The sequence below is a fragment of the uncultured Oceanisphaera sp. genome, assembly GCF_947495715.1.
In the GTDB taxonomy this organism is placed as follows: Bacteria; Pseudomonadota; Gammaproteobacteria; order Enterobacterales; family Aeromonadaceae; genus Oceanimonas; species Oceanimonas sediminis.
Genome location: NZ_CANLZU010000018.1, coordinates 1 through 57671 on the forward strand (window position 1 = coordinate 1; position 57671 = coordinate 57671).

The window sequence follows — 57671 nt, forward strand, 5'->3', positions numbered from 1 at the left end:
GATCCCATGCCGAACTCAGAAGTGAAACGCACCCGCGCCGATGATAGTGTGGCAGCTGCCATGTGAAAGTAGGTCACAGTCAAACGCCTATTACCAAGCCCCGCTCAAAGAGCGGGGCTTTTTGCGTTCCTGTTTTTTGTTCCGCCTTGTCTGCTGGTTGCGGTATTGATGGCGACCAGCATCCTTCGCTGTTTCACGGCATTTGCTGATCACTGTCATGGTTTATGAGACTCATAATGCTCTATCATGACGGACTGGACGGTAGGAGCTGGCTTCGGCATGAAAAGAGTGATCAAGATCACCTTTTTGACGGGTGTTTTGCTGCAGAATGCGGCATAACTCGTATTTTATCTGCAAGTTAAGATCTTTTTCCGAGCAGATAATTTAATCGCGGTCAGTCAGAATAACCATGTGAGCATAATGAACGATAAACATAAGCAGATAGACATCAAGGATGTCACCGAGGCGGTGCGTTCTCACAGGCCTACCGATGAAGGCCATATTTACGTACGAGCACAAAAGGGAAAATGGCAGCAACTGCGCAAGCTGATGGGCTGGTTTTTCATGCTGTTGTTTGCGGTAGGGCCCTGGATCAGCTGGAACGGACACCAGGCCATACTGATCGATGTTGAGCAGCAGCGCTTTCAGATATTTTCGACCACCATCTGGCCACAGGATCTGACTCTGCTGGCTTTGTTGCTGATGGTCGCGGCCTTCGCTCTGTTCTTTATCACCACCTTCCTCGGGCGGGTATGGTGCGGCTATCTGTGCCCACAGACCGTATGGACCTTTCTGTTTATCTGGTTCGAGGAAAAGCTGGAAGGCAGTGCCAACAAACGCCGCCAGTTGGACAAGTCACCCTGGAACGTCAACAAGATATGGCGCAAGAGTGCCAAGCACCTTTCCTGGCTGGCGGTATCGCTCTTTACCGGCTTTACCTTCATCGCCTATTTCGTTCCGGCAAGGGAGCTGGCGGTCGATCTGCTGACGTTCTCGACCAGCTTCTGGATTGGATTCTGGGTACTGTTCTTTGCGTTCTGTACCTATGGCAATGCGGGCTGGATGCGTACCATCATGTGTACCCACATCTGTCCCTATTCCCGCTTCCAGTCGGCAATGTTCGACAAAGATACCTATACGGTCAGCTATGATGTCGAACGGGGCGAGAGCCGTGGTCCGCGTCCGCGCAAGGCCGATCCCGAAAAACTGGGTCTGGGAGACTGTATCGACTGCAACCTCTGTGTTCAGGTCTGTCCGGCAGGCATCGATATTCGTGATGGTCTGCAATATGAGTGCATCAACTGTGGTGCCTGCGTGGACGCCTGTGACCAGACCATGGATAGGATGGGCTACGAAAGAGGCCTTATCAGCTACACCACAGAACACAAGCTGCGACACAGAGAGACCCATGTCGCTCGTCCCAAGCTGATTGGTTACGGTGTTGTCATGGTGTTGATGCTGGCCGCCTTTGCCTATATGGCATCGAACATCATGCCGATGGGCATCGAGATCATTCGGGATCGTAACCAGCTGTATCGTGAAACCGTCGAAGGGTTGGTGGAGAATACCTACACCCTGAAAATCATGAACAAGACGCTAAGCACCGAAACCTACCGGCTCAATGTAGAAGGGATGGATGACGTGGACTGGATTGGCCCCGAAGAAGTGGTGGTTCGCGGTGGCGAGGTGTTGAGTTTGCCGATTAGCCTGGCGGCCGACCCTTATCTGCTGTCAACGCCGGTCAAGGACATCACCTTCGTGATGACGCATACCGGGCTGGATGAAAACGACAGCAAGGCCACATTACGCAGCGAGAGTAAGTTCTTCAGTTCGATTAACTGATACTCTTTAGTAACGCATACTTCAGACCGCAGCCCTTGCTGCGGTCTTTTTTTGGAGCGGTATGAACTACTACCAACTTACCCCCGACGTGATAGCCGATGCGCTGGTCAGTGTCGGTATTTATATTGATTCGGGACTCATGGCCCTGAACAGCTATGAAAACCGGGTCTACCGATTCAAGAGTGACAGCGATGGCATTCTGGTGGCCAAATTTTATCGGCCCCAGCGCTGGAGCCGGCAGCAAATCCAGGAGGAGCATGATTTTCTGTTCGCGCTGGATGACGCCGGCGTGCGAGTGGCGGTCCCGCTGGTACGCGATCAGAACAGTGTGTTCGAGTTTGGCAACATGCTGTTTGCGGTCTGGCCCTCGGTCTCCGGTCGTCAGTTCGAGGCCGATAACCTCGACCAGCTGGAGGCGCTGGGAGAGCAACTGGGGCGGCTACACAGGGTCGGAGAGCGGTTTGTCTTGCGCCATCGACCACAGTTGAGTAGCGATGACTATCTGCTGCGGGCTCGAGGTGTGCTTGAGCAAGAGGCGATAATACCGAAGCGGCTGCGGGGCGAATTTTTTGCCCGGCTGAATGAAGTGGTAGATAAAGCGACCGCATTGTACCGGCCCAAACAGCAGCTGACCCTGCATTGTGACTGCCATGTCAGCAATATACTGTGGCGTGACGGACTCTGGCTGCTCGACTTCGATGATTGTCGCACCGGGCCGGCGGTACAGGACTTGTGGATGATGCTCAGCGGCACGCGGCAGGAGCAGCTGCTGCAGCTGGATACCTTGCTGGCCGGTTACGAGACGGTACGGGAATTCAATGCGGCAGAGCTGTCGTTGATTGAACCGCTCAGAGCCATGCGTATGGTCAACTACATGGCCTGGCTGGCGGCGCGCTGGTCCGACCCTGCCTTTCCGGCCAATTTTCCCTGGTTTAACACCGAAGACTACTGGCAACAGCAGATTAGTGTGTTATCCGATCAATTGCAGAGTCTGGATGCGCTACCATTATCCTTGACCTCCTGGAACTGATTACTTAACGTGAGTCAGCCTCTACTGAACGAGATCCCGTATGAAAAAATATATTGTTGTTTTGTTTACCCTGCTGCTGGCTCCACTGGTCAGTGCCGCTCCCGAATTCAAGGAGGGTGTTGAATACAAGGTGGTGAATGACGTTGCCAGCAGCAAACCGGAAGTGACCGAATTTTTTTCTTATGTCTGCTCGCATTGCTACAGCTTTGAACCCTTGATGCAAAAACTGCAAGAGCGGGTGCCACAAGTACAGCTGAAGAAAGTACCGGTGCCTTTTCTCGGCCGGGAACTGGGCCCTGTGCTGCAGCGTGCCTACGGGGCAGCGGTATTGCTCAAGGTGGAAGACAAGCTGACGCCGGCCATCTTCGACCGAATTCATCGGCAGAAAAAAATGCCCGGCGACCTCGATGATATCAAGTCGATCTTCGTCGCCAATGATGTGGCAGCAAAGGACTTCGATGGCGTGATCAACAGCTTCGCGCTCAATGGCATGATCGCCCAGTACGACAAGGCCACCGAACGCTTCAATGTGCGCGGCACGCCTACCATAGTGGTCAGAGACAAGTATGAACTGAACATGAGTGAAATTGGCTCGGAAGAGCGGTTTTACCGGGTAGTGGAATATCTGCTGTCTGCGGGCTGATGCATAACCCCATGATGCGGTTTATTGCATCATGGGGGCTGTCAGTTATGGCGCTTGCTCGGGGTGATGGTACGCACGTTGGACTGGCTGTCTTCCTGATAGCCTTCTCCCTGAGTTTGCCAATAGGTGGTTGGCAGGTGAAACAGATAATATTTTTCCCGATGAGTATCGGTGACAAATCCCATGCCTTGTAAAGCCAGTTCATAATGAATATCGGTAATGAACTCGTGAGTAAAGCGTTGTCGACCTGAGAGCAAGGCGATATCCGATTTGGTCAGATAAACTCCGGTCTGCACTTCCTTGAAACGCTCATGCAGCCAAATGGCAAATTCCTTCGCACTTTTCATCCATTACTCCTTTAGATCGAGGCTGTCTGTTTAGGTATAGCAGTTATTGCCGAATCAGTTCTGTAACTGCTGCAGCAGCCTGTCCATGGCCCGATAGCCCAATGCTTCGATTAAGTGATGACGGCCTATCTTTTCCTCATGCTCCAGATCGGCGATGGTTCTGGCGACCCGGATCAATTTATGCCAGGCGCGAATGGAAAGCTTCATTCGGTGCAGCGCCTGCTCCAGAAACTCGGCATCTTCCTGCTCCAGTGGACAAAATCTGTCCAGCTCGGCGGCACTGAGCCGGGCATTGGTCTTGCCGGCACGTTTCAGTTGTCGCTCTCTGGCTGCCAGTACTCTTTGGCGGATCTGGGCAGAGCGTTCGGCCTTGGGGCGGGCACGGCTCAGCTCACCCGGTGGTAATAACGGTATTTCTACCGACAAATCGAAACGATCCAGAAAAGGCCCGGATATTTTACTCAGGTAACGCAGTATCTGCTCGGAAGAGCTGCGGCGGTAGCCGTCGGCGTAGTGGCCGCAAGGGCTGGGATTCATGGCGCCAATTAACTGGAAGCGGGCGGGAAAGGTGACCCGGTGCGCCGCCCGGGCGATAGAGATACGGCAGGTTTCGAGCGGCTCGCGCAGGGCATCCAGTACCCGGCGTTCAAACTCGGTCATTTCATCGAGAAACAATACCCCGTTATGGGCCAGAGAGATTTCCCCGGGGCGGGGATAGCTGCCACCGCCGACCAGCGCCACGGCAGAGGACGAATGATGAGGCTGACGGAAGGCGCGCAGGCACCAGTTTTCGGGATCCAGACTCAGACCGCTGATGGATTTGATGGCCGCGGCCTCGAGGGCTTCTTCTTCGCTCATCGGTGGCAACAGCCCCGGCAAACGGCTGGCCAGCATGCTCTTGCCGGTTCCCGGAGGACCAAGCAGCAGCAGGTTGTGCTCACCGGCAGCGGCAATTTCCAATGCCCGCTTACCGCCCTCCTGACCGATAACATCGCAAAGATCGGTGGAGTAATCGCGCTCTTTCGACATAACTCGTTCAGGCGTCGCCAATTCGCCTTCTTGCTGCAGCCAGGCGGTAATGGCCAGCAGGTGGGGAGCCAGTCTGGCCGGACAGGGATGGATTACGCCGGCCTCGATGCCGTTTCCGGCGGGCAGTACCAGTATTCGCTCACTGTCGCGGGCGGCCAGTACCGCCGGCAGGGCCCCTTTAATCGATCGCAGTGCTCCGGTCAGGGCCAGCTCGCCCAAAAACTCCAGCTGCTCCAGGCTGGTGGTGGGGATCTGGCCGGAGGCGGCAAGAATGGCCATGGCGATAGGCAAGTCGAAACGACCACCGTCTTTGGGCAGATCGGCGGGGGCCAGGTTGACGGTGATACGCCGGGCAGGAAATTCAAAACCGGCATTCAGCAGGGCACTGCGTACCCGGTCCCGGGCTTCCTTGACCGTGGTTTCCGGCAGGCCGACGATATTGAAGGCGGGCAGGCCATTGGCAAGATGAGCTTCAACGGTAACCAGTGGTGCAACAACGCCCAGACTGGCGCGGGCAAAAACAACGGCGAGTGACATCCGGTCTCCCTGGTGTTTTGTTTTTTAAAAATAACTGTTTTTAGATTTTTTAACTGCGTTTATGGGGCCCTATTCGGTCGCTTTTTTTATTTTGTAAACAATAAAGTCTTGTCTAGTCTAGTTCATCATGCTAGTTCTATAGGCCAGCTGAGTCGGAGGTTCCGGCTCGTAATCCTATTGAGTGGTCGGTGACATGAATTCGTTTGTACGTTTCGTCAGCATTATCGTGGTCCTAGTGGTGATTATTAAATCTCCACTCGGGGTACTGTGGTCTGACGAAACGTAAAACAACCGGCAGACACAACACAAAACCCCCGAGTCACCCACTCGGGGGTTTTTTTTTAAACCGGCTTTGGCAGCAACACATGGATAGTAATAAAATGAATGGCGCACAGTACATCGTTCAGACCCTGAAACAACAGGGAGTCACCCAGATCTTCGGCTACCCCGGCGGCGCCATCATGCCGCTCTATGACGCCCTCTACGACGGTGGGGTGGAACATCTGCTGTGTCGTCACGAGCAGGCGGCCGCATTGGCTGCCGTGGGCTATGCCAGAGCCAGTGGTCAGGTGGGCGTGTGTATGGCCACTTCCGGCCCCGGCGCAACCAACCTGATCACCGGTCTGGCCGATGCCATGCTCGACTCCATTCCGCTGGTGGCCATCACCGGTCAGGTACCCATGGCCGCCATCGGTACCGATGCCTTTCAGGAAGTGGACGTACTGGGTATGTCGCTGTCCTGCACCAAACACTCCTATCTGGTCGAGAACGTCGAGGATCTGGGCGCAGTGATCGCCGAAGCCTTTGAAGTGGCCCGCTCCGGCCGGCCCGGCCCCGTGTTGATCGACGTGCCCAAGAATATTCAGGTTGCCCCGGTCGAGCCCAAGCCAACCCCGACCTTCAGCACCGCAGCCAATGCTCTGGATGAAGACGCCCTGGCTCAGGCTCAGGCCATGCTGACCTCGGCGAAGAAGCCGGTGTTGTATGTTGGTGGCGGCGTCGGCATGGCCAACGCCGAAGCAGAATTACGCGCTTTTGCCCGGAAGAGTGGCATTCCTGCCGTGACCACCCTCAAGGGAATCGGCACCCTGAATCCGGATGACGAGCTGTTTTTGGGCATGCTCGGCATGCACGGTACAAAAGCCGCCAACCTGGCGGTTCAGCAGAGTGATCTGCTGATTGTGGTTGGGGCGCGTTTCGACGATCGGGTGACCGGCAAGCTGGACGCCTTTGCGGTCAACGCCAAGGTGATTCACCTGGACAAGGACGCTTCCGAGTTTGGCAAGGTACGCGACGCTCAGGTGAGCATGGATGCAGATCTGGCAACGGTATTGCCGCTGTTGGTAAGTGATAAGTTGGTAAGTGATAAGTTGGGTAATGACGGACTGGCCATCGACGACTGGCGCCGGCACTGCAAGGCGCTCATAGCCGATCACGGCTGGCGTTACGATCACCCGGGCGAGGCCATCTACGCCCCGCTGGCACTCAAGCAGTTGAGCGAGGCCCTGCAGGATACCGCCATGGTGAGCTGTGATGTGGGTCAGCATCAAATGTGGGTGGCGCAGCACATGCGCTTTACCAGTCCGCGCAATCACCTGAGCAGCTCAGGCCTGGGTACCATGGGCTTTGGTCTGCCGGCGGCCATCGGTGCCAAGCTGGCTCGGCCCGAACACGAGTCGGTACTGGTGTCCGGCGATGGCTCCTTCATGATGAACGTGCAGGAACTGGGCACCCTCAAGCGGGCCCAGCTGCCGGTAAAAATGGTGCTGCTCGACAACCAGCGTCTGGGCATGGTGCGCCAGTGGCAGGAACTGTTCTTCGACGGTCGCTACAGCGAAACCATTCTGACCGACAACCCCGATTTTGTGGCCATGGCCGCCGCCTTCAATATTCCCGGTGAAACCATCACCCGCAAAGAGGAAGTGGAGCCCGCCATTCAGCGCATGCTGGCGTCCGAGACCGCCTATCTGTTGCATGTGCGTATTTCAGAACAGGAAAACGTCTGGCCCCTGGTGCCACCCGGCGTTGCCAACGACCAGATGATGGAGAAAAAAGCATGAACCAGCATAACTTGCAGATAGAAACCCAGTTTCGTCCCGAAGTTCTCGAACGAGTGCTCCGTTTGATCCGTCATCGCGGCTTTCGAGTGGATGACATGGAAATGTCCACCTCGGTTGATTGTAAACACCTTAATATTAGGGTTACTGTCAGCAGTGACAGGGCCATTCAGCTGTTGAGTCGTCAACTGGAAAAGCTGATGGATATAACCCGTGTCGATGCGCAGCTTGTGGAGCAACGATTCAGAAAAACGGCGTGAGGGAGCAACCAATGTCGACTGCCAAATACATCTGGTTCAATGGTGATATGGTGCCCTGGGAAAAAGCCCAGGTGCATGTAATGAGTCATGCGCTGCACTACGGCTCTTCGGTGTTTGAAGGCATTCGTGCCTATGAGACCCCCAAGGGCCCGATGATTTTTCGGCTGGAAGAGCACGTACAGCGCCTGTTCGATTCCGCCAAAATCTATCGAATGCAGATCCCCTATACCCATGCAGAATTGATGGACGCCTGCAGAAAAGCGGTCAGCGAGAACGAGCTGAACAGCGCCTACCTGCGGCCGCTGGTGTTTATCGGCAATGTCGGCATGGGTCTCAACGCGCCCAAAGACGTGCCGTGCGACGTGATTGTTGCCGCCATTCCCTGGGGTGCCTATCTGGGCGAAGAAGGGCTGGAGCGGGGCGTAGACGTTTGTGTGACCTCCTGGAACCGGCTGGCGCCCAATACCATGCCTACCGGTGCCAAGGCCGGCGGTAACTATCTGTCTTCCCAGCTGATCTCCGGTGAAGCCAAGCGCCACGGTTATGACGAGGGTATTTCACTGGACGTGCACGGCCACCTGAGTGAAGGGGCGGGCGAGAATCTGTTCCTGATCAAGAACAAGGTGCTCTATACCCCGCCGGTTACCGCCTGTATCCTGCCCGGTATCACCCGAGATACCCTGATGACCCTGGCGCGTGAAGCCGGTTATCAGGTGAGGGAAGAAGCCATCTCTCGCGAGGCGCTGTATCTGGCCGATGAAATGTTCATGACCGGTACCGCCGCCGAAGTGACCCCGGTACGCAGCGTAGACGGCATCGAGCTCGGGGCCGGTAAACGAGGCCCGATCACCACCGAATTGCAGAAAGCCTTCTTCGGGCTGTTCGACGGCAGCACCAGGGACAAATGGGGTTGGTTGACCCCGGTGAAAGATTGATTTTCAAATAAGAGAGAGGGGCGCGCGGCGCCCCTGCTTTACTCAATTGTTGTTACAGGAGTTTAAAGAATGCCAAGGTATCGTTCCGCCACCACCACTCACGGCCGCAACATGGCCGGCGCCCGCGCCCTGTGGCGCGCCACCGGCATGACCGAAGGCGACTTCGGCAAGCCGATCATCGCGGTGGTCAACTCCTTTACCCAGTTTGTGCCGGGCCATGTGCACCTGAAAGACATGGGCCAGCTGGTGGCGCGTGAAATCGAGGCCGCCGGTGGTGTCGCCAAGGAATTCAACACCATCGCCGTGGATGACGGCATCGCCATGGGCCACGGCGGCATGCTCTACAGCCTGCCCAGCCGGGATCTGATCGCCGACTCGGTCGAATACATGGTCAATGCCCACTGTGCCGATGCCATGGTGTGTATCTCCAACTGCGACAAGATCACCCCCGGTATGCTGATGGCCGCCTTGCGGGTCAATATTCCGGTTATCTTCGTTTCCGGTGGCCCCATGGAAGCCGGCAAGACCAAGCTGTCCGAGCAGATCATCAAGCTGGATCTGGTGGATGCCATGGTACAGGGCGCCGATCCTACCGTGTCCGACGCTCAGAGTGAGCAGGTCGAGCGCAGCGCCTGCCCGACCTGCGGCTCCTGCTCCGGTATGTTTACCGCCAACTCCATGAACTGCCTGACCGAAGCGCTGGGCCTGTCTCAACCGGCCAACGGCTCTTTGCTGGCGACCCACGCGGATCGGGAGCAGCTGTTCAAGTCTGCCGGTCATCGTATCGTCGAGCTGACCAAGCGTTATTACGAGCAGGACGACGACTCGGCCCTGCCGCGCAATATCGCCACCAAGGCGGCGTTTGAAAACGCCATGGTGCTGGACGTAGCCATGGGCGGCTCCACCAATACGGTGCTGCACCTGCTGGCTGCCGCTCACGAGGCCGGTGTCGACTTCACCATGGCCGACATCGATGCCCTGTCGCGCAAGGTACCCCAGTTGTGCAAGGTGGCGCCGTCCACCCCGAAATATCATATGGAAGACGTACACCGTGCCGGTGGTGTCATGGGTATTCTCGGCGAGCTGGACCGTGCCGGTCTGCTGCACACCGAATTGCCGACCGTGCTGGGCATGACCCTGGCCGAGCAGCTGGCCAAGTACGATGTAATGGTGACCGAAGACGAAGCGGTGAAATCCATGTTCCGTGCCGGTCCCGCCGGTATTCGTACCACCAAAGCGTTCAGCCAGGATTGCCGCTGGCCGACCCTGGACGACGACCGTCGTGAGGGCTGTATTCGCAGTCTGGAGCATGCCTACAGTCAGGAAGGCGGTCTGGCCGTATTGTCCGGCAACCTGGCGGTAGACGGTTGTATCGTCAAGACCGCCGGTGTGTCCGACGACAACCTGGTGTTCCGTGGTCCCGCCCGTATCTATGAAAGTCAGGATACGGCGGTAGAAGGCATTCTGGGGGGCGAAGTGAAAGCCGGTGACGTGGTGGTGATCCGCTACGAAGGTCCCAAAGGTGGCCCCGGCATGCAGGAAATGCTCTATCCCACCACCTATCTCAAGTCGATGGGGCTGGGCACCCAGTGCGCACTGATCACCGACGGTCGTTTCTCCGGTGGTACTTCGGGCCTGTCCATCGGTCATGTCTCTCCCGAGGCGGCCAACGGCGGCACCATAGCGCTGGTACAGAACGGCGACATCATCGATATCGACATTCCGGGCCGCAGCATAGTGCTGGACGTGGCCGAGTCGGAACTGGCTGCCCGTCGTGAAATCATGAACGCCAAAGGCGAACAGGGCTGGCGCCCGGTTGATCGCGAGCGGGAAGTGTCCTTTGCCCTGCGCGCCTACGCGTCGCTGGCCACCAGTGCCGACAAGGGCGCGGTACGCGACATCAGCAAGCTGGGAGGATAAGCATGGCACAACCGGCATTGAAAGAGGGCGCCGCCTTGCGGTCGGCGACCGAATACCTGCGTTGCATCCTGCTGTCTCCGGTGTACGAGGCGGCGCGGGTGACCCCGCTGTCGCCGCTCAAGAAGATTTCCGAGCGGCTGGGGCACCACGTTTCGCTGAAACGGGAAGACATGCAACCGGTGCATTCTTTCAAGCTACGGGGTGCCTACAACAAGATAGCCCAGCTCAGCCCCGAGCAGCAGCAGGCCGGAGTGATTGCAGCGTCGGCCGGTAATCATGCCCAGGGTGTGGCCTTGTCGGCTTCCAAGCTGGGCATCGACGCCACCATAGTGATGCCGGTGGTCACCCCCGACATCAAGGTGGAGTCGGTGCGTCGGTTCGGCGGCAAGGTGATATTGCACGGCAATAACTTCGACGAAGCCTACGCCCGTTGTCTGGCACTGGCGCAGGAGCATAGCCTGACCCTGATACCGCCCTTCGATGATGAAGACGTGATCGCCGGTCAGGGCACCATAGGGCGCGAACTGCTGGAGCAGGATACCCGCCTGACCCATGTGTTTGTGCCGGTGGGCGGCGGCGGTCTGGCGGCCGGGGTATCGGTTTACATCAAGCAGTTACTGCCCCAGGTCAAGGTGATCGGCGTCGAGGCCGAGGGCTCGGCCTGTCTCAAGGCCGCGCTCAAGGCCGGTGAAATCGTCACCCTGGATCGGGTCAGTATGTTTGCCGACGGGGTGGCGGTGAAGCGTATGGGCACCGAAACCTTTCGTCTGTGTCAGCAATATCTCGATGGAGTGGTGACCGTCAGCTCCGACGAGATCTGCGCCGCGCTCAAGGATATCTTCGAAGATACCCGCGCCATCGCCGAGCCGTCGGGCGCGCTGTCGCTGGCCGGGCTGAAGAAGTACAGCCAGGCGGGCGATTACCAACATGCCCGCATGGCGGCGGTGCTCAGCGGGGCCAACGTCAACTTCCATTCTCTGCGGTACGTGTCCGAGCGTTGCGAGCTGGGTGAAAAGCGGGAAGGGGTGCTGGCGGTGACCATTCCCGAGCGCAAGGGGGCCTTTATCGAGTTTTGCGAGGTACTCGGCAACCGCATGGTGACTGAGTTCAACTATCGCTACTCGTCGGAAGACAAGGCGGCGCTGCTGGTGTCGGTGCGGCTCAGCGACGGTGATCGTGAACTGGCCCAGATCATGATGGAACTGGAGCAGGCCGGTTATCCGGTGGCCAACATGACCGACAACGATCTGGCCAAATCCCATGTGCGTTACATGGTGGGTGGCCGGCCACCCAAGGCGCTGAACGAACGGCTGTACAGTTTTCGTTTTCCCGAGCAGCCGGGCGCCCTGATGCGCTTTCTGCATACTCTGGGGACCTACTGGAACATCAGCCTGTTTCACTACCGTAACCACGGTGCCGAATTTGGCCGGGTACTCTGTGCCTTTGAACTGCCCGATCGGGATCTGGCCTCGTTCGAACGCCACCTGGCCGAGCTGGGCTACCGCTGGGATGAGGTAACGCAGGATCCCGCCTACCAGTTTTTCCTCGCTCATTAAGCCATGCCGGCAAGGGCCCCTTGTGGCCCTTGCCGGCACTCTATTTAACGCCATCAGTCTCATCTTGAGTTGACAAGCCGTTAACATTGTGTACATTTTTTTGTTGAAAAAAATACCACTTCCTGCTCTAATCCTGCTCGTTTCTTCATTATCTTCAGGGTTCCCACTATGGGTCTGTTGTCTGCTTTACTGGCTTCCATCAGTCAGATCTATTTTGTTAACCGTCCGTTAGCCGGCTTGTTAATTACCTTGGGTGTGTTCTGGGCGTCCCCTTATATGGGACTGGCCATGCTGATCGCGACCCTGAGCGGAGTTCTGACGGCACACTTTCTTAAATACGATCCCGAATTACAGGCCGAAGGCTGTTATGGCTTCAACGCGGCGCTGGTCGGGCTGTCACTGGCGCTGTTTGCTCCGCCCGGTGCCGGCATGCTGGTTGCCGCCGCCGTGGTAGGTGCCGTGTCGTGCCCGCTCTATTATCTACTGCGCCAGGTTGCCAATATTCCCTGCTATACCCTGCCGTTCAACCTGTTGATTTTGCCCTGGTTATACTGGACCGGGCAGCGTCTGGCCGACGAGGTACCGAGCAATTACGAGTTTTCGTTATCGGCCATCGGTCAGGTGATTTTTCTGCCGGACACGGTACCGGCGGTCATGGTCTGTGCCGCTCTGTTGCTGGCCGGCATCGGTAACTTGGGCTGGGCCTTCGTCGGCGCCGTGATCACCAGTGGCACCGCCACCTTCCTGCTGATTAATCCCGACTATATCAACTTCGGCCTGACCGGTTACAACGGCGTACTGGCGGCGGTGGCCATGTTCTGGCATCAGTTCAAGCCGGGCTGGAGCATACTGGCTGCCGTGCTGGCGGGCCTGATGACGGCCGCCATGCTGAAAACCGGGCTGCCGATGCTGACCATGCCGTTTGTGCTGAGTTGCTGGCTGTGTCTGGCGTTACGCCGCGGCTTTTGTTATTACCAGACCAAATACATGACCGACAGGGAGAAGGTGTGATGAAACTGGGTTTTATCGGAATAGGCTTGATGGGCAAGCCGATGACGCAGCGGCTGCTGCAAGCCGGCTTTGAAGTTTCGGTGTGGAACCGCAGTGCGGACAAGCTGGCCGAGGTCAAGGCCGCCGGAGCCACTGTGGCCGGCAGCATCAGCGAGCTGGTAGAGCAGGTGGATCTGGTGCTGTTGTGCCTGGCCAACACCGCAGTAGTGGAAGAAGTGGTATTTGGTGCCGGTGGTGTGGCCGGACACGGCCGGGCGGATCAGCTGCTGGTGGACTTTTCCAGTTCCGATCCGGAAGCGACCCGGGACTTCGCCGCCCGCCTCAAGGTGCAGTGCGGCATGGGGTGGGTCGACTCGCCGGTGTCCGGCGGCGTGGCCGGTGCCGAAGCCGGCACCTTGGCCATCATGTGCGGTGGTGAAGCAGCAGACATAGAACGCATTCGGCCCATGCTGGCGCCCTTGTCGCAACGGTCCACCCACATGGGCCCGGTTGGCGCCGGTCAGGTCACCAAGGTGTGCAACCAGATGATAGTGGGCTGCAACCTGATGGTGCTGGCGGAAATGATGGCACTGGCCAAGGTCAGCGGCGTGTCTGCCGACAAGATTCCCGAAGCGTTGGCCGGCGGTTTTGCCGACTCCAAGCCGATGCAGATTACCGGGCCCCTGATGGCGGCTGAGTCCGATCCGGATCCCAAGTGGCACGTGCGCACCCTGCTCAAGGATCTGGACATGGCAGTAGCCCAGAGCCTGCGCGAAGGCAGCGCCACCCCCATGTCGGGCCTAGCGGCACAGCTGATGCGCCAACACGGCAGCAAGGGCTACCTGGAGCGGGACCCCGCTACCCTGATCAAGCTGTACAAGGATTGATAAAAAAGGAGCCTAAGGCTCCTTTTTTATCGGCTATGCAGATAACTCCGCTTAAATCGGACAAAGGGCCCGCTCCGCCGACTCGCCGTAAACCCATCCATGGGGGCTCCACCGCGCCATCCCTGGCGCAGAGGGTCGGCGGAGCAGATCCCTTCGTCCTCCTTGATGCTACAGAGTCATCTGTTGGCATCGTCTGTAGGCAACTCGGAGCTCAGAAAGAGGCAACAGAGACGAGCTCCCACGACCGTGAAATGCCAGGGATGGCATTTCCGAGCCCTCAGGGATGAGTTTATGGCGTGTCGTGGGAGCCGACTGTGTTGCCTCTGAATTTCGGGCCAGAGGCTTAATCAAGTAAGTGTAAAGCACAAAAAAGGAGCCTCACGGCTCCTTTTTTGTTGTCTTGATCAATACCGGCTCAGGGAGCCAGTGCCAGGCTGTGGCGATAGTAGTCGTTCGCCTTGGCCAGATCCTTACGCTTTTCTGCCAGACCGGCCAGCAGCACATAGTCGCCGGCGTAGGGCTTGAGTGCCACCGCCTGCTGCAAGTGTGTCTCCGCTTCTTCCGGCTTGTCGTCCTTCAGATACAGTTGACCCAGAGTGGAGTGCAGTTCGGGCAGGGTTTCTTTCTTCGCCTGCTTCTCCAGTATGGTCAGCAGCGGATGATAATCGCTCAGCTGCAATCGGGTCATGCAGGCCAGTAGTCGAGGATCGGTCTTCTTGTTCAGGCCTTCCAGCAGCAACTGCTGGGCTTCTTTATGGGCCTTGAGTCCAATCAGTCGATCGCACAGCGGGGCCAGAATCTCGGCCTGGTATTTTTCCTTGCGCGGCAGACCCTGCCACAGGGCAATCAGCCCTTCGCTGCCATCGGCGTTGGCGGTGCTGTCAAACCAGCCGGCATAGGCCTGCTGAGTCAGTTGCTGCTGCTCGTCGACCTCGAGCAGCCCTTTGCCTGCCAGTGCCTCCAGGGTGCCCAGCAAGGATGACCATTCACCGGTGGCGAAATAGACGTCTTTCTGCAGCTTGAGCAGCGCCGGCTGGCTGCCGTATTCTTTCTCCAGCTGGCGCACACCGCTCAGGGCCTGTTCCAGTTGCCCCTGCTGATACTGCAATCGAGCCTGCGTCAGGCCCACGGCCAGGCCGGCACCGGGACTCTGCTCATGAGCCTGGCGCAAATAGTCGTCGCGCTTTTCTTCATGGCCCAGCGCCTGAGCGGCGGTGGCCGCATTCAGATAGTTGAGCAGCGCCTGATCGTTGCCCTTGGTCCCCTTGAGCAGCATCTTTTCGGCGGTGGCGTAGTCTTCCGCCACCAGCGCCTGCATGCCGCTTTGGGTGTAATTCAGGGCCTTGCGACGGCGACGGCCGACAAACCAGTTGCGGGTGCGATGGCTGACGCCAAAGATCCGACCCAGCAGCCACTCGATGAACAGCAGCAACACATAAAACAGCACCACGGCTACCAGAAACACGGTGACGGTGGTTTCGATGGTGTAGTTACCGGCAGCCAGCAGTACATAACCCTGCTGACCGGTGATGTCCGGACCTATGACCAGGCCGGCGACCAGAATGACGACGATAATGGCAAGACGTATCATGGACTTCTCCCTTACAGGCCGGTCAGCAGGCGTTGCAGCCTGTCATCCAGCAGTTGCTGCAGGCGTTCCTGAGCGCTGAACTGCTCGGGATAGTCCACCTTGATCTGCTGGCCCTCAAGCTGAGCGAGCTGCTCCAGCATGAACTGGCGCACACTGTCGTCGGCAAAATAGTCCTGCAGCCATTGCTCGGCCTGGGTCAGGGAGCTGTCGTAGATGTCCTGCTGCTCGCGGTAGACCGCCAGTTGAGCCTGCAGCAGCTTGCCCTTGAGGTTTTCGCTCAGGTACCAGTGTTGCTGTGGTGACAACAGGGCTTCCACGTTGCCGTCGCGACGGCGCACGGTCACGAAGTCGTCGCTGAAGCTGGCCCAGCTTTTCTTCAGATTTTCCTTCCAGTCGCTGACCGACTCGGACAGGGTGAAGTCCGGCGCTTCGGCCCGGGCCATGATGACACCGGCCAGGGTGAGCTTGTCGACCTGATCGTTGATGCTGTTGAGCTTGATCACCAGACCTTCCCGGTCGACTTTTTTTACCGACTTGATGTTGGCGATATCATCAGCCAGCGCGCGGCGTACCGGGGTCAGGCCGGGATCGTTGAGCGCGGCCAGCCGTTCGTCGGCATTGGCCAGCATCATGGCGGCGGAAACGGCGTCCTGCTCCAGCCAGAGCTTGCGACCGGCCATGCGCACCAGATATTCGGCTTCCGCCAGCATCCAGTCGTTGGGGCGCTTACTGTCCAGATCCAGCACCTTGTGCGACAGACCCTCGAGCTGTTCGCTGGTACTGTTCTGGTTGCTTACCACGGCGGCCAGTTTGCTGCTCTGGGCGGCTTCGGCCTGCTCTAAGCGGCTCTGCTGCTGTTGCAGTTCGGTCTGCATCCGGTTCAGTTGCTCGGTCTGGGCCAGCGCCTGGTTGTGACCGTGCCAGTACAGTATTGCCGCCAGCACGATGGCAATGACAATGGCGATAATGGCCAGTATCTTGCCGGATGAAGCGGTCTTCTTCTGTTCAGGCGCTTGTTGTTCCGGTGCTTTTGACTCCGGAGAAGGTGACGTTTCAGGCGATAATGCCTGCTGTTGCTCGGCATCAACCTCGCCGGCAACCGCCGTGTTCTGATGATCCTGTTTATTGTCAGTCTTGTCTGTCATTCCGTTTCCTCTCATCCAGAGCGGCAATCAGTGCCTGGTTGGATGCACCTTCTGCATTAATGACCTGAGTGAAGCCCAGCTCCCTGGCCTCGATGGCAACCCGTATGCTGGGAACAATCAATAAACGGCTTAGCAGCCAGTCCTTTGCGCTGACGGCCGCCAGCTGAACAATATGATGCAGCAGGCCGCCACTGGTGATGATAATACTGTCCACATCCTGGCTCTGCCAGCTTTTAACCAAGGCGCCGCTCGAATCTTTATGATAACGGCGGCGGTAGACTTCGCAGTAATCGACCAGAGCGCCCCTTTGCATCAGGGTGGGGGCGATCAGGTGACGACCGCCATTGCCCCGCAAAATCACCACTCGGCGCCCGGCCAGTTGCTGCAGGGCCGGCAGTGAAATAATGCCCTCGGAGCGAGGATCGTCGGGCACGGCGGCACCGGGAACCCCCACCTCGGCAAAGGCTTTTCCGGTGGCGTCGCCCACGGCAATATAGTTGGCCTTGGGCCAGCCATGCCCCTGTTGTTTCAAGGCATTATCGGCGAAATGGACCGCCTGTACGCTGACCGCTATCACATAATCTCGAGCCGACAGGCCGTCGAGCAGGGCCGACAGCCGGTCAAACTCGGCACCGGCCTCAAAGCTCAGCAGCGGGCTGGTCACCGGTTGGTGACCAGCCGCCAGCAGGGCCTGACTCAGGCTGGCGGCCTGCGGCTCGGCGCGTACCACCAGCGGTGTCATGACCGATAAACCTCGTCCAGTATCTTGTCGGCGCCCCGGGCCAGCAGTCGCTTGGCCATTTCTGCGCCCATGCTCTCACCCTGAGAGGCGGGGCCGGTCATCTCTTCATAGATGATCTGGCTGCCGTCGGGGCGACCAACCAGGCCGCGCAGCCAGAGTTGGTCACCCTGGAGCTCGGCGTAGGAGCCGATAGGCACCTGGCAACCGCCCTGCAGGCCGTGGTTCATGGCGCGTTCCGCCACCACCCGCAGCCGGGTTTCCGGGTGATCGAGAGGAGCCAGCAGTTCGAGCAACTCGGCATCATCCAGTCGGCATTCGATGCCCACGGCGCCCTGGCCATTGGCGGGCAGGCTGTCTTCCGGGCTCATCAGGCCGGCGATACGCTCGTCCAGCTCCAGCCGCTTCAGACCGGCGGCGGCCAGAATGATGGCGTCGTACTGGCCTTCATCCAGCTTGCGCAGTCGGGTCTGTACGTTGCCGCGCAGGGTCTTGACCTCGAGGTGCGGATAACGGGCACGAACCTGGCATTCCCGGCGCAGGCTGGCGGTGCCGACCACGGCGCCGGCCGGCAGCTGTTCGAGATGGGTATAGTGATTGGAAACAAAGGCATCACGCGGGTCTTCCCGCTCGCAGATCACGGTCAGGCCCAGGCCCTCGGGAAATTCCACCGGCACATCTTTCATCGAATGCACCGCAATATCGGCGCGACCGTCCAGCATGGCCTGCTCCAGCTCCTTGATGAAGAGCCCCTTGCCGCCAATCTTGGACAGGGGCGTGTCGAGCAGTACATCACCCTGGGTGGTCATCGGCACCAGTTCGACACCGATATGGGGATGCAGTTGCTCCAGCCGGGCCTTGACATAATGGGCCTGCCATAGCGCCAACAGGCTCTTGCGGGTGGCGATGCGGATGATGCGGTTTGCCATGTGAATCTCTTCTTTGTGTCCATTAATACGCCGATACTATCATTCCTGTCGGCGCTTTACAGGGGGGAGAAGAAGGCGCGGCGGCATGTTATCGAAATGTGTCCTGCCACATATTGTTCATCTACCGGCTAATTGTTACCATGATCACACTTTTGACCTGTTCCGGGTCTGTGTCGGTCCACCAAAGGCCTGAACCCTTGCACGCGAATTTTCACCGGCTCGTCGAGCGATGTGAGCAGTTTAACCAGCAGAAGCAGGACCGAGCCCTGGCGGTGATGAGCCGTTATGGCCAGCAGGTCTTTCAGTTGCTGCCGGTGCTGTTGCACTATCATCATCCCCTGTTGCCGGGCTATGTGCCGGGTGACGTGCCTGCGGGCGTGTGCCATTTCCTGCCCAATTCACGTCAGCAGCAGTTTATCGATGAACTCTGCGAGGCCGCCAATGGTCATCAGGGGCTGGAGCACGGTCAGAACGAAATCTTCGGCATCTATTGCATGGGCAGCACCTCGTCCATCGGCCAGAGCCGTCATTCCGATCTGGATGTCTGGGTCTGTTATTCCCACCTGATGGCGCCGGAGCGGGTTGCCCGGCTGCAGCAGAAATGTCTGCTGATTTCCCAGTGGGCCGAGCAGCGCCAGGTCGAGCTTAATCTGTTTCTGATCCCGGACAATAAATTCCGCACCGACAATCAACAGCTGGTTCAAGGCGAAAGCTGTGGTAGTGCCCAGCACCTGCTGTTGCTGGACGAGTTTTACCGCAGTCATTTGCACATTGCCGGCAAGCGGCTGGTGTGGATGTTTGCGCCCGGCAAGCTGGGCCCGCGCTACGATCGCTTTGTGGCCGAACAGTTTGCCAACGGCACCCTGAATCACGACGAATGGCTGGATCTGGGCGGCTTTGACCGCATTCCGGCAGAAGAGTACTTCGGCTCGGCCCTGTGGCAGTTGTACAAGAGCATCGACTCGCCCTACAAGGCGGTGCTGAAAACGGTGCTGATGGAAGCCTATTCCCACGAATATCCGGACACCCGGTTGCTTTGTCGTGATCTCAAGGGGCATTTTCATACCGCCGACCGACTCGATGAACGCCAGGATCACTACATGCTGATGCTGGAAAAGGTGACCGGCTACCTCAAGTCCATCGGTGATGACAAACGGCTCGATCTGGTGCGGCGCTGTTTTTATCTCAAGGTGTCGGAAGGGCTGGATCTGAGCCCGGACCATGATGACCGGGAGCAGGATAGCTGGCGGCGAACCCGGATTAATCAGCTGGTGTCGGCCTGGGGCTGGCCTGCGGAAAAAGTCGCCTTGCTGAACGACCGGGCCCACTGGAAGGTGGAGCAGGTGAGGTCCGCCTACGGCGAGCTGCTGGAAGCCCTGATGCTGAGCTATCGCAACCTGATCCAGTTTGCCCGGCGCAACAACATCAGCGAGTCGATCAACCCGGAAGACATCGGCATTCTGTCGCGCAAGCTGTATGCGGCCTTTGAAAACCTGTCGGGCAAGGTGCAGCTGATCAACCTGCACATAGCGCCGGACTTGAGCGAGCCGAACATCAGCCTGGTGCAGGTACCCGAAGGCCGAGTCAACAAGGCCGGCTGGTACCTGTACAAGCATGGGCTGACGCCCGCGGACATCCTCGGCCGCAGCGCCCTGGAATACAGCGGCTATGTGGGCAAACTGATCGCCTGGGCCCACTTCAATGGCCTGCTGGTAACGGATACCCGGTTGCACCTGTTCAACCAGGATACCGATGTCAGCCAGCGCCATTTGCAGGAGTACTGCGATGACCTGGCGCGACTCTTCCCGGTACGGACCCCTTCACCCAGTAATTTGGCGCTGAGCCGCCCCTGCGAGGTGCGCCAGCTCGGCATCTTCCTCAATCTGGAACAGGATCCCACCGCCCGCTGGGGCGACCGGCCCATCGAATTCAACGCCAGAACCAGCGATCCCTTCAGCTTCGGCCAGCAACTGGAAAATCTGGTCGGCTCGGTGGACTTGCTCTATCGCAACTCCTGGGACGAAATTCGCACCCTGCACTTCAGCGGGCCTACCGCGGTGGTGGATGCGCTCACCACCATTCTCGGCAAGATGCACCAGGGCGCCAATGCCCCGGAAAGCCTGCAGGTGTTCTGTTACAGCTTTAATTTTCGCAGCCTGATCCGCACCCGTTTCGAACAGCTGATCAATGAATGTATCGGTCTGCGACTGGCGCGGGATCAGGGCAGCACCGTCAAGACCCTGCAACTGGGCACCGAAGAGTACGGTATCTTCTTCGAGCGGCGCGGGGTCAGCGTACAAAAGCGGGAAGCGGCGGTAGACGCTGGCCGGCAGCCAGCCCGGTTGCCGCCGACCCATCGCACCTTGCGGCTGGATCAGCAGGCGGGCAAACCGATACCCGAGATAGTGGATGTCTATGCCAGTGAAGGGCTGATGCAGTTCTTCTTTGAAGACAGCGGTGACGACTACAACCTCTATATTCTCGACGAGGCCAACCGGGTAGAGGTTTACCGCCAGGTGGCGGGCAGCAAGGACGAGTTGGTGCAGAGCATCAATCGTTTCTATACCTCCGACCAGCAGGTGGCCGGCCAGAGTCATTTTGCCCATTTCAACCTGCCGCAATATTACGAAATCGTGGCAGAAGAGGGGCAATATCGGGTGTTGCCCTACCGCACCGTCAAGGAGGACCGGGACGATCACCGGCCCTGCCCGGCCGGTTAGAGTGCCAGCTCGGTGTCACCCTGGCGTTGTGCCTGCAGGCTGAGCCAGCTCAGCAGCTCAACACCCTGGCGGTTATCGATCCACTTATCGCCCTGCAGGGCGAAGTGATGGCCGTTCTCCCGGGTGGCCAGCCAGATCTGATGCAGCGGCTCCTGGCGATTGATCACGAACTTGATGTTGTTCTCGAAGGTCAGCGTCATGACGCCGCCGATGGTTTCGCAGTCGATATCGACGCCGCTGCTATCGATGCACTCTTCAATATGCTGGTAAATGGCATCCGCCAGAGCATGGAACTCACTGTCTTTCATCGCCCGCTTCCTATTGCTTTTGAGAATGTGAATGCGATTATAAGAGCCTGGAAACATATTCACAGTCATCCTATGAACATATTCAAGCTAACCGCACTGGTTGCCCTGTTCCTGAGTCTGGCGGCATGCGGCCTGAAAGGCCCGCTGACCCTGCCGGATACCGAGCAACAGCAACCCCGGGTTGAGCAGTCGTAAAGGAAAATACCTTGGATTATTTTAATTATCAGGACGATGGCCGCCTTTACGGTGAAGCCTGCGATCTTACTCGTCTGGCCGAGCAACACGGCACGCCGCTCTATGTCTATTCCCGCGCCACCCTGGAACGGCACTGGAAAGCCTTCGACGAGGCGGCCGGTGAGGTCAATCATCTGATCTGCTACGCGGTGAAGGCCAACTCCAACCTGGCAGTGCTCAACGTGCTGGCCCGCCTGGGTTCCGGTTTCGATATCGTGTCAAAAGGCGAGCTGAGTCGCGTGCTGGCCGCCGGCGGCGATCCGCGCAAGGTGGTGTTTTCCGGTGTCGGCAAGCGGGTTGATGAAATCCGCTTCGCCCTGGAACAGAACATTTTCTGCTTCAACGTGGAATCGGTCGCCGAGCTTTCGCGTATCAACCAGATTGCGGGTGACATGGGTCGCAAGGCGCCGGTTTCCATTCGGGTGAACCCGGACATCGATGCCGGCACCCATCCCTACATCTCCACCGGGCTGAAAGAAAACAAGTTCGGCATTCCCATCGAACAGGCGCAGGAAATCTACCGCCAGGCGGCGGCGATGGCGCACCTCGATATTCACGGGGTCGACTGTCATATCGGCTCTCAGCTGACCGAGCTGTCACCCTTCCTGGAAGCGGTAGACAAGCTGCTGGCGCTGATTGATGCCCTGGCCGACGACGGCATTCACATTCGCCATCTGGATGTGGGCGGCGGTCTGGGCGTGCGTTACGACAACGAAACGCCGCCCGAGCCCAGCCTGTACGCCGAACAGCTCAAGGCGCGGCTGCAGAATCGCAACCTGACCCTGGTATTTGAACCGGGCCGGGCCATTGCCGCCAATGCCGGTGTGCTGCTGACCCGGGTCGAGCATCTGAAGCCGGGTGAAGCCAAGAACTTCGCCATCGTCGATGCGGCCATGAACGACCTGATCCGTCCGGCGCTGTACAGTGCCTGGCAGGCCATTATTCCGCTGGATAAAACCCTGGAACGCCCGGCCGCCGTCTATGACATCGTGGGCCCGGTGTGTGAAACCGGCGACTTTATCGGCAAGGATCGGGAATTGGCGATCACCGAAGGTGATCTGCTGGCGGTGCGTTCTGCCGGTGCCTATGGCTTTGTGATGGCGTCCAACTACAACAGCCGCCCCCGTGCCGCCGAAGTGATGGTGGACGGCGAACAGGCCCTGGTAGTGCGTGAACGCGAGCAGCTGTCCGATTTGTGGCGGGGCGAAAGCCTGTTGCCCGAATCCTGAGGGGTGAACGTGATCCAGTTTTCCAAGATGCAGGGGCTCGGCAACGACTTTATGGTGGTCGATGGCGTTACCCAGAAGGTATTTTTCAATCCCGAGGTGATTCGGCAACTGGCCGACCGTCATTTTGGTGTCGGCTTCGATCAGCTGTTGTTGGTGGAGCCGCCCTATGATCCGGACCTCGACTTTCACTATCGCATCTTCAATGCCGACGGCTCCGAGGTAGAGCAGTGCGGCAACGGCGCCCGCTGCTTCGCCCGCTTTGTGCGGCTGAAGGGGCTGACCCATAAAGACCGGATCAGCGTCAGTACCCAGAAAGGCAACATAGTGCTGCAGCTGGAGAAAGACAATCAGGTCACGGTCAACATGGGCGTGCCCGAGTTTGATCCGGGAAAGATTCCGTTCAAGGCTCAGAAGGCCGAGAAAACCTATCTGGTGCGGGCCGAGCAGCAGACGGTGCTCTGTGGCGCCGTGTCGATGGGCAACCCGCACTGTGTGCTGGAAGTGGATGACATCAACACCGATCAGGTGGCGATGCTGGGTCCCGAGCTGGAAAATCACGATCGCTTTCCGGCTCGGGTCAACGTTGGTTTCATGCAGATCCTCAATGCCCGCGAGATCAAGCTGCGGGTGCATGAACGCGGTGCAGGGGAAACCCTGGCCTGCGGCACCGGTGCCTGTGCGGCGGCGGTGATGGGCATGAGCTGGGGCAAGCTGGCGGATCGGGTGCAGGTGCAGCTGCCCGGCGGCAACCTCAGCATCGCCTGGAAGGGGCCGGGCAAACCGGTGTACATGACGGGCCCGGCAGAACACGTATTTGACGGACAGATCAACCTATGACCGAAAACGTGACCGATCAGGTAACCAAGAGTCGCCAGTGTGCCGAAACGGGGTTGGACGACAGCCAGATAGCCGACTATCTGGCTGCCAGGCCTCATTTCTTCGACCGCCATCGCACCCTGCTGGAGCAGTTGCGGCTGCCCCACGAGCAGCGTGGCAGCGTGTCGCTGGTAGAGGCGAAGCTGGATCGTCAACGCCAGCGCATTTACGAGCTGGAAGATGAAATCACCGGGCTGATGACGGTGGCCGGAGAAAACGAACGCATCTTTCGCGTCTACATGGACCTGATCCCCCGCCTGTTCGAATGCACCAGTATCAGCGAGCTGGAACGGCTGATGTGCCGCACCCTGCAGGAACAGCTGCGCATCTCGGCGCTGCGGCTGGTGCTGGATCCGCGCACCTATCCGAGTGAGCAGAGTCCGGCCGGTGAGCAGCTGGAACGGATTTATCGCGAGCGAATGGCGAGCCAGGATGTGTATCTGGGGCGGCTCGGCAAGGACGAAAAGTCCCGGCTGTTTCAGGACGCCATGGTGAACTCCTGCGCCCTGATCCGGCTGGGCAAGCAGGGTGAAATGGGCCTGCTGGCCTTTGGCAGTATCGACAGCGGGCATTATCGCTCGGGCATGGATACCCTGCTGATCCGCCAGCTGGCCGACATTCTCGCGCTGCTGCTGCCCAGGCTGGTGTTATCGGCCTCGGAACGACCGGCAGCGGTGGTCGATGACCACCGCTGAGTTGGCCCCGGCCATTACCGAATTTCTCGAATACCTGCGGGTAGAGCGCCAGCTGAGTGTGCATACCCGCGCCGGTTACGGCCGCCACCTCAACGCCATGGCCGGGCAACTGGCCGAGTTGTCGTTGGCCAGCTGGTCGGCACTCACGGTCAGTCATGTGCGGGGCATTGCCACCCGTATGCACAAGAGCGGTCTGTCGCCGCGCTCCATTGCCACCAAGCTCAGCAGCCTGCGCAGTTTTTGCGACTGGCTGACCCTGCAGGGGCAACTGTCTGCCAATCCTGCCCGGGGCGTCAGCGCGCCCAAGCAGGGGCGGCCGCTGCCCAAGAATCTGGACGTGGACGAGCTGCATCAGCTGATGAACATCGACGAGGCCGATCCCCTCGCGGTGCGCGATCGGGCCATCATGGAGCTGATGTATTCATCCGGCCTGCGGCTGGCCGAACTGGTCAACCTGAATCTGGGCGATATTCAGTTTGACGAGCGCCAGGTGCGGGTGATCGGCAAGGGCAACAAGGAGCGCATTCTGCCGGTGGGCCGCATGGCGCTGGAGTGGCTGGACAAGTGGCTCAAGGTACGCGGCGGCTTGGTCGGGCCCGACGAGCCGGCGCTGTTTGTCAGCCAGCGGCAGCGACGCATCAGCCATCGCAGCGTGCAGTTGCGGCTGGCCCAGTGGGGCGGCAAGCAGGCATTGTCGAGCCATATTCACCCGCACAAGCTGCGCCATTCCTTTGCCACCCACATGCTGGAGTCGAGTGGCGACCTGCGGGCGGTACAGGAACTGCTGGGTCATGCGGATCTGGCTACCACCCAGATCTATACCCACCTGGATTTTCAGCATCTGGCCAAGGCCTACGATCAGGCCCACCCCAGAGCCAAACGCAGCAAGGATGAAGACGCCTGACGTCTGGATATTAAGTATCTACTCATATTGAGAAATCAGGCCAGAGGCAACACAGCCGCCTCCCTCGACACGCCACTGGGCTAGCCATCTTTGCTGGGTAATGGCTGCGAATATTCACTGGATATTCGGTCCATTACCCAACAAAGATACACGGCAGCAAGCTGCCCCATGGGGGCTCGGAAATGCCGTCTGACCGCCAGGGAGGGCGGGAATGCCGTAACGGCAGGAGCATTTTCCGGCCCTGGCATTTCACGGTCGTGGGAGTCGTTCTCTGTTGCCTCTTCTTGAACACCGAGTGGTCCGTAGACGGCGCCAACAGGGCACGCCGGTGTATAAAGGAGGACAAAGGGATCTGCTTCTTCGACCATCACATGACAGGGATGTCATGTGCTGAGCGCCACAAGGAGGTGCTTGAGCGGGTCGAAGAAGCGGGCCCTTTGGCCGATGTTTTCGGCAAATTCAACAAGGCTCCGGATGTTGAGCCTGCTTTTTGGTTAGAATCCCTCATCTCCCGTTATCAGGAATCCTCATGCGCTTTTACAAACGACTGACGAAGGTCAAGGTACTCAGCTTCGATCTGGACGATACCTTATACGACAACGTGCCGGTGATCGCGGCGGCGGAAGCCTGGCTGCTGGATGCGCTTAAGCAGCAGCACCCGGAGTCGACCCTGCTTGGCAAAGACAACCTGGCGGCAATCAAGCGTCGGATTTTGCTGGAACAGCCCGAACTGAGCCACGACGTGAGCGCCTGCCGCCTGCGGGTGCTGAGCGAAGGCCTGCGGCAACAGGGGTTGGATGAGGCGCGGGCGGCGGCCATGGCCGAAGAGTTTTATCGGGGCTTTCTGGAGCAGCGCGGTAAAATTACGGTGCCGGAGGCCACTCACCGAGTGCTGTCGGCGCTGGGTCAGAAGTACCGGCTGGCGGTGATCACCAACGGCAATCTGCCGATTGAGCATACCGAGCTGGCGCCTTATTTCGATATTGTGCTGCGGGCCGGCGTTGACGGCCGCATGAAACCGGCACCGGATTTGTTCAACCGGCTGGCCGAGCAAACCGGGGTGAGCCTGTCGGAGATCCTGCACATCGGTGACCATATCAACACCGACGTGGCCGGTGCCGTGCACAGCGGCTGTCAGGCAATATGGCTCAACGACCATGGCCGGACCGAGGCGGATCTGCGTTGTTTGCCCCATGTCGCCCTGGAGCGGTTGGAGCAAATGCTGGAGCTGTTATAATCGCCACCATACTGTAATGTCGATCGTTCAGGCGTTATCGGGATAGAGGGCCGCCACACCAACACGCAGCATTGAATGCCACCTTCGCTTGTTGCCTGCTGCGAACTTTCACCGGAAGTTTGGTCAGGCAACAAGCTTGGTACTCGCGAGCAAGCTCGCCCCTGTATGCTCGGCGATGGCATCCCTGCCATCGACGGTTGGTTTAGGCCATCCCTCTATCCCTCCCGGCTGGATCGGCATTGCGCCAAACTATGAAATTTAAGGGAGCCAAGATGGATGTATCCAGCCTGCTTGACGGCATGAACGACAAGCAACGGGAGGCGGTTGCCGCCCCCGCCCAGAACATGCTGGTGCTGGCCGGTGCCGGCAGTGGCAAGACCCGGGTGCTGGTGCATCGCATCGCCTGGCTGATGCAGGTGGAGCAGGTTCCGGCTTCTGCCATTCTGGCGGTCACCTTTACCAACAAGGCCTCGGCGGAAATGCGTGGCCGGGTCGAGCAGTTGCTCGGCGGCCGGCTGTTCGGGCTCTGGCTCGGTACCTTTCACGGTCTGGCGCACCGGCTGTTGCGGGCGCATCACCTGGATGCCAATTTGCCGCAGGACTTTCAGATCCTGGACTCGGACGATCAGTTACGCCTGCTCAAGCGCATCCTCAAGGGCATGAACCTGGATGAAAAGCAGTGGCCGCCCCGGCAGGCTGCCGGGTTCATCAATGCCCGCAAGGACGAAGGCCTGCGCCCGAAGGACATTCAGGTACTGAATGATCCGATGCAGAAAACCTATCAGCGTATCTATCAGGTGTACCAGGACACCTGTGATCGGGCCGGGCTGGTGGATTTTGCCGAGCTGTTGCTGCGCGCCCACGAGCTGTGGCTGCATAAACCCCACATCCTGGCTCACTATCAGGACCGCTTCCGCCATATTCTGGTGGACGAATTTCAGGATACCAACAGCATTCAGTACGCCTGGTTGCAGATGCTGGCGGGGCAGCAGGCCCGGGTCATGATAGTGGGCGACGACGATCAGTCCATCTACGGCTGGCGTGGCGCCCGGGTCGAGAACATCGCCCGTTTTCTGCGCGACTTTCCCGGCGCCGAGACCATACGCCTGGAGCAGAACTACCGTTCTACCGGCACCATCCTCAAGGCCGCCAACACCCTGATTGCCAACAATGCCGAGCGCATGGGCAAGGAGTTGTGGACCGACGGCGAAGAAGGCGAGTCCATCGCTCTCTATGGTGCCTTCAACGAGGTGGATGAAGCCCGCTTTGTGGTCGAGCGCATCAAGCAGTGGCGTCAGCAGGACGGACTCTTGACTGAGGCAGCCATTCTGTATCGCAACAACGCCCAGTCCCGGGTGCTGGAAGAGGCGCTGATCCAGGCGCGATTGCCCTACCGCATCTATGGTGGCCTGCGCTTCTTCGATCGGCAGGAAATCAAGGATGCGCTGGGCTATCTGCGGTTGATGAACAACAGAGGCGACGAGGCGGCGTTCGAGCGTATCGTCAACACTCCCACCCGGGGTATCGGTGAACGGACCCTGGGTCTGGTACGTCAGGCGGCCCGCGAGCGGCAGGTGACGTTGTGGCAGTCGGCCTGGGCATTGGTAGAAGAAAAAGTACTGACCGGCCGTGCCGCCTCGGCGGTGAGCCGTTTTCTGGCGCTGATCAACCAGCTGGAAGACGAAACCCGCGAGCTGCCGCTGCATGTGCAGACCGACCGGGTGATCGAGCTGTCCGGACTCAAGGCCATGTATCAGGCCGAAAAGGGCGAAAAGGCCCAGGCGCGGGTAGAAAACCTGGAAGAACTGGTCAGCGCCACCCGCCAGTTCTCCCCGTCGGAAGACGACGACATGCCGCTGCTGTCGGCCTTTCTGTCGCATGCGGCGCTGGAGGCGGGCGAGAGTCAGGCCGATCAGTTCGACGATGCGGTGCAGCTGATGACGCTGCACTCGGCCAAGGGCCTGGAATTCCCGCTGGTGTTCATGGTGGGAGTGGAAGAGGGCATGTTCCCCAGTCAGCAGTCGGCGGAAGAAAGCCAACGGCTGGAAGAAGAGCGCCGCCTGGCCTATGTGGGGATGACCCGCGCCATGAGCAAGCTCTATATCAGCCACGCCGAGAGCCGCCGGCTCTACGGCCGGGAAATGTTTCACCGCCCCAGCCGTTTCATCAAGGAACTGCCCGGTGACTGCCTGGAAGAAATCCGGCTCAAGGCCAGTGTCAGCCGTGCCGTGCCCAATGGCCGCTTCAGCCAGGATCGGGTGCAGGAAACCTTCAATGAAACCGGGTTCAGGCTGGGCCAGCGGGTGGCGCATCCCAAATTTGGCGAGGGCATAGTGCTCAACTTCGAAGGCGCCGGTGATCACAGCCGGGTGCAGGTCAACTTCAATGACGGCGGCAGCAAGTGGCTGGTCACCGCCTACGCCCGGCTGGAAGCGCTTTAACATGACGGAGCCCGTCTCGGCGTGGGCCGTCAGGCAAATTCTGCCTTGATGACCAGCCACAGTATGGAGCCGGCTACGCCGCAGAACAACAGGCCGCACAGGCCGTTGATCGACCGGCTCCAGGCCTGCAGTCTCGCCTGCACCCGGGATGAGGACAACCAGTAGGCCAGCAGCACAAACCAGATCAGGCTCAGCAAAAACAGCTCTGCCACCAGGGCGGTGCGGGTCAGCCAGTTGACCTCCGGGCCGACCAGGGCGGCGAGCAGACCGATGAAAAACACCAATGCCTTGGGATTGAACAGGTTGGTATTGAACCCGGACCAGAAGCCATTGCCGGGCAGTCCGCCGGCAGCGGTCGGCATTCCTGGAGCGGCAGCCGGCGTCAGTGCCGCCTGCAACGCCCCCCAACCCAGCCAGCCCATATAAACCGCGCCTGCCAGCCGAACCAGGGTAAACAGCAGCGGATGTCCCTGGATCAGCAGGCTGATGCCGGTGAGGCTCAGTATGCTGTGTACCAGTATGCCGGCGGCAATGCCGAGCGCGGCCCCCATGGCTGCTCGACGCTGGGCAGCAAAACGCAGCATCAGCGCCATATCCGGACCTGGGCTGGCCAGCGCGACGAGATGGATAAGTCCTATGGTAACAAGCAGTGAGAGATTCATGTTCGGCTCCAGCAATGGTGAGACCCCAGCTTAGGGAGCAGGTCAGCGGTCGGCTTGTAAGTTATTGCATCTGGGTGCGAAAGCGGGCCGGCGTCAGCCGGTAGGCGGCCACGAAGGCGCGGTGAAAGTGGGCCTGATCGAAAAAGCCCACAGCTTGGGCTGTGTCGGCGATAGTGGTGCCGGCGGCCAGGTATTTTTTAGCCGCCTCTAGCCGCAGTCGCTTGAGGTAGGCGTGGGGGGTGATACCCATGGCCGCGTTGAACCGGCGCAAGAACTGAAAGCGGGACAGACCGAGTTCGGCGGCGAGCTGTTCCAGGTGATGGGGCGCGTCTAGCTCGGCCAGCAGTTTGTCCCTGATGCGAGTGAGGGCGGGCGGCGCCAGCGGCTGTAGTTCCTGATGGGGGAAGAAGGTGGACAACAGTGCCAGCAGGCGGTTTTCGGCTTCCTGCCGGCTGAGTTGCTCCTGCTCCAGTTGCCGGTGCAGCGTCAGGCTCTGCCGATAGAGCCGGGGCTGGTTGAGCAGGGGTTGTCCGAAGTAGGGCGTGGCCTGCTGCAGCTCCTCGGCCAGGCCTGCCATCAACTCGGGCGCAATGGAAAACACCCGTACCCGAAAGCCCTGCTCGTCGAAGCAACTGCCGTCGTGGGCGATATCCGGGTTGAGCAGCGACAGCTGACCCGGCGCCAGCGGCGACGAGCTACCTTTATGGATAAATTTCTGTGCTCCCAGCTCAACCAAGCCGATATGGTAGTCGAGATGGATATGGCGACCATAGGTGAAGCCGGCATGGTTAGCCAGGCACAACTCCAGGCCGTCCAAGCCAGGGTATTTCCAGTATTTTACGCTGCTCATGGCATTATTTTAGCGTGCCGAGGGCGCCGCTGTTTTGTAAAGAATTGCGTCGCCGCTGCCTGACTCCGTCCAGGGTATAAATCACCAGCGCCACCCAGATCAGGGCGAAGGTGATGATTTTGTCCTGGGTGAAGGGTTCGTCGTACAGCCACACCGCCAGCAGAAACATCAGGCTGGGGCCCAGGTACTGGAAAAAGCCGAGGGTCGACAGCTTGAGCCGCTTGGCGGCGCCGGCAAACAGCAGCAGCGGTGCCGTGGTCACGATGCCGGCGGAGATCAGCCACAGGTTGGTGTTGAGCGAGTTGTTGCTCATCTGGCTGGTGGCGCTGTCGGCAAAGCCCCACAGATAAACGGTGGCGAGGGGCAGCAAAACCAGGGTCTCCATCATCAGACCGGTAAAGGGGTCTACCGGCACTTTCTTGCGAATAAGACCATAGCAGCCAAAAGAAATGGCCAGTACCAGCGCCACCCAGGGCAGGCTGCCGAATACCAGCAGCTGAATCACCACCCCGCTGGCCGCCAGGCCCACCGCCAGCCACTGGGTAGGACGAAAGCGTTCGGCCAGAAACAGCATGGCCAGCACGATATTGAACAGCGGATTGATGTAATAACCCAGGCTGGCGTCCAGTATATGGCCGTTGTTCACCGCCCAGATATAGACCAGCCAGTTCCCCCCGATGATGACCGATGACAGCATCAGCATCAGCAGGTGCTTCGGCTCACGCAATATGGCCCGGACTCGCGGCCAGTAACCGAGAGCGCTTATCAGCACCAGCAGCAGCAGGAACGACCAGATCACCCTATGGGTAAGAATTTCGTAAGCCGGTACGTGCATCAGTTGTTTGAAGTAGATAGGGGCTATGCCCCACAGGAAGTACGCCCCGAGGGCAAAAATGGCACCCTGAGTGGCCTGGTCTTTTTCCATGGTCATAAATCTGGCTGGGGGGAGAAAAGGCCAGTGTAACGACAATATGCCAGGACTGACCAGCAGCAAATGTCACTATGGCAGGGAATCCGAGAGGTTTCGAGTGGATACTTTTTTGCCCAACCAAGAGGCTGGCCATGACCCCGGGACCGGTCCGGTTTATTGTTGTCGGGCTCTGCTTTACAATGTTGCTTCGCTTTTACCCCTGCAGGCCGAGATGAACTCCTTAACCGAAGAACCTGATTCCGTTCCCATTCCCGACACACCGCTGGCGGTGTTGCAGCAGGTGTTCGGCTACCAGAGCTTTCGTGACGGCCAGCAGGAGATCATCGATACCGTGATTGCCGGACGCGACGCTCTGGTGATCAAGCCCACCGGCGGCGGCAAGTCCATCTGTTATCAGATTCCGGCCCTGCTGCGCCCCGGTATGACCATAGTAGTCTCGCCGCTGATTTCCTTGATGAAGGATCAGGTGGATACTCTGGTTGCCAACGGGGTGGCTGCGGTCTATATCAACAGCTCGTTGAGCCGGGAAGAGATGCTGCGCCACTTTGCGGCCATGCGCCGGGGCGAGATCAAACTGGTTTATGTGTCGCCGGAACGGCTGCTGCAGCATGAATTCATGGAGCGGATCGGCGAGCTGGAGCTGGGGCTGTTCGCCATCGACGAGGCCCATTGTATTTCCCAATGGGGGCACGACTTTCGGCCCGAATACGCGGCCCTGGGGCGACTCAAGCAGTGGTTCCCCCATATTCCGGTGATGGCGCTCACCGCCACCGCCGACGAGGCCACGCGGCAGGACATGTTGAGCCGGCTGAGCCTGACCGATCCGCTTATTCATATCTCCAGCTTCGACCGGCCCAATATTCGCTACACCCTGGTGGATAAATTCAAGGGTATCGAGCAGCTGTTGCGCTACGTGGCCGAACAGCCGGGTCACTGCGGCATCGTCTATTGTTCCAGCCGCAAGCGGGTGGAAGAGGTGGCCGAACGGCTGCTGGCCCGGGGCCACAAGGCGGCCAGCTATCATGCGGGCTTGCCGCTGGAACTGCGCCAGTCGGTGCAGGAGCGTTTTATCCGCGACGATCTGGACATAGTGGTGGCCACCGTTGCCTTCGGCATGGGCATCGACAAGCCCAATGTGCGCTATGTGGTGCACTACGACATTCCCAAGAATATCGAGTCCTATTATCAGGAAACCGGCCGTGGCGGCCGGGATGGCCTGCCGGCAGAGGCACTGCTGCTGTACGATCCGGGTGATGTGGGGCGGGTGCGGCGCTTGCTGGAAAACAGCGACAACGAACAGCAGGTACAGGTAGAGTTGTACAAGCTCAACGTGATGGCGGCGTTTGCCGAGTCGCTGACCTGTCGGCGTCAGGTCTTGCTCAACTACTTCGGCGAATACCAGCGCGAGCCCTGTGGCAACTGCGATATCTGCCTGGACCCGCCCAAAAGCTACGATGGCACCGAAGATGCGCGAAAGGCGTTGTCCTGTGTTTATCGGGTGGGTCAGCACTTCGGCGTCATCTATGTGGTGGAGGTGTTGCGTGGTGCAGACACCCAGCGTATTCGCGAACACGGCCACGACAAGCTCTCTACCTATGGGCTGGGCAAAGACAAGAGTCAGGAGCACTGGGTCAGCGTGATTCGTCAGCTGATTCATTCCGGCCTGCTGACCCAGAACATCACCCGCAACATGGTGCTGCAGCTGACCGAGGCGGCACGACCGATATTGCGCGGCGAGGCCGGTTTGCAACTGGCGGAGCCGAGACTGGTGCGGGTAAAGCAGAAAGACAAGGGTGAAGCGGTATTGAGCCGGCCCGAAGACAGAGCCTTGTTCAAGGAGCTGCGGCAACTGCGCAAGCAGCTGGCGGTAGAGGCAGATGTGCCGCCTTATGTGGTATTCAGCGACGCGACCCTGACCGAGCTGGCCCGTTATCGACCCAAAACCGAGCCGGAACTGCTGGGTATCAACGGGGTGGGACAACGCAAGCTGGAGCGCTACGGCGGGGCTTTTCTGGCGCTGCTGCGCCGGCAGGACTAGGGTGTGGAAATAAAAAAGCGGGTCCGCCTGAGCGGACCCTAACCGTTTTACAGGCTGGCGTAGTAGGCAGCCAGATCTTCCATGTCCTGGTCGGACAGCGGCATGGCCATGGGGGCCATGATGGCGTTGTTACGCTCGCCGGCCTTGAATGCTTTCAGCTGGCTGACGATGTAGGCCGCTTTCTGGCCGGCCAGGTTGGGGTAGATCTCCACGGCGGAAATCCCTTCGGCACCATGGCAGGCAGCACAAACGGCAGACTTGGCTTTGCCGGCTTCGGCATCACCGGCGGCGAAGGCCGGAGCGCTGAGCATGGTCAGAGCGGCGGCGGCGGTCATCAATTTTTTCATGATAGAACTCCATTTTTTTTAGTAGAGGTATTGCTTCCGGACGTCGTTAAATGGCGATAGCTGAGGACAAGACCGGATTTGAACTGACTATCTTACGGTTGTTATCCGGCGCCTGCAGGGTGGAGATCAGTAATCGCTATTTATTTCACCAAAGCAGTATAAAGTAAGCCAAGGCCAAAAAGAAAATGCCGTCGATGGCTACAGGACCAAAACATGATATTAAACAATAGATATGCAGAGTTTGACTGGGCCGGTGCCCGGGTCGAGCCGACTCCTCTGTCATCGCCCCGGCTGTTGTTGCTCAATCGAGACCTTGCCGACGAGCTGGGCATGGACCTGTCTGAAGCACAGTGGCGGGATCTGACCGGTGGTAACCGGTTGCTGCCGGAAATGGAGCCCTTTGCCCAGGTGTACGCCGGCCATCAGTTCGGCGGCTTCAGCCCCCAGCTGGGTGATGGCCGTGCCCTGCTGCTGGGCGAGGTGGTGGCGCCGAGCGGTGCGCGTTGGGATCTGCATCTCAAGGGGGCCGGCAAGACACCGTATTCCCGCTTTGGTGACGGCCGGGCCGTATTGCGCTCTTCGCTGCGCGAATATCTGGCCTCCGAGGCCATGCATCATCTGGGTATCGCCACCACGCGGGCGTTAAGCCTGGTCGGCAGTGAAGAGCCGGTATACCGGGAGCGGGTGGAGCCGGGTGCGGCGGTACTGCGGGCGGCCCCCAGTCATCTGCGTTTCGGTCACTTCGAGTATTTCTATTATAGCGGTAAGCCGGAGAGGATCCCGACCCTGCTCGACTACCTGATCGATACCCAGTGGCCCGATCTCGCCAAAGATCAGGCCGGTTATGCTGCGTTGTTCGAACGGGTGGTGGAAAAGACGGCGACCATGATCGCCCGGTGGCAACTGGTCGGCTTCTGTCATGGCGTGATGAACACCGACAACATGTCGATGCTGGGACTGACCCTGGATTATGGCCCCTACGGTTTTCTCGATGCCTACGATCCGGACCATATCTGCAATCATTCTGATCCGGGGGGCCGCTATGCCTACGATCAACAGCCGGCGGTCGGCAACTGGAACCTGCAGCGACTGGCCCAGTCTCTGTCCGGGGTGATCGAGCTGGAGGCATTGCAGCAGGCGCTGGGTAAATACGAGTACCTGTTGCTGTCGGCCTATTCCGAGGGCATGCGCCAGAAGCTGGGGCTGGATGGCTGGGAAGATGAGGATCCGGCGCTGTTCCGGGAGATGTTTGACCTGATGCAGAGCCAGAAGGTGGATTACAGCTGCTGGTTTCGCCGCCTGGCGCAGTTGACATCAAGCGGCGCCGTGCCCGATGCGGTGTTGGCGTTGCTTGCCGATCCCGAAGCCTGGAGTGACTGGTTTGGCCGTTATCAGGCCCGGCTGGCGCGCGAGGGCAAGGCCCAGGCCGATAAGGTCGCACAGATGAATGCGGTCAATCCCAAATACATACTGCGCAACCATCTGGCTCAGCAGGCGATAGAGCAGGCGGAGCAGGGCGACATGAGCGAGGCCGACCGGCTGCTGATGCTGCTGGCCCGTCCCTTCGACGAGCAGCCCGAACTGGATCATTACGCCATGCCGGCGCCGGCATGGGCCGAATCACTCTGTATTTCCTGCAGCTCCTGATGATGGCGACCACGATGCTTAACAGCGATACCCCCCTGACCATGGAAAACTTTCCCGCCTGGGCCGAGGCACTGATCAAGGAGCTGGATCTCGAACTGCTCGAACAGGAGCAGGGCGCCGACTATTACCAGTGGCTGGTCAGCTTTGAAGAAAGCCGGTTATTTCTGTGCTTTCAGCACTATGCGGACTGTGCCTGGCTGCAGCCGTTGAGCGAGCGGGATCGGGATGTGGCCGACTGGCTGACCACCCAGTGGAACCGCCCGCATGGCCCCAAGGACTGATGACCGGGGCTGAATGTGTTTGGCGTGCGGCTCTGGAAACTAATTTCAGGTAAAGACAAAAAAGCGATGACAGGGTAAGATGGCGCCGCACGCATTCCGGTGGTTAAAAAGAAAGCAGTTGTCAATGTCGAGTGGCTGGCTATACTGGGCGCCGTTTCCGGGATGGGTTCCCTAACCCCATTAATCAAAAAGGTAAAAAATGGTTATTTCTCCTGCTCAATACCGCACGGCGCTGATTCGGCTGTCGCTGTTCCATGTTGCCATCATTGCCGCCAGTAACTATCTGGTGCAGCTGCCCTTTACCCTGTTCGGCTTTCATACCACCTGGGGCGCGCTCAGTTTTCCCTTCATCTATCTGGCCACGGATCTGACGGTACGCATCTTCGGGGCCGACATGGCGCGACGCATCATCTTTCTGGTGATGCTGCCGGCACTGGTCACCTCTTATGTGTTGTCGGTGCTGTTTTTCGAGGCGCAATATCAGGGACTGGCCTCCCTGTCCGAGTTCAACCTGTTTGTGGCCCGTATCGCCCTGGCCAGCTTCATGGCTTATGTGCTGGGGCAGATCATGGATGTCTCGGTATTCAACCGGCTGCGGCAGATAAAGACCTGGTGGGTGGCACCCACCTGTTCCACCATCTTCGGTAACCTGGTCGATACTCTGGTGTTCTTCGGCCTGGCGTTTTATCGCTCACCGGATCCCTTCATGGCCCAGCACTGGGTTGAAATTGCCTGGGTGGATTACGGCGTCAAGCTGGTGTTCAGTCTGGTGTTGTTCGTGCCCGCCTATGGTCTGCTGCTCAAATACCTGAGCAGCAAGTTTGTCGGCCACGCCAACACCGGCGTCGAGGTTGGCGTTAAAGCCGGGTGATTGCCGCGATATCGAGGGCCTCGGCATAGGCGTTGAGGTCCTCTTCCGTTACGCTCCGGCCGTTGAGCTGGATCAGGATGCGGTTGGCCACCAGCATCTGCAGCTCCCGGCGACTGCCTTCCTCTTTCATCATGGCGGTTTGTCCCTGAATGCGCTTTATCTTGTAACCTCCCATGGCCGCCATGCTGGGGTTGGTAAAGAGTACTGCCATGGTCTGCAGCAGGGGGGAGTCTTTGGTAATGCTGATTTCCAGGCTGCCGCCGTCTTTACGATAGCGGCGGGATGCGTTGATACCACCGCCGAAAAAGGCCGCCGAACCGGCCTGGGTATTTACCTTTTCGGCCTGCCAGCCGGCAAGTGGCTCCGGAAACAGGGTGCCGAGTTCGCCGGCCTGCAACTGACGGATCAGGGTGGCGACATAATCGAACTGTGCCGCCGCCTGTGACAGCTCGCCGGCGTCAAAGGCCCGGTTACCTTCGGTGATGGCCTGCCTGATGTCGGCGTTGGTTTCGGCTTGAGTATCGGTCTCATCGGCGAACGGTGCACCGGGCAGCAAGAGCCCCGCCCATAACCCAATCCATAAATACGGTTTGTTCATCTGCTTCCCTCCGGCTGTCTTTCACCCATTGTAGTCAAGTTGCCACCGGGGGGAGTCAGGGGCGGGAGCAAGGAAAAGCTGCAGTAATACCACTTACATTAAACACTCGATCTTGTTGACTGTCATACCTATCCCGGACAAAGGGCCCGCTCCACCGACTCGCTCAAGCACCTCCTTGTGACGCTCAGCACATGACGTCCCTGTCATGTGATGGTCGGCGGAGCAGATCCCTTTGCCCTCCTTGATGCTCCGGTGTCGCCTGTTAGCGCTGCCTGGGGACAACTCGGTGTTCCAGAAGAGGCAACAGAGAACGGCTCCCACGACCGTGAAATGCCAGGGACGGCATTTCCGAGCCCCCACGGATGGGTTTATGGCGTGTCGAGGGAGGCGGCTGTGTTGCCTCTGGTCAGGATGACCAGATTATTACCGGGATTGGTATAAGTGTAGAAATTTATTTGCAATTACAAATGATAACGATTATCGTTACTTTGCTTTCGGAACATGACTTCCACTCTCTTCTGCAGTAGGTGAAGCCTCTTTCCAGCGGTAGGTGAAGACAGCTTGCGAAGGCACGACATTGCTCACATTGCTTCCAGAGTTTTAGGCCGGCTTATGCCGGCCTTTTTTTGCTTCTTACATTTCCAGCAGTCGTTTCACCAGCTTGCCGATGCCGGTATCGGCTTCGGTGATGTTTTGGGCCAGCATATAGGCGGGGGTGGATATCACCCGGTAATGGCTGTCTTCCACCACGTCGGTCACCGCGCAGCCTATGTGTTCACCGCCCATGGCGGTAAAGGCCTCGGCCACGGCGGCCTTTGTTCCTATGGTACCCTTGACGCCCGCCGGATAAACGCGAGGGATCATGACCGGCGAGATACAGCAGTAACCGGCGGGTTTACGTGCGGCGGCAAAGCCCTTGCAGACGCGCAGCACCTGCGGATCCAGTTGGGCGTCGGCACCCTTGACGGCAAAATCGCACAGGTTTTTGGCGGCACCGAAGCCGCCGGGCAGCAACAGGGCATCGAAGTCGTCCGCGTTCAGCTCGGTGAGCGGCTTGATGTCGCCACGGGCGATGCGGGCGGCTTCTTCCAGCACATTGCGATTGCCCGGTTCCTCCTCACCGCCGAGATGATTGATCACATGATGCTGGGGCTTGTCGGGGGCAAAACACTGATAGCTGGCCCCTTGCCTGGCCAGGTGCAGCAGACACAACACGGCCTCGTGAATTTCTGCTCCGTCATAGACGCCGCAGCCGCTCAGAATAACGGCAACTTTTTTCATGTCAGTCTCCTTATTGGGCATTAGGGTCTGTTGACCTTTCGAGATGATTTTTGCAGCAGTTTGTGGGGGGCTTGATACAAGGCAGCGCTTATGCCATGTAGTCACTCTACATAAATAAGCGATAACGCAGTAGCAAGCCCCCACAAGCGCTGCCCTGCGGGTTCGGCTAAACGCGTTTTTCTCTTTGTTGAGAGGGCATTGCTTAGAATGACTAGGCTACACCCCTCTCGCCGCGATAAAAACGCGTTTAACTCGAACAAAATTTAACCTCGAAAGGTCAACAGACCCTCAGTTTGGCATTCACAATCTGTGATCCCGCACCGGGCGATCCGTCAGAACTATGCTAGCATTTATTTCGCTCAACAATTGTTCAGAACTTCGTTGCTGTCGATTTTCCACATTTTCAGATCCGCAAGCAAGATCCACATTTAAAATATAAGCTTTTGATATTTAATGGATCTTTTATTTTATCAGGATCTTGCCGCGATCCGCTTTGCACAGAGTTATCCACAGGCTTGTCCGGGGCCATCGTGGTGTCGGCGGCCCGGCTGTGGCATGCTAGCGGCCAACGCATTAACGAGAAAGATGTCATGGTTGCCATTCCTGCCAAACCCCTGATCCTGGTCGATGGATCTTCCTATCTGTACCGTGCCTATTTTGCTTCCCAGCAGGCCGATTTACGCACCAGCGACGGTCGTCCCAGCGGTGCGATCCGAGTGGTCACCAACATGCTGCGCAGCCTGCACAAGCAGTTTCCCGACTCCAGGGTGACGGTAGTATTTGACGCCAAGGGCAAAACCTTTCGCGACGAAATCTACCCGGAATACAAGGCGCAACGACCCTCGATGCCGGACGATCTGCGCAGCCAGGTTCAGCCCATTCATGACATCATTCGAGCCATGGGGCTGCCGTTGTTGATCGAAGATGGAGTTGAGGCGGATGACGTGATCGGCACCCTGGCCCGCCAGGCGACCGAACAGCAGCTGGATGTGGTGATCAGCACCGGCGACAAGGACATGGCCCAGCTGGTGTCGGATCATGTGCTGCTGATGGATACCATGAAGAACAGCTTCATGGATCGCGACGGCGTGGTAGAGAAGTTTGGCGTGCCGCCGGAACTGATCATCGATCTGCTGGCGCTGGTCGGCGACAAAGTCGACAACATTCCCGGCATGCCCGGAGTGGGCGAAAAAACCGCGCTGGCCCTGTTGCAGGGGCTGGGTTCGATCGACGAGATTGCCGCCAATACCGACAAGGTGGCCGCGCTGGGCTTTCGCGGATCCAAGACGTTTGCCGCCAAATTCGTCGAACATCAGGAGATGGTCAGGCTGTCACGCGAGCTGGCGACCATCAAGACCGACGTGGCACTGGAGTGGGGCCCGGCCGATCTGCAGCAAAGCGAGCCCGACACCGAGGCCCTGCGCGCCCTGTATCAGGAATACGAGTTCCGCAACCTGCTGAAAGAGCTGGATCCCGAAGCCGAAGAAGAAGAGCAGCAGGCGGCACCGGCCATGGCCACCGACTATCAGACCCTTCTCACCGAAGCAGAGCTGAACGACTGGGTCGAGCGGCTGGCGCAGGCGCCTTATTTTGCCTTCGACACCGAAACCACCAGCCTCAACTATAGAGATGCCCGGGTGGTGGGCGTGTCTTTTGCCGTCGAGCCGGGTCAGGCCGCCTATGTGCCCTTCGGCCATGATTATCTGGATGCGCCCGAACAGCTGAGCGAAGCCACCGTGCTGGGCGCGCTCAAGCCGCTGCTGGAAGACGAACAAGTCGTCAAGCTGGGCCAGAACCTGAAATACGATGCCAACGTACTGAAAAATCATGGTATCGAGCTGAAAGGCATCGGCCTGGATACCATGCTGGAATCTTATGTACTGAATTCGGTGCAAACCCGGCACGACATGGACAGCATGGCGGCGTTCTATCTCAACCATAACACCATGTCGTTCGAGTCTATTGCCGGCAAGGGCGCCAAACAGCTGACCTTCAACCAGATACCGCTGGAGCAGGCCGGTCCCTATGCGGCGGAAGACGCCGACGTTACCCTGCGGCTGCATCACCATCTGGCACCGAAACTGGCGGTCGAACCCGAGCTGCAGCAGGTATTCAGCGATATCGAAATGCCGCTGGTGCCGATACTGGCGCGAATGGAATATACCGGGGTGCGTATCGACAGCGGCTTGCTGGCCATTCAGAGCGAAGAAATTGCCAAGCGCCTGAAAGAGCTGGAGCTGGAAGCCTTTGAACTGGCCGGTGAACCCTTCAATCTGGGCTCACCCAAGCAGTTGGGCGAAATTCTGTTTACCAGGCTCGAACTGCCGGTGCTGAAGAAAACCCCCAAGGGCGCACCCTCTACCGCCGAAGAAGTGCTGCAGGAACTGGCGCTGGACTATCCGCTTCCCAAGCTGCTGATGGAATACCGTGGCCTGAGCAAGCTCAAGTCGACCTATACCGACAAGTTGCCACAGATGGTCAACGAGCACAGCGGTCGCATTCATACCTCCTACCATCAGGCCAATACCGCCACCGGCCGGCTGTCGTCCTCGGATCCCAACCTGCAGAACATTCCCATCCGTACCGCGGAAGGACGGCGTATTCGCCAGGCCTTCGTGGCGGCGCCCGGTTACCGGGTGGTGGCGGCGGATTACTCCCAGATTGAACTGCGCATCATGGCGCACCTGTCGCGAGACAAGGGCCTGCTGGACGCCTTCGCCCAGGGGCTGGATATTCACAAGGCCACCGCCGCCGAGGTGTTCGGTGTGGCGCTGGATCAGGTGACCACAGAACAGCGCCGCCGAGCCAAGGCCATCAACTTCGGCCTTATTTACGGCATGAGCGCCTTTGGACTGTCGCGCCAGCTTGGCATCGGCCGTAATGAGGCCCAGCAGTACATGGATATCTATTTCGAGCGTTATCCGGGCGTGCTGCGCTACATGGAAGACACCCGTGCCCTGGCCGCCGACAAGGGTTATGTGTCTACCCTGTTCGGTCGCCGACTGTACCTGCCGGAGATCAATGCCAAGAACGGTGCCCGCCGCAAGGGGGCCGAACGGGCCGCAATCAATGCGCCGATGCAGGGCACCGCCGCCGATATCATCAAGAAGGCGATGATTCAGGTTTCGGGCTGGCTGGAGCAGCAACAAATCGATGAGGTACAGATGCTGATGCAGGTGCACGATGAGCTGGTGTTCGAAATTCGCGCAGACAAGGTGGCCGGCTTCAAGGAGCAGATCCGCGAGCTGATGGAGCAGGCCGCCAGCCTGGATGTGCCGCTGCTGGTGGAAGTCGGCGAAGGCGACAACTGGGACGAGGCGCATTAACTATTGCGTGAGGTGTGAGGGGTGAGGGGTAAAATACCTTACGCCTCACCATTTACTCCTCACGGCTTCCGGCTGGCATTTGCCTGCCGGGGTCGTTATTATCGAGTCTTGTTAGTCGGGGAGCCGCGAGGCTGAGACGGTATCAATGCCGGACCCGCCGTACCTGATCCAGTTAATGCTGGCGTAGGAAACTAACGGGCAAGCGTCAGTTTGCCGGTGGTGCCTTCGCCCGGAGGACCATAAGGATATGACCAGTCACACCCCTCAAGATCATCAAGCCGCCAGTCACAAACCGATAGTGCTGACCATTGCCGGATCCGACAGCGGTGGTGGTGCCGGTATTCAGGCCGACATCAAGGCCATTTCTGCCACCGGCGGCTATGCCTGCTCGGTGATCACCGCCCTGACCGCCCAGAACACCCGCGGTGTCAGCGCCGTGCATCCGGTACCGCAGGAGATGATCCGGGCGCAGCTGGAGGCGGTATTCAGCGATTTGCAGGTCACGGCGGTCAAGGTCGGCATGCTGGGCGACAGCGCCACCATTCGTACCGTGGCCGAGGTATTGCGCCGTTATCGTCCGGCCCATCTGGTGGTGGATCCGGTGATGGTCACCGCCAATGGCGACATGCTGCTGGCCGAGGATGCGGTCATCAGCCTGCGGGAAGAACTGCTGCCACTGGCCGATGTGATCACCCCCAATCTGCCGGAGGCGGCGGCGCTGATCGGTAGCCCAGTGCCTGCAACCCTGGCCGATGTCGAGTCTCTGTTTGCCGGACTCGTCAACCTGGACTGTGCTGCGGTGCTGCTCAAGGGCGGTTTTCTGCAGCAGGAGTCGCGCAGTCCGGACTGGTTATTGAAGGATGGCGAAGTACACTGCTTCGATACGCCGCGGGTGATTACCCCCAATACCCACGGCACCGGCTGCACCCTGTCGGCGGCGCTGGCCTGTTATCTGGGGCAGGGCCTGGCGATGGATCTGGCGGTCTCCACCGCCAAGCATTATATCGATCAGGCCATTCTGGCCGGCAGCAGTTTGCGCATCGGGCAGGGGCGAGGGCCGGTGGAGCATTTCTTCTCGCGCTGAAGGAATGGCATAAATAGCGATCGGTATCGCACGCAGAGCCGCCATTACCGGGCTCTGCTTGCGTTTTGATGGGGTGGCTTGTAGTATCGACCGCCATAACAACTTAAAAAAACATTCGATTAACTGCTTGAAAGTTAATTGAAATGCTTCCTAATATAGCCTGCGCCCTGTGCCGTTCTCCCTCTGTTTTTTCGCTAATTCTGTTGCCTGAACAGGCATGGAAATGAGGCCGTTTGCCTATGCTTTTTGCTGTTATTTCGGGTTTTGTGTTAGCGGCGCTGGTGCCCCGCCTGTCGTCTGTTCTGGGGACGAAAATCGGCTGGGTCCTGGCGGTGCTGCCGGCTGCCCTGTTTGGCTACTTTCTGGGTTTCTGGCCACAGGTGACCACGGGTCAGACCGTGCTGCAGAGCCATGAATGGATTCCCAGCCTGGGTATCAACCTCAGCTTCATGGTGGATGGCCTCAGCCTGATGTTCGCGCTGCTGATCACCGGCATAGGTACCTTTATCTTTATTTACGCCGGCCGCTATCTGCAGGGCCATAAAGATATTCACAAGTTGCTGATGTACCTGCTGGCCTTCATGGCCGCCATGCTGGGGCTGGTGCTGTCCAGCAACCTGATTTCGCTGTTTGTGTTCTGGGAGCTGACCAGCTTTACCTCCTATCTGCTGATTGGTTTCAACCACGAGCAGGAAAAAGCCCGCAAGGCGGCGCTGCAGGGGTTCTTTATTACCGTCGGTGGCGGTCTGGCGCTGATGGCGGGTCTGATCCTGCTGGGCAACATCGGTGGCAGTTTCGAGTTGAATGAACTGCTGGCTCAAGATGTGGATATACAGCAACACCCGCTGTTTCTGGCGATGATGGTGTTGATCCTGCTGGGCGCCTTTACCAAGTCGGCTCAGACTCCCTTCCATTTCTGGCTGCCCAATGCCATGGCGGCGCCGACCCCGGTCAGCGCCTATCTGCACTCGGCCACCATGGTCAAGGCGGGTGTTTATCTGATGGCGCGCTTGCAGCCGATGATGGCCGGTAGCGAGGCCTGGATGATGACGCTGTCGCTGTTTGGCGGCGTGACCATGACGGTGGGCGCCCTGATGGCGGTATGCAGCACCGATCTCAAGCGCATTCTCGCCTTTTCCACCATCATGGCGCTGGGCACCCTGACCATGCTGATCGGCATCGGTACCCCCCATGCGCTGGAGGCGGCCATGGTGTTTCTGCTGGCTCATGCGTTGTACAAGGGCGCCCTGTTCATGGCGGCGGGCACCCTGGATCATGCCACCGGCACCAAGGATGTACGCGATCTGGGCGGGCTGCGTAAATACATGCCGCAAACGGCGCTGTTCATCACCCTGGCCGCGCTGTCGCTGGCCGGTATTCCACCGCTGTTCGGTTTTATCGCCAAGGAACTGATGTTCGAGGCGGCACTGGGCGCGCCCTGGTTGTCGAAGCTGTTGATCGTGCTGTCGGTCATCACCGCCATCGGCATAGTGGCGTCGGCCGCGCTGGTGGCGATCAAACCCTTTTACGGGCCATTGAAGCCCACGCCCAAAACGCCCCACGAAGCGCCACTGGCGATGCGGCTGGGCTTTACCCTGCTGGCCATTGTCGGTCTGTTGCTGGGATTGATGCCGAGTCTGGTGACGCCTTTGCTGCAGGCGGCGGTAACCGCCATTGGCGGGGCCCCGGCGGCCGAGCTGAAACTGGCGCTGTGGCACGGTTTCAACCTGCCGCTGCTGCTCAGTGCGCTGGCATTGGCGTGTGGCGGCCTGCTTTATCATCACTGGGATCGCATACGCGATCCGCTGGCCGCCGCCCTTAATCCCCTGGCCTATGGTCCCGAGCGGAGCTATGAGCGAATGATGGATGGCCTTCAGGTGGTGGCGAAGGGCCAGACCCGCATACTGCAGAATGGCTATATGACCCACTATATTCTGACCATATTGCTGACCACCATCGCCCTGCTGGCCTATGCCTTCTGGTCGGAAGACGCCTTTGTCTACTCGCTGTCGTTCGAGGGAGTGCGCTTCTATGAAGTGGTGATCAGCCTGTTGATGCTGGTGGCGGTGGTGTATGCCGGCGCCACCCATCTGCGGTTGGGCGCGGTGGCGGCCATCGGGGTGCTGGGCTTTGCCATGGCGATGATTTATGTGTTCTTCAGCGCGCCGGATCTGGCTATTACCCAGGTATTGGTCGAGACCCTGACCGTGATCATGCTGGTGCTGGTGCTGTTTCGTCTGCCCGGTTTTCAGGACCTGTCGAGCCCGCTGGTACGCTGGCGCGATGCGGCCGTGGCCGGTGCCTTCGGGGTGCTGGTGACCATGATGGTGCTCACCGTGAACCAGTCGACCCTGCCGGGCGAGGGCATTACCGCCTATCTGGTGGAAAACAGCTATGTGGTGGCGCACGGGCGTAACATCGTCAACGTCATACTGGTCGACTTCCGGGCGCTGGATACTTTGGGCGAGATCTTCGTGCTGGCGCTGGCGGCCATCGGCGTCAATGCCATGATTCGCTTTCGTTGGGAGACGCAGAAATGAGATCGGATACCTCCATCATACTGCAGACCGCTACCCGCATGCTGGTGCCGCTGTTGCTGTTGTTCTCCATCTTTTTGCTGTTGCGCGGCCATAACGATCCCGGGGGCGGCTTTATCGCCGGGCTGGTGGCGTCCAGCGCCTTTGCCCTGCATCTGTTCGCCTTTGATGCCAGCAGCACCAAGAAGCTGATGAAGGTGGAAAGTCAGCTGCTGATGGGCGTCGGCCTGTTGCTGGCGTTGCTGAGCGGCATGGTCGGCGTGGTGTGGCGGGGCCAGCCCTTTTTGACCAGCCAGTGGGGCACCCTCTATGTGCCGGGCATCGGCGAGCTGGCGGTGAGTACTCCCCTGCTGTTCGATATCGGTGTTTACCTGGTGGTGATCGGCGTGGTGTCGACCATATTGCTGTCACTGGACAAGGTGGAGGAATAAATGGAAAACCTGTTTGCTTTCGTGATTGGCGGTCTCTACGCCACGGCGCTGTTCATGATGCTCAGACGCAGCATCGTCAAACTGGTGATCGGGCTCATGATTCTGTCCAACGCCGCCAACCTGCTGATCCTGACCGGGGGTGGCCTGGTGCGGGGCGCACCGCCATTGATTCCGGAAGGACTGTCGCAACCGGCCGGCATCATCGCCGACCCACTGCCTCAGGCGCTGATCCTGACCGCCATCGTCATCAGTTTCGGTGTGCTGGCCTTTGCCGTGGTGCTGATCCACCGTGCCTATGAAGTTATCGGGGCCGATGACATGAACGAAATGAAGAGCACAGACTCGTGAATATAGCCGTTATCCTACCCATATTTATCCCCATGCTGGCCGGTGCCCTGACCCTGATCTGCTGGCGCTGGCGTTTGGTTCAGCGCTGGATTTCGGTGCTGTCCGGCAGCAGCCTCTTGCTGGCCGCGCTTTATCTGTTCACCCAGGTACGCCAGGAAGGCATTCTGGTGGCCTACGTCGGCAACTGGTCGGCGCCCTACGGCATTACTCTGGTGGCGGATTTGCTCAGCGCCATCATGGTGCTGGTGACCGGCATCATCGGCCTGGCGGTGGCGGTGTACTCGCTGGCCACCATGAGCCGCAACCACGAAGCCTTCGGCTATTACCCTTTGCTGCATCTGATGCTGGCCGGGGTGGCTGGCGCCTTTCTCACCGGTGACATCTTCAACCTCTATGTGTGGTTCGAGATCATGCTGGTGGCCTCGTTCGGCCTGATGATACTGGGGGGCGAGCGGGCGCAGATGGAAGGGGCGGTCAAGTACGTGACCCTGAACCTGATCTCGTCGGCGCTGTTTCTGACCGCCGTGGGCCTGCTGTACGGTTACGCGGGTACCCTGAACATGGCGGATCTGGCGCTGAAGCTGGGCAACGGCGAGCAGCCGGGGCTGGTGACGGTGATCGCCATGCTGTTTCTGGTGGCGTTCGGCATCAAGGCGGCGGCCTTTCCGCTGTTCTTCTGGCTGCCCGCCTCCTACCACACGCCGCCGGTGGCCATTTCGGCGGTGTTTGCCGGTCTGTTGACCAAGGTGGGGGTCTATGCGCTGTATAGGGTGTTCAGCCTGATCTTCGTGCAGGATGTGGGGCTGACCCACCACAGCATCTTGATGGGCATGGGTATTTTCACCATGCTGACCGGGGTGCTGGGGGCGGCGGCCCAGTTCGAGGTGCGCCGCATTCTGTCTTTCCATATCGTCAGCCAGATTGGTTACATGCTGGTGGGGCTGGCGCTGTTTACGCCGCTGGCCATTGCCGGCGGTGTCTTCTATATCTTTCATCACATCATAGTGAAGACCAACCTGTTCCTGATCAGCGGCATCATGTATCGCTATCACGGCAGCTATGATCTGGCGCGGCTGGGTGGCCTGTATCGCTCCGCGCCCTGGCTGGCGCTGCTGTTTCTGATCCCGGCAATGTCGCTGGCGGGGCTGCCGCCCCTGTCGGGCTTTTTCGCCAAATACACGGTGATCAAGGCCGGTATCGAGGCGCAGTCCTGGCTGATGGTAACCATAGCGCTGATCGTCGGTTTGCTGACCCTGTATTCGATGGTCAAGATCTGGGCCGAGGCGTTCTGGAAGCCGTTGCCGGAAGAGGCCAAGTCGTTGCGTGGCGCCGAGGATCCGAGCCGGTATGTGTTGTATCTGCCGGTATTGAGCCTGGCCCTGCTGACCCTGGCCATCGGCTTTGGTGCCGAATGGTTTGTGCAGCTGGCGCTGGAAACGGCGGAGCAGCTGTTGACGCCGGCCGGTTATATCGAGGCGGTACTGGGAGTAAGCCGATGAGAGCCTTTGGTTGGAATATGCTGCTGGCCCTGCTGTGGGTCATATTGTCCGGCAACTACAGCATCAGCAACCTGGTGGCCGGCATGTTGCTGAGCTATCTGGTGCTGGCCTATGTGGCGCGGGACAAGCCGATGTTTGCCAATTATTTCGGCAAGCTGCCGCAAATCATTCGCTTCATCCTGTTTTTTATCTGGGATCTGATCAAGGCCAATGCCCGGGTCGCCCATGATGTGCTGACGCCGACGCACCTGATGCGACCCGGGGTGATCGCCATACCGCTGGATCTCAAGGATGATGCCGGCATTTCGCTGTTTGCCAACCTGATCACCGTGACCCCGGGTTCACTGGCACTGGATGTGTCCAGCGATCGCAAGGTGTTGTATGTACACATGATGTACCTGGATAGCGAGGCCCGCCAGCTGGCGGAATTGAAGGCCCTGGAGGCCCGTGTACTGGACTTGTTGAGATAAGCCGATGCTTGAGTTTGCTATTACCTTGTCGTTTGTGTTTTTGAGTGTCGGGCTGGTGCTGGCCACGATACGCTTGCTGCGTGGCCCGACCCTGCCGGATCGGGTGGTGGCGCTGGAAGTGATCGCCTCGCTGACGGTGGGTTTTATTCTGCTGTACAGCATCAGCTACCAGGCGCCCCAGTTTATCGACGTGGCCATTGTGCTGGCGCTCACGTCCTTCATGACGGCGGTGGGCTTTGCCCGCTATCTGGAACGGGGAGGCAAGCGCCATGATGACTGAAATCATGACCAGTCTGCTGCTGTTGCTCGGCTCCTTTTTGATGCTGCTGTCCGGCATCGGCATTATTCGCATGCCGGATTTGCTGACCCGCATGCACGCGACCAGCAAGGCGGGGGCCCTGGGCATTGGCCTGATGGCCTGCGGCTTCGCGGTGTTTTATGGCGATAACGTCAGTGTGGTGGTGCGCGCTCTGGCGGTGGTGGTGTTCGTGATTGTCACCGCCCCGGTGGCGGCTCATGTGCTGGCCCGGGCCGGTTACTTTGTGGGCATCAAGCTGTGGGAAGGCACGGTCAAGGACGTAATCAAGGAACGCTACGACCTCAAGACCCACCGGCTGGGCAGCTCGCCCCGCAAGCGGGAAGAAGACTGATGACCGCCAGCGGAGGCTGAGCTGCTTCTGGCGATCAACTGGGTACTTAGGCAGATTGAGCCTGTTGCCAGATGGCCTTGATCTGCACGGGTAACTGTATGGGGTCGAAGGGCTTGGCGATCACGTCCAGCGCCCCCATCGCCTTGTAGGCGGCAATTTCCTGCGGCTGTATCTTGGCGGTCATGAAGGCCACCGGGGTGGTGGCCTGAGCGGGATTCTGCCGCAGCGCCGTCAGGGTAGAGGGACCGTCCATGCCCGGCATCATCACATCCAGCAGTATCATGTCGGGATCAAAATCGGCCACCTGCTCCAGGGCCTGCTCGCCGGAGGCGCACAGCAGTACCGTAAAACCGCCGACGGTCTCCAGCGCCAGCTGGGCGATTTCACGAATGTCGTCGTCGTCTTCCACATACAGAATACGTTGGGGGGCGGTCTTGAGCATGATGTCGTCCTTGTCGTCTGGTGTCAGATTTATTCCGGTGTGTCGGCCAGCCATTTTTCGGGTTCCAGCCCGGCCTGGCGCAACATGCGCAGCGCGTCGCGGCCGTGCAGTTTTGACGCAACCCGCAGCCCCGCCAGGTGCATGATCAGCAGAGCGCGCTGGGTAGCATGGGCCGGGGCAACATGTATGGCACCAATCAGTTCCCTTGTCGGTAGCGGTAGCCCCCATTGCTGCTTGAGCCGGTTGCCGTAGTTCGGCGCCCACTGGGCGAGCAACTGTTCCGGCGGCGCGTCGTCGAGGCTGCCGCCGCGGGTAATGAAATCCTGCAGTACGCGCAATACCGCCAGCTCTCCGCTGCGACTCAGCAAACCGGCGGTATAACAGTTCAAGCCATTCAGACCGATGCTCAGTGCCATGGCCCGGGCGATAGTGGCGACCTGCTCGGCGGTGGTCTGGTAGTGACGGGCCAGCTCGATCAGGCGTTCATCGTGCAGGGAGCCGGTAACGTCGAGCGCCAGTGCCATGGCGGTGCGTAACGACAGATCCACGCCCAGGGTGGCAATGGCCTCGTCCAGCCGGCTCACCGGCTTGCCGCTGCGTTTCAGCGACGCGCCGTTGGCCTGTTTCAGCAAGCGGGCAGTCAATGCCGGCTGGTTTTTCCAGTTTTGGGCCAGGTCGGTCGGTGACAGGCTGTCGCTGTTGGCCAGCAGGGGCAGCACGGCGTTCTGATCGAGCTCGGTTGGCAGGCGCAGCGTATCGGTCAGTGCCTGGTTCAGCCAGTCATCCAGCGACGGCAGCGCAGACGGCTGCTGGCCGGTGGACAGATCGGCATGCAGCAGCGGCATCAGGCGTTGCTGCAGCATGGTCACATCGAACGGCTTGGCGATAAAATCGCTGATACCATAACGGGCGGCGGCCATCACGTGCTGGCGGTCGGAGCTGGCGCTGATCATGACGATGGGGGTGGCCGTGTCGGTGCTGCGAATGAGTTTGACCAGCTCGAGCCCCGAGCCGTCCGGCAGATTCCAGTCGCAGAGCACCAGTTGTGCCGGCTGTCGGCGCCAGGCCATTTTGGCCTGACCGACGCTGGTCGCCTGGGTCACTTGGGCCCCGGCAACCGAATTGGTCAGCACCATTTCCACCAGATCGGCGATGAGCAAATCGTCTTCCAGCAGCAGTATGTTCATGGTTTATCCGTTGTCGACAGGCAAGGTAGGTAAATAATAACAGCTGACTCCGTTTCGGCCCTGATGTTTTCGCTGATACAACGCCTCGTCGGCGGCATTAAGTGCATGTTCTGCCGATATAAATTGATTCAGATCGGCCAGGCCGACACTGACGGTCACCCCGAACTTGTGTTCACTGCCATTGAAGCTCAGGGCGGCAAAATGACGGCAGATCTGCTCGAACATGGTTTTGGCCTGTGACAGATCGCAGTCGGGCAGTATGGCCACAAACTCTTCACCGCCGTAGCGACCCAGATGATCGGTAATGCGCAGCCGCTTGTGCAGCAGATTGGCCAGCGCCTTGATCACCTGATCGCCAATGGCATGGCCGTGATTGTCGTTGATCTGTTTGAAGTGATCCAGATCCAGCATGGCCACCGTAGTGCTGTGGCCGAGCCGCTGCACCCGGGAAAACTCGTGGCTCAGGGCCTGCTTGATGTGCGTGTGATTGAGCAAGCCGGTCAGGCCATCGCAGGACACCAGTTTCGACAGCTGACGGGCCCGGTAATAGAGGATACGCACGGTACGGATCAGCTGTTGATCGGAAATCGGTTTGGTGATGAATTCATCGGCGCCCTGGGCCAGGGCGCTGAGCTGTTGATCCCGATCCTGCTCCGAAGAGAGATAGATAATCGGCAAGCTCAGCCACTGGGGTTCAAAACGGATCATTCGCGCCAGGGTCACGCCGGAATAGGGCGCCATGTTGATGTCCATCAGCACTATGTCCGGTCGAAACTCCGCCAGCGTACTCAGCAGGGCGGCGGGCCGGGTCATGACCCTGACATTCATACCGGCGGTGGTCAGCACCAGGCGATAATGCTCGGCCAGTTCTTCATCGTCGTCCAGTAGCAATACCCTGGCGGCCTGCGTCTGCTGTTGCTCGCGATTCAGTTGCTCGATGCGTTCTGCCAGGCCGGGTATCTCTACCGGCAGGGTGAACAGGCCACTGGCCCCCAGTTCGGCGAGGCGATAGCGGGCGTCAAAGTCGTCATCTGCACCGATGCAGATAATCGGGGCCTTCTTCTGCCGGCAACGGCGGGCCTGGACCGTGTTCCAGGTGGCGGCCGGCTCCAGATGATGGGCACAGGTGACGATGGTGGTGTTGTGATGCCAGTACCGGGCCGGAATATCATCAACGGCAACATGGTGCGCGATGTTGAAACCGTAGCGGCTGAGGGCCGAAACCAGCTCGGTCAGCTCGGCTCCCAGGATCAGCACTTCGGTCGCCTCTGCTGCGGTCGAAGGCGATGTGAGTGGCGTTGCGGCCGAGGGCGAAGTTGATTCATCATCCTGGTGCAGCAGCGAGGTTAATCGTTGCAGTTGCTCAAGAAAATCGGCGTCGATCACGCGCTGAATTCGGGCAGCAGACAGGTCGGGGCATTCCAGCAATGACGTGAGGCGATGCTCCAGGCTGCGGGCCTTCTGCCCCAGTTCGACAAAGCCGAAGGTGCCGGAAGAGCCGGCCAGCCGGTGCAGTAACTGGTAGAGGGCGGTGATATCGCCACAACGGCCGCCTGTTTGTTGCCATTGTTGAACTTCCAGCACCATGGCGTCGAGCTGGGTGGCCGTTCTCTCGGCAAACCGGGTTTTCAACAGGGCAAGCTTGCTCTCCATTACGCTCGGATCAGGCGGCATTTTTACCTCCGGTACTCGGCTTGTGTTTCTGCGGCCATCGGGTAATGACTGCAGGGATGATAGGCTATAAAGCCCCATGCGAAACTTATCATGGGGTTGCCGATTGTGGTATACCCATATTTGACACCGTATCCGTTATGCACTACCACGACAAGGACGAGATAGCACATGCGATTATCGCTGAAGGGACGAATAGCGCTCATTATCATGACCGGTGCCGTGCTGACGGTCGTGGCCGTGCTGTTGACGGTCTATCACTCGCTGGTGGACGACCTCGAGCAGTTGCACCGCCAGCGCCAGGCGGAGGAAACGGTCAGGGCGGCCGAGCAGGTGGAGCAGGTGCTGGCCCTCAGGCTGAATGCGCTGGAAAGCTTCAGCGCCCAGTTGTCTAACGGACTCAACCTCGACCCCATGAGCCAGTTGCTCACCAAGATGGAGCGGCAGCGCCATCTGCGAAGATTCTTTCCGGATGGCCTTATGGTCTTTGACAGCAACGGCACCGCCATCGCCGAAAGCACGCTGGTGCCGGGGCGAGTGGGTACCAATTATGCGGATCGGCCTCATTTCAAGCGGCTCTTTACCACCCGCAAGCCGGTGATCAGTCACCCCATTATCGGACGTACCACAGGAGCGCCGCTGGTGTCCTTTTTGAGTCCGATCCTGTCGGATGACGGCGATTTGCTCGGTATTCTGGGTGGGGTGATCAATCTGGCCCAGACCTCCATTCTGCCGAAGCGGCGACTGGCCGATGCCCTGCGGGAAGGGGTGACTTTCAGGATTCTGGACACCGACAACCTGGTGTATGTCTATAACGGTGCCGATTTGTCGAGTGAACTGCAACCATTGCCTGCCCCCGGGGAGAGTCCGCTGATTGACGCCGCCCTGTCCGGTTTCAATATCGGCATCACCCAGGATGAAAATCGGCAGCAAATGGTCTTTGCCACCACCCATCTGGAGCAATTGCGGTGGGTGTTCGTTCGTGCCGTGCCCTACGACCAGGTGATTGCCCCGGCCCGGGCATTTTTTCTGCGTTTTGCCGGCATCAGTGTGCTGATTGGCGGCGGACTGGCGCTGCTGGCATTCTGGCTGGCCTGGACCGCGATGCGGCCGCTGGAATTCATGACCCGACAAATCCGGCGCATGGCGACCCAGGCCGCGAATAACCAGCAGTTGCCCGAAACCGGCGTAACCGAGGTGGCGGAGCTGGCACGGGCCTTCAACCAGCTGACCGCCGAGCGCAAGGCGTTGAGCGAGGTCAAGGATGACTTCGTGGCGGTGGTCAGTCATGAACTGCGTACTCCGCTGACCTCGATCAACGGGGCGCTGAAGCTGATGCAGTCGGGGGCGGTGGGCGCCCTGCCGGAAAAAGCCGATAACCTGACGTTGCTGGCATTGCGCAACGGCGAGCGTTTGCAGACCATCATCAATGACCTGCTGGACTTCAACAAGCTGAATGCCGGTAAGCTGGAACTGGCACCCAAGCCCTGCTGTATCATGACGCTGGTCAAGGAGGCGATAGCCGGTAACCGACCCATGGCCGATGACTACCGGGTGACCCTGTGCAGCGCCACCGCCCCGGTGCCATCGGCATACCTCGATCCGCTGCGCTTGCGGCAGGTTCTGGATAACCTGATCAGCAATGCCATCAAATTTTCTCCGCCCGGCGGTACCGTCACGGTACGGGTCGAGTGGCATCTCCCCGACTGGCTGCGGATTACCGTCAGCGATCAGGGAGAAGGCATTCCGGAAGCCTTTGGTGGTCGTCTGTTCGAGCGTTTTGCCCAGGCCGAACACGGCACCATGCGTGCCAGCAGAGGAACCGGGCTGGGCCTGGCGATTTGCAAGGAACTGGTGGAATTGATGGAAGGGCGCATCGGTTTTTATAACCGGGACGGTGCCCATCTGTGGGTGGAGCTGCCGGGTGCGGTTTCGAGCGATAGTACCGAGCATCGGATTATTGAGGATATGAGTGATGATCATCCCATCTGTACCGACCGATGAATGGCAGCGATTGCAGGCGCTGATGGCCACCGGTCTGCTGGACAGCCCACCGGAAGCGCGTTTCGATCGACTGACCCGCATTGCCCAGAGCAGTTTTGGTGTCGACATCGCCCTGGTGTCGCTGGTAGACAGCGAACGACAGTGGTTCAAATCGGCTCAGGGGCTGGGGGAGGTGTGCGAAACCGGCCGCGAGATCTCGTTTTGTGGCCACGCCATCCTGGACAGCGGCCTGCTGGTGGTGGAGGACGCCCACCTCGATCCCCGGTTTTTCGATAACCCGCTGGTCTTGCAGCCGCCGCATATTCGTTTTTATGCGGGGGCCCCCCTGCATACCTCGGGTGGTTATCGCATCGGTACCCTCTGTATCATCGACAGCAAGCCACGCACATTTGGCGCGGCGGAGAGCGAGCTGTTACGGATCATGGCCGACACGGTGGAAGAGCAAATCAACCAGTCCCAGCTGACCGAGTTACGTCGCAGCCTGCAGGCGAGCGAATCCCGTGCCCAGTTGGTGATTGAGGGGGCGCACATCGGTATCTGGCAATGCGACATGCAAACCGGTCGCTGTGAATTCAATGAACGCTGGGCCGATATGCTGGGCTATCGGCTGGCGGAGCTGGCGCCCTTGACTTTCGACACCTGGAAAAGCCGGGTTCATCCGGACGATGTGGTGGGCGCTACGGTGGCGATGAAACGGCATCTGGCGGGGAAGGAGCCGGTCTATGAATGCAAGTTTCGCATGAAGCATAAAGCGGGGCACTGGGTCTGGTTACAAAGCCGGGGCCGCTTGTTCAGCCGTGACGACGATGGGAAGCCGCTGATGATGTATGGCACCCATGCGGATATTACTACCGAGCGAGAGACGCTGGCACAGCTGGAGCGCAAGAACCGGGCGCTCCAGCTGCTTAATCGTATCGCCTTTGAACTGGACGGCAGCTTGGACCAACAAATCACCCAGGCATTGTCGTTGGGGTGCGATTATCTGCAGCTGGAGCTGGGTATCGTCAGCGAAATCCTGGGCGAGGTGTACGCGGTACGTTGGGTGGCGGCGCCGCCCGAAGCCGAAATCGCGCCCGGATTGCACTTTGTGCTGGAACAAACCTACTGCCACCTGTTGCTGCAGCAACCCGGTGTGATGGCCATCCAGCATATGGCTCACTCGTCGTTTCAACAGGCCGAGTGCTATCGGCAGTTCGGGCTCGAAAGTTACATCGCCATTCGACTTCTGGTCGATGGCCAGTTGTTCGGTACCCTCAACTTTTCTGCCGTCGCACCGAGGGAATGGCCTTTCGATGACACCGACCGCATGTTCATCGGGCTGCTGGCGCGCTGGCTCGAAGACATGCTGGGAAAACGGGCGCAGCAGGAGCGGCTGGACAAGCTGGTCGAGCAGACTCCGGGCATGCTGTACCAGTACCGGCTGTGGCCGAATGGCCACAGCGCCTTTCCTTACAGCAGCAGCGGCATCGAGCAGATTTACCGGGTTTCGCCCGAGGCGGTGAAAGAGAATGCCGCCGTGGTATTCGAGCGCATTCATGGGCCGGATCTGGAGCAGGTCAGCGCGTCAATTCAGGCATCGGAGCGTCATCTTGCCATCTGGCATACCCAGTACCGGGTCGTGCAGCAAGACGGCTCCCTGCGGTGGGTGGAAGGACGGGCCCGGCCCGAACGGCTGGATGATGGCAGCACCGTCTGGCACGGCTACCTGACCGATATTCAGCATGAAAAACAGGCGGAACTGGCGCTGGCCGACAGCGAGCGGCGGCTGCGAGGGCTGTTTGAGCTGTCTTCCATCGGCATTGCCCTCAATGATTTTTCGACCGGTGCCTTTATCGATGTCAACCGAGCGCTGCTGGATGCGACCGGGTTCGACAAGGAACATCTGCTGGCGCTGGATTATCGCGTGCTTACCCCGGAGGAATACAAGGCGGCAGACCAGCAGGCGTTGGAGCAACTGAAGCTTCATGGCAGTTATCCGCCCTATGAAAAAGAGTACACCCGTTGGGATGGGTCACGCTTTCCGGTTCGCCAGCGGGGGATGTTGGTCCGCGATGCGGCAGGCAAGACGCTGTTGTGGTCTTTTGTCGAGGATATTTCCGCGCTGAAGCAGGTGGAGCAGATGCAAAGGGAATTCGTGGCCACCGTGAGCCACGAACTGCGCACGCCGCTGACCTCCATTACCGGCTCACTCGGGTTGTTGAACCAGGGGGTGCTGGGTGATCTGCCGGCCAAAGCCGGCCAGATGGTACGGGTGGCTCATAACAACAGCAAGCGACTGAATTTGTTGATCAACGACTTGCTCGATATGGAAAAGCTGGTGGCCGGCAAGATGCCGTTTTGTCTGCAAGCCTGTGATTTGGCAGAGCTGATCCATGAGGCGGTGGAAATGAACCGCCCATTGGGCAAGGAGCGAGGTGTCTGCCTCGAGATTGGCACCATGGCGGCGGAGGCGCGAGTGCAGGCAGACAGGGACAGACTGCTGCAGGCCTTGTCCAACCTGCAGTCCAATGCCATCAAGTTTTCGCCGGAGCAGGGCCGGGTGCTGATCTCCACCGAATGGCAAGGCACCGACCGACTACGCATTCTGGTGCGTGATCGGGGAGACGGGATCCCCGATAGTTTTCGTTCGCGCATCTTCCAGAAGTTTGCCCAGGCCGACAGCTCGGATACCCGCAAGAAAGGCGGTACCGGGCTGGGCCTGGCCATTACCCGGGAGCTGCTGGAACGGATGGGGGGCAGCGTCGACTTCGAATCGACGCCGGGCCAGGGCAGTTGTTTCTGGCTGGAGATACCGGCGGCGGAATAAGATAGTAAGGTGTGAATGGTGAGGTGTGAGGTTACGCCTCACTCTGCCCCCCGCACCCTTTACGTCAAATCGAGGCGACTTCGGCGGCGGTGAGATGACGCCACTCGCCCGGAGCCAGGCTGTCATCCAGCACTATGTCCCCGATTTGCAGCCGGTGCAGGCCCATCACATGATTGCCGACGGCGGCAAACATCCGTTTCACCTGGTGATATTTGCCTTCCTGTATGGTCAGCAGTACCCGAGTAGGGGTGATCACTTCCAGGCCGGCCGGCAGGGTCGTCTTGTCTTCGCCGTGCAGCTCCAGCCCTTGAGCGAAGCGCTCGGCGACATCCTCTGCCAGCGGTTCGGCCAGATCGACCCGATACACCTTGTTGCAGGCATTTTTGGGCGAGCGCAGGCGGTGCGACCACTTGCCATCGTCGGTCAGCAGCAGCAGGCCGGTAGTATCCACATCCAGCCGCCCGGCGCACTGCATGCTGCGGCGCAGCTCCGGGGGCAGCAGTTGCAGCACACAGGGGTGGTCTTCATCCTGGGTGGAACTGATATAACCGGCGGGCTTGTGCAACAGCAGATAGCGCGGCCCCGGTGCCATCAGCAGACGACCTTCGAGGCGCACTTCCTGACCGTTG

The 57671-nt window shown here is 59.2% G+C and carries 50 protein-coding genes and 1 riboswitch (1 of these 51 running past the window's edge); of the genes, 33 read left to right on the top strand and 17 right to left on the bottom strand.

Translation table 11 applies throughout. From position 1 onward, the window contains the following. Window positions 1–420 precede the first annotated feature (420 nt). The 3 genes from ccoG to Q0753_RS12110 all read left to right on the top strand — a co-directional run bounded on the left by ccoG (window position 421) and on the right by Q0753_RS12110 (window position 3515). Entirely contained in the window at window positions 421–1842 is a 1422-nt protein-coding gene (gene ccoG / locus Q0753_RS12100) for a cytochrome c oxidase accessory protein CcoG (RefSeq protein ID WP_298721213.1), read from the top strand. 61 nt (window positions 1843–1903) lie between these two features. Continuing rightward, the gene (locus Q0753_RS12105; protein ID WP_298721216.1) at window positions 1904–2872 is read left to right on the top strand and encodes a serine/threonine protein kinase; all 969 of its coding nucleotides are present in this window, start codon (window positions 1904–1906) and stop codon (window positions 2870–2872) included. Window positions 2873–2912: 40 nt separating this feature from the next. Beyond that, window positions 2913–3515 carry a thiol:disulfide interchange protein DsbA/DsbL gene (locus Q0753_RS12110; RefSeq protein ID WP_298721219.1) on the top strand — a complete coding sequence of 201 codons (603 nt, stop codon included), beginning with the start codon at window positions 2913–2915 and terminating at the stop codon, window positions 3513–3515. Between the two features lie 41 nt (window positions 3516–3556). On the opposite strand, the gene Q0753_RS12115 is transcribed toward Q0753_RS12110, so the two are convergent. Next, window positions 3557–3862, bottom strand: coding sequence for a hypothetical protein (locus tag Q0753_RS12115; protein WP_298721222.1), 306 nt, complete (start codon window positions 3860–3862; stop codon window positions 3557–3559). Window positions 3863–3916: 54 nt separating this feature from the next. Further along, complete coding sequence (locus Q0753_RS12120; protein WP_298721225.1) at window positions 3917–5428, bottom strand: YifB family Mg chelatase-like AAA ATPase; 1512 nt, start codon at window positions 5426–5428, stop codon at window positions 3917–3919. A 380-nt stretch (window positions 5429–5808) separates the two neighbouring features. Here Q0753_RS12120 and ilvG point away from each other — a divergent pair, with 380 nt between their 5' ends. The 7 genes from ilvG (at window position 5809) to Q0753_RS12155 (ending at window position 14033) form a co-directional block, all read left to right on the top strand. Next, window positions 5809–7488 (top strand): acetolactate synthase 2 catalytic subunit, encoded by a 1680-nt coding sequence (ilvG, locus tag Q0753_RS12125; RefSeq protein ID WP_298721227.1) that lies wholly within the window; start codon window positions 5809–5811, stop codon window positions 7486–7488. Next, complete coding sequence (ilvM, locus tag Q0753_RS12130; protein ID WP_298721230.1) at window positions 7485–7745, top strand: acetolactate synthase 2 small subunit; 261 nt, start codon at window positions 7485–7487, stop codon at window positions 7743–7745. The genes ilvG and ilvM overlap by 4 nt, the downstream gene beginning before the upstream one ends. An 11-nt stretch (window positions 7746–7756) precedes the next feature. Beyond that, a complete protein-coding gene (locus Q0753_RS12135; RefSeq protein WP_298721233.1) occupies window positions 7757–8680 on the top strand; it encodes a branched-chain amino acid transaminase in 924 nt (307 codons plus the stop codon). 69 nt (window positions 8681–8749) lie between these two features. After that, window positions 8750–10600 carry a dihydroxy-acid dehydratase gene (gene ilvD, locus Q0753_RS12140; RefSeq protein ID WP_298721236.1) on the top strand — a complete coding sequence of 617 codons (1851 nt, stop codon included), beginning with the start codon at window positions 8750–8752 and terminating at the stop codon, window positions 10598–10600. 35 nt (window positions 10601–10635) lie between these two features. Beyond that, entirely contained in the window at window positions 10636–12156 is a 1521-nt protein-coding gene (gene ilvA, locus Q0753_RS12145; RefSeq protein ID WP_367179506.1) for a threonine ammonia-lyase, biosynthetic, read from the top strand. A 168-nt stretch (window positions 12157–12324) separates the two neighbouring features. Beyond that, window positions 12325–13167 carry an urea transporter gene (locus Q0753_RS12150; protein WP_298721242.1) on the top strand — a complete coding sequence of 281 codons (843 nt, stop codon included), beginning with the start codon at window positions 12325–12327 and terminating at the stop codon, window positions 13165–13167. Continuing rightward, complete coding sequence (locus Q0753_RS12155; RefSeq protein WP_298721245.1) at window positions 13167–14033, top strand: NAD(P)-dependent oxidoreductase; 867 nt, start codon at window positions 13167–13169, stop codon at window positions 14031–14033. Before Q0753_RS12150 ends, Q0753_RS12155 begins: the two co-directional genes overlap by 1 nt. 415 nt (window positions 14034–14448) lie before the next feature. Here Q0753_RS12155 and Q0753_RS12160 read toward each other — a convergent pair whose 3' ends face one another. The 4 genes from Q0753_RS12160 to hemC are packed head-to-tail and all read right to left on the bottom strand — an operon-like array spanning window position 14449 to window position 18437. Further along, a complete protein-coding gene (locus Q0753_RS12160; protein WP_298721248.1) occupies window positions 14449–15624 on the bottom strand; it encodes a heme biosynthesis HemY N-terminal domain-containing protein in 1176 nt (391 codons plus the stop codon). Window positions 15625–15635: 11 nt separating this feature from the next. Continuing rightward, on the bottom strand, window positions 15636–16769 hold the full coding sequence (locus Q0753_RS12165; RefSeq protein ID WP_298721251.1) for a uroporphyrinogen-III C-methyltransferase: 1134 nt from the start codon (window positions 16767–16769) through the stop codon (window positions 15636–15638). Then, complete coding sequence (locus tag Q0753_RS12170; protein ID WP_298721254.1) at window positions 16753–17511, bottom strand: uroporphyrinogen-III synthase; 759 nt, start codon at window positions 17509–17511, stop codon at window positions 16753–16755. Before Q0753_RS12170 ends, Q0753_RS12165 begins: the two co-directional genes overlap by 17 nt. Next, window positions 17508–18437: a hydroxymethylbilane synthase gene (gene hemC, locus Q0753_RS12175; protein WP_298721258.1), complete on the bottom strand. Its 930-nt coding sequence runs from the start codon at window positions 18435–18437 to the stop codon at window positions 17508–17510. Before hemC ends, Q0753_RS12170 begins: the two co-directional genes overlap by 4 nt. A 197-nt stretch (window positions 18438–18634) precedes the next feature. On the opposite strand from hemC, the gene Q0753_RS12180 reads away from it, so the two are divergent. Beyond that, window positions 18635–21157, top strand: coding sequence for a class I adenylate cyclase (locus Q0753_RS12180; protein ID WP_298721260.1), 2523 nt, complete (start codon window positions 18635–18637; stop codon window positions 21155–21157). On the opposite strand, the gene cyaY is transcribed toward Q0753_RS12180, so the two are convergent. Further along, complete coding sequence (gene cyaY / locus Q0753_RS12185) at window positions 21154–21465, bottom strand: iron donor protein CyaY (RefSeq protein WP_298721263.1); 312 nt, start codon at window positions 21463–21465, stop codon at window positions 21154–21156. The two genes, Q0753_RS12180 and cyaY, sit on opposite strands and share 4 nt — an antisense overlap. A 72-nt stretch (window positions 21466–21537) precedes the next feature. Between cyaY and Q0753_RS12190 the strand changes: the two genes are divergently transcribed. From Q0753_RS12190 to uvrD, 7 genes are all read left to right on the top strand, one after another. Further along, window positions 21538–21660, top strand: a complete 123-nt coding sequence (locus Q0753_RS12190; RefSeq protein ID WP_298721265.1) for a lipoprotein — start codon at window positions 21538–21540, stop codon at window positions 21658–21660. An 11-nt stretch (window positions 21661–21671) separates the two neighbouring features. Beyond that, window positions 21672–22928, top strand: a complete 1257-nt coding sequence (lysA, locus tag Q0753_RS12195; RefSeq protein WP_298721268.1) for a diaminopimelate decarboxylase — start codon at window positions 21672–21674, stop codon at window positions 22926–22928. 9 nt (window positions 22929–22937) lie between these two features. Then, the gene (gene dapF / locus Q0753_RS12200; protein ID WP_367179505.1) at window positions 22938–23765 is read left to right on the top strand and encodes a diaminopimelate epimerase; all 828 of its coding nucleotides are present in this window, start codon (window positions 22938–22940) and stop codon (window positions 23763–23765) included. Next, window positions 23762–24499 carry a DUF484 family protein gene (locus Q0753_RS12205; RefSeq protein ID WP_298721270.1) on the top strand — a complete coding sequence of 246 codons (738 nt, stop codon included), beginning with the start codon at window positions 23762–23764 and terminating at the stop codon, window positions 24497–24499. The genes dapF and Q0753_RS12205 overlap by 4 nt, the downstream gene beginning before the upstream one ends. Further along, window positions 24486–25403 (top strand): tyrosine recombinase XerC, encoded by a 918-nt coding sequence (gene xerC / locus Q0753_RS12210; protein ID WP_298721273.1) that lies wholly within the window; start codon window positions 24486–24488, stop codon window positions 25401–25403. The genes Q0753_RS12205 and xerC overlap by 14 nt, the downstream gene beginning before the upstream one ends. A 529-nt stretch (window positions 25404–25932) precedes the next feature. Continuing rightward, window positions 25933–26640 carry an HAD-IA family hydrolase gene (locus tag Q0753_RS12215; RefSeq protein WP_298721276.1) on the top strand — a complete coding sequence of 236 codons (708 nt, stop codon included), beginning with the start codon at window positions 25933–25935 and terminating at the stop codon, window positions 26638–26640. A 272-nt stretch (window positions 26641–26912) separates the two neighbouring features. Then, on the top strand, window positions 26913–29081 hold the full coding sequence (gene uvrD / locus Q0753_RS12220; protein ID WP_298721278.1) for a DNA helicase II: 2169 nt from the start codon (window positions 26913–26915) through the stop codon (window positions 29079–29081). Between the two features lie 29 nt (window positions 29082–29110). Here the strand turns inward: uvrD and Q0753_RS12225 are convergent, their stop codons facing one another. The 3 genes from Q0753_RS12225 to rarD form a co-directional block, all read right to left on the bottom strand. Further along, window positions 29111–29743 (bottom strand): LysE family transporter, encoded by a 633-nt coding sequence (locus Q0753_RS12225; RefSeq protein ID WP_298721281.1) that lies wholly within the window; start codon window positions 29741–29743, stop codon window positions 29111–29113. 61 nt (window positions 29744–29804) lie between these two features. Continuing rightward, window positions 29805–30560 (bottom strand): AraC family transcriptional regulator, encoded by a 756-nt coding sequence (locus Q0753_RS12230; protein WP_298721284.1) that lies wholly within the window; start codon window positions 30558–30560, stop codon window positions 29805–29807. Window positions 30561–30597: 37 nt separating this feature from the next. Next, window positions 30598–31518, bottom strand: coding sequence for an EamA family transporter RarD (rarD, locus tag Q0753_RS12235; RefSeq protein WP_298721287.1), 921 nt, complete (start codon window positions 31516–31518; stop codon window positions 30598–30600). Window positions 31519–31735: 217 nt separating this feature from the next. Between rarD and recQ the strand changes: the two genes are divergently transcribed. Next, entirely contained in the window at window positions 31736–33562 is a 1827-nt protein-coding gene (gene recQ, locus Q0753_RS12240) for a DNA helicase RecQ (protein ID WP_298721290.1), read from the top strand. Between the two features lie 47 nt (window positions 33563–33609). Here the strand turns inward: recQ and Q0753_RS12245 are convergent, their stop codons facing one another. Then, window positions 33610–33909 carry a cytochrome c gene (locus Q0753_RS12245; protein ID WP_298721293.1) on the bottom strand — a complete coding sequence of 100 codons (300 nt, stop codon included), beginning with the start codon at window positions 33907–33909 and terminating at the stop codon, window positions 33610–33612. 213 nt (window positions 33910–34122) lie between these two features. On the opposite strand from Q0753_RS12245, the gene Q0753_RS12250 reads away from it, so the two are divergent. From Q0753_RS12250 to Q0753_RS12260, 3 genes are all read left to right on the top strand, one after another. Then, window positions 34123–35556 (top strand): YdiU family protein, encoded by a 1434-nt coding sequence (locus Q0753_RS12250; protein ID WP_298721299.1) that lies wholly within the window; start codon window positions 34123–34125, stop codon window positions 35554–35556. Then, complete coding sequence (locus tag Q0753_RS12255; RefSeq protein ID WP_298721300.1) at window positions 35556–35837, top strand: DUF3630 family protein; 282 nt, start codon at window positions 35556–35558, stop codon at window positions 35835–35837. The genes Q0753_RS12250 and Q0753_RS12255 overlap by 1 nt, the downstream gene beginning before the upstream one ends. Before the next feature lie 199 nt (window positions 35838–36036). After that, window positions 36037–36708, top strand: a complete 672-nt coding sequence (locus Q0753_RS12260) for a 7-cyano-7-deazaguanine/7-aminomethyl-7-deazaguanine transporter (protein WP_298721303.1) — start codon at window positions 36037–36039, stop codon at window positions 36706–36708. Here the strand turns inward: Q0753_RS12260 and Q0753_RS12265 are convergent. Both Q0753_RS12265 and elbB read right to left on the bottom strand, forming a co-directional pair. Next, window positions 36695–37306 carry a hypothetical protein gene (locus Q0753_RS12265; protein WP_298721306.1) on the bottom strand — a complete coding sequence of 204 codons (612 nt, stop codon included), beginning with the start codon at window positions 37304–37306 and terminating at the stop codon, window positions 36695–36697. The genes Q0753_RS12260 and Q0753_RS12265 overlap by 14 nt on opposite strands. Before the next feature lie 633 nt (window positions 37307–37939). After that, window positions 37940–38587, bottom strand: coding sequence for an isoprenoid biosynthesis glyoxalase ElbB (gene elbB / locus Q0753_RS12270; RefSeq protein ID WP_298721309.1), 648 nt, complete (start codon window positions 38585–38587; stop codon window positions 37940–37942). 590 nt (window positions 38588–39177) lie between these two features. On the opposite strand from elbB, the gene polA reads away from it, so the two are divergent. The 9 genes from polA (at window position 39178) to mnhG (ending at window position 48932) form a co-directional block, all read left to right on the top strand. Next, window positions 39178–41913: a DNA polymerase I gene (gene polA, locus Q0753_RS12275; protein ID WP_298721495.1), complete on the top strand. Its 2736-nt coding sequence runs from the start codon at window positions 39178–39180 to the stop codon at window positions 41911–41913. Between the two features lie 106 nt (window positions 41914–42019). Then, window positions 42020–42120, top strand: a riboswitch (TPP riboswitch). Between the two features lie 40 nt (window positions 42121–42160). Continuing rightward, the gene (thiD, locus tag Q0753_RS12280; RefSeq protein WP_298721311.1) at window positions 42161–42997 is read left to right on the top strand and encodes a bifunctional hydroxymethylpyrimidine kinase/phosphomethylpyrimidine kinase; all 837 of its coding nucleotides are present in this window, start codon (window positions 42161–42163) and stop codon (window positions 42995–42997) included. Window positions 42998–43236: 239 nt separating this feature from the next. After that, window positions 43237–45537: a putative monovalent cation/H+ antiporter subunit A gene (locus Q0753_RS12285; RefSeq protein ID WP_298721315.1), complete on the top strand. Its 2301-nt coding sequence runs from the start codon at window positions 43237–43239 to the stop codon at window positions 45535–45537. Further along, window positions 45534–45965 carry a Na+/H+ antiporter subunit B gene (locus Q0753_RS12290; RefSeq protein WP_298721318.1) on the top strand — a complete coding sequence of 144 codons (432 nt, stop codon included), beginning with the start codon at window positions 45534–45536 and terminating at the stop codon, window positions 45963–45965. Before Q0753_RS12285 ends, Q0753_RS12290 begins: the two co-directional genes overlap by 4 nt. Further along, window positions 45966–46313: a Na+/H+ antiporter subunit C gene (locus Q0753_RS12295; protein ID WP_298721320.1), complete on the top strand. Its 348-nt coding sequence runs from the start codon at window positions 45966–45968 to the stop codon at window positions 46311–46313. Next, complete coding sequence (locus Q0753_RS12300; protein ID WP_298721323.1) at window positions 46310–47812, top strand: Na+/H+ antiporter subunit D; 1503 nt, start codon at window positions 46310–46312, stop codon at window positions 47810–47812. The genes Q0753_RS12295 and Q0753_RS12300 overlap by 4 nt, the downstream gene beginning before the upstream one ends. After that, on the top strand, window positions 47809–48282 hold the full coding sequence (locus Q0753_RS12305; protein WP_298721326.1) for a Na+/H+ antiporter subunit E: 474 nt from the start codon (window positions 47809–47811) through the stop codon (window positions 48280–48282). Before Q0753_RS12300 ends, Q0753_RS12305 begins: the two co-directional genes overlap by 4 nt. Window positions 48283–48286: 4 nt before the next feature. Further along, window positions 48287–48562: a cation:proton antiporter gene (locus tag Q0753_RS12310; RefSeq protein WP_298721329.1), complete on the top strand. Its 276-nt coding sequence runs from the start codon at window positions 48287–48289 to the stop codon at window positions 48560–48562. After that, window positions 48552–48932, top strand: coding sequence for a monovalent cation/H(+) antiporter subunit G (mnhG, locus tag Q0753_RS12315; RefSeq protein WP_298721332.1), 381 nt, complete (start codon window positions 48552–48554; stop codon window positions 48930–48932). The genes Q0753_RS12310 and mnhG overlap by 11 nt, the downstream gene beginning before the upstream one ends. A 46-nt stretch (window positions 48933–48978) precedes the next feature. Here mnhG and Q0753_RS12320 read toward each other — a convergent pair whose 3' ends face one another. From Q0753_RS12320 to Q0753_RS12330, 3 genes are read right to left on the bottom strand one after another with little or no spacing between them, the layout of a single operon-like run. After that, a complete protein-coding gene (locus Q0753_RS12320) occupies window positions 48979–49428 on the bottom strand; it encodes a response regulator (RefSeq protein ID WP_298721335.1) in 450 nt (149 codons plus the stop codon). Continuing rightward, window positions 49404–50561, bottom strand: coding sequence for a response regulator (locus tag Q0753_RS12325; protein ID WP_298721338.1), 1158 nt, complete (start codon window positions 50559–50561; stop codon window positions 49404–49406). Before Q0753_RS12325 ends, Q0753_RS12320 begins: the two co-directional genes overlap by 25 nt. 3 nt (window positions 50562–50564) lie before the next feature. Further along, window positions 50565–52235, bottom strand: coding sequence for a diguanylate cyclase (locus tag Q0753_RS12330; protein ID WP_298721341.1), 1671 nt, complete (start codon window positions 52233–52235; stop codon window positions 50565–50567). Window positions 52236–52403: 168 nt separating this feature from the next. Between Q0753_RS12330 and Q0753_RS12335 the strand changes: the two genes are divergently transcribed. Further along, window positions 52404–54236 carry an ATP-binding protein gene (locus Q0753_RS12335; protein WP_298721344.1) on the top strand — a complete coding sequence of 611 codons (1833 nt, stop codon included), beginning with the start codon at window positions 52404–52406 and terminating at the stop codon, window positions 54234–54236. Then, window positions 54208–57042 (top strand): PAS domain-containing protein, encoded by a 2835-nt coding sequence (locus tag Q0753_RS12340; RefSeq protein WP_298721347.1) that lies wholly within the window; start codon window positions 54208–54210, stop codon window positions 57040–57042. The genes Q0753_RS12335 and Q0753_RS12340 overlap by 29 nt, the downstream gene beginning before the upstream one ends. Window positions 57043–57106: 64 nt before the next feature. Here the strand turns inward: Q0753_RS12340 and rsuA are convergent, their stop codons facing one another. Next, a protein-coding gene (gene rsuA / locus Q0753_RS12345) for a 16S rRNA pseudouridine(516) synthase RsuA (protein WP_298721350.1) crosses the window boundary here: on the bottom strand, window positions 57107–57671 show its 3' portion. Its footprint extends 122 nt past the window's final position; only the last 565 of its 687 coding nucleotides appear in the window; the start codon falls outside the window, past its right edge; it ends in the stop codon at window positions 57107–57109.

Excerpts from the sequence above, each read along its gene's own strand:
- Q0753_RS12160 (WP_298721248.1), bottom strand. The coding sequence starts at position 15,624 with ATGATACGTCTTGCCATTATCGTCGTCATTCTGGTCGCCGGCCTGGTC.
- Q0753_RS12110 (WP_298721219.1), top strand. The coding sequence starts at position 2,913 with ATGAAAAAATATATTGTTGTTTTGTTTACCCTGCTGCTGGCTCCACTG.
- Q0753_RS12285 (WP_298721315.1), top strand. The coding sequence starts at position 43,237 with ATGCTTTTTGCTGTTATTTCGGGTTTTGTGTTAGCGGCGCTGGTGCCC.
- Q0753_RS12250 (WP_298721299.1), top strand. The coding sequence starts at position 34,123 with ATGATATTAAACAATAGATATGCAGAGTTTGACTGGGCCGGTGCCCGG.
- Q0753_RS12295 (WP_298721320.1), top strand. The coding sequence starts at position 45,966 with ATGGAAAACCTGTTTGCTTTCGTGATTGGCGGTCTCTACGCCACGGCG.
- ilvM (WP_298721230.1), top strand. The coding sequence starts at position 7,485 with ATGAACCAGCATAACTTGCAGATAGAAACCCAGTTTCGTCCCGAAGTT.
- ilvD (WP_298721236.1), top strand. The coding sequence starts at position 8,750 with ATGCCAAGGTATCGTTCCGCCACCACCACTCACGGCCGCAACATGGCC.
- Q0753_RS12340 (WP_298721347.1), top strand. The coding sequence starts at position 54,208 with ATGATCATCCCATCTGTACCGACCGATGAATGGCAGCGATTGCAGGCG.
- elbB (WP_298721309.1), bottom strand. The coding sequence starts at position 38,587 with ATGAAAAAAGTTGCCGTTATTCTGAGCGGCTGCGGCGTCTATGACGGA.
- Q0753_RS12170 (WP_298721254.1), bottom strand. The coding sequence starts at position 17,511 with ATGACACCGCTGGTGGTACGCGCCGAGCCGCAGGCCGCCAGCCTGAGT.
- Q0753_RS12190 (WP_298721265.1), top strand. The coding sequence starts at position 21,538 with ATGAACATATTCAAGCTAACCGCACTGGTTGCCCTGTTCCTGAGTCTG.
- Q0753_RS12245 (WP_298721293.1), bottom strand. The coding sequence starts at position 33,909 with ATGAAAAAATTGATGACCGCCGCCGCCGCTCTGACCATGCTCAGCGCT.
- Q0753_RS12320 (WP_298721335.1), bottom strand. The coding sequence starts at position 49,428 with ATGGCTGGCCGACACACCGGAATAAATCTGACACCAGACGACAAGGAC.
- Q0753_RS12260 (WP_298721303.1), top strand. The coding sequence starts at position 36,037 with ATGGTTATTTCTCCTGCTCAATACCGCACGGCGCTGATTCGGCTGTCG.
- Q0753_RS12225 (WP_298721281.1), bottom strand. The coding sequence starts at position 29,743 with ATGAATCTCTCACTGCTTGTTACCATAGGACTTATCCATCTCGTCGCG.
- Q0753_RS12335 (WP_298721344.1), top strand. The coding sequence starts at position 52,404 with ATGCGATTATCGCTGAAGGGACGAATAGCGCTCATTATCATGACCGGT.
- recQ (WP_298721290.1), top strand. The coding sequence starts at position 31,736 with ATGAACTCCTTAACCGAAGAACCTGATTCCGTTCCCATTCCCGACACA.
- ilvG (WP_298721227.1), top strand. The coding sequence starts at position 5,809 with ATGAATGGCGCACAGTACATCGTTCAGACCCTGAAACAACAGGGAGTC.
- ccoG (WP_298721213.1), top strand. The coding sequence starts at position 421 with ATGAACGATAAACATAAGCAGATAGACATCAAGGATGTCACCGAGGCG.
- Q0753_RS12105 (WP_298721216.1), top strand. The coding sequence starts at position 1,904 with ATGAACTACTACCAACTTACCCCCGACGTGATAGCCGATGCGCTGGTC.
- cyaY (WP_298721263.1), bottom strand. The coding sequence starts at position 21,465 with ATGAAAGACAGTGAGTTCCATGCTCTGGCGGATGCCATTTACCAGCAT.
- Q0753_RS12290 (WP_298721318.1), top strand. The coding sequence starts at position 45,534 with ATGAGATCGGATACCTCCATCATACTGCAGACCGCTACCCGCATGCTG.
- Q0753_RS12255 (WP_298721300.1), top strand. The coding sequence starts at position 35,556 with ATGATGGCGACCACGATGCTTAACAGCGATACCCCCCTGACCATGGAA.
- Q0753_RS12310 (WP_298721329.1), top strand. The coding sequence starts at position 48,287 with ATGCTTGAGTTTGCTATTACCTTGTCGTTTGTGTTTTTGAGTGTCGGG.
- rarD (WP_298721287.1), bottom strand. The coding sequence starts at position 31,518 with ATGGAAAAAGACCAGGCCACTCAGGGTGCCATTTTTGCCCTCGGGGCG.
- Q0753_RS12330 (WP_298721341.1), bottom strand. The coding sequence starts at position 52,235 with ATGCCGCCTGATCCGAGCGTAATGGAGAGCAAGCTTGCCCTGTTGAAA.
- Q0753_RS12165 (WP_298721251.1), bottom strand. The coding sequence starts at position 16,769 with ATGACAGACAAGACTGACAATAAACAGGATCATCAGAACACGGCGGTT.
- thiD (WP_298721311.1), top strand. The coding sequence starts at position 42,161 with ATGACCAGTCACACCCCTCAAGATCATCAAGCCGCCAGTCACAAACCG.
- Q0753_RS12150 (WP_298721242.1), top strand. The coding sequence starts at position 12,325 with ATGGGTCTGTTGTCTGCTTTACTGGCTTCCATCAGTCAGATCTATTTT.
- mnhG (WP_298721332.1), top strand. The coding sequence starts at position 48,552 with ATGATGACTGAAATCATGACCAGTCTGCTGCTGTTGCTCGGCTCCTTT.
- xerC (WP_298721273.1), top strand. The coding sequence starts at position 24,486 with ATGACCACCGCTGAGTTGGCCCCGGCCATTACCGAATTTCTCGAATAC.
- Q0753_RS12325 (WP_298721338.1), bottom strand. The coding sequence starts at position 50,561 with ATGAACATACTGCTGCTGGAAGACGATTTGCTCATCGCCGATCTGGTG.
- Q0753_RS12215 (WP_298721276.1), top strand. The coding sequence starts at position 25,933 with ATGCGCTTTTACAAACGACTGACGAAGGTCAAGGTACTCAGCTTCGAT.
- uvrD (WP_298721278.1), top strand. The coding sequence starts at position 26,913 with ATGGATGTATCCAGCCTGCTTGACGGCATGAACGACAAGCAACGGGAG.
- Q0753_RS12135 (WP_298721233.1), top strand. The coding sequence starts at position 7,757 with ATGTCGACTGCCAAATACATCTGGTTCAATGGTGATATGGTGCCCTGG.
- Q0753_RS12120 (WP_298721225.1), bottom strand. The coding sequence starts at position 5,428 with ATGTCACTCGCCGTTGTTTTTGCCCGCGCCAGTCTGGGCGTTGTTGCA.
- Q0753_RS12305 (WP_298721326.1), top strand. The coding sequence starts at position 47,809 with ATGAGAGCCTTTGGTTGGAATATGCTGCTGGCCCTGCTGTGGGTCATA.
- polA (WP_298721495.1), top strand. The coding sequence starts at position 39,178 with ATGGTTGCCATTCCTGCCAAACCCCTGATCCTGGTCGATGGATCTTCC.
- Q0753_RS12115 (WP_298721222.1), bottom strand. The coding sequence starts at position 3,862 with ATGAAAAGTGCGAAGGAATTTGCCATTTGGCTGCATGAGCGTTTCAAG.
- Q0753_RS12155 (WP_298721245.1), top strand. The coding sequence starts at position 13,167 with ATGAAACTGGGTTTTATCGGAATAGGCTTGATGGGCAAGCCGATGACG.
- Q0753_RS12205 (WP_298721270.1), top strand. The coding sequence starts at position 23,762 with ATGACCGAAAACGTGACCGATCAGGTAACCAAGAGTCGCCAGTGTGCC.
- Q0753_RS12265 (WP_298721306.1), bottom strand. The coding sequence starts at position 37,306 with ATGAACAAACCGTATTTATGGATTGGGTTATGGGCGGGGCTCTTGCTG.
- hemC (WP_298721258.1), bottom strand. The coding sequence starts at position 18,437 with ATGGCAAACCGCATCATCCGCATCGCCACCCGCAAGAGCCTGTTGGCG.